The 57,671-nt window shown below is 58.7% G+C and carries 47 protein-coding genes (2 of these 47 cut by a window edge); 23 read left to right on the plus strand and 24 right to left on the minus strand.

Annotated features, from left to right (window positions below; translation table 11 throughout):
• From lysC to AB6729_RS17445, 7 genes are all read right to left on the minus strand, one after another.
• Nucleotides 1-766: the 5' portion of a lysine-sensitive aspartokinase 3 gene (lysC, locus tag AB6729_RS17415; protein ID WP_371082930.1), read on the minus strand. 704 nt of this gene lie to the left of the window's left edge; 766 of the gene's 1,470 nt are visible here — the first part of the coding sequence; it begins with the start codon at nucleotides 764-766; its stop codon lies off the left edge, out of view.
• Nucleotides 763-1,884, minus strand: coding sequence for an aspartate-semialdehyde dehydrogenase (asd, locus tag AB6729_RS17420; RefSeq protein WP_371082931.1), 1,122 nt, complete (start codon nucleotides 1,882-1,884; stop codon nucleotides 763-765). The genes lysC and asd overlap by 4 nt, the downstream gene beginning before the upstream one ends.
• 81 nt (nucleotides 1,885-1,965) lie before the next feature.
• Nucleotides 1,966-2,271, minus strand: coding sequence for a hypothetical protein (locus tag AB6729_RS17425; protein ID WP_371082932.1), 306 nt, complete (start codon nucleotides 2,269-2,271; stop codon nucleotides 1,966-1,968).
• 3 nt (nucleotides 2,272-2,274) lie between these two features.
• A complete protein-coding gene (locus AB6729_RS17430) occupies nucleotides 2,275-2,484 on the minus strand; it encodes a hypothetical protein (protein WP_371082933.1) in 210 nt (69 codons plus the stop codon).
• A 50-nt stretch (nucleotides 2,485-2,534) separates the two neighbouring features.
• Entirely contained in the window at nucleotides 2,535-3,014 is a 480-nt protein-coding gene (nrdR, locus tag AB6729_RS17435) for a transcriptional regulator NrdR (protein ID WP_371082934.1), read from the minus strand.
• A 28-nt stretch (nucleotides 3,015-3,042) separates the two neighbouring features.
• Nucleotides 3,043-4,074: a lysylphosphatidylglycerol synthase transmembrane domain-containing protein gene (locus AB6729_RS17440; RefSeq protein WP_371082935.1), complete on the minus strand. Its 1,032-nt coding sequence runs from the start codon at nucleotides 4,072-4,074 to the stop codon at nucleotides 3,043-3,045.
• A gap of 3 nt (nucleotides 4,075-4,077) precedes the next feature.
• Complete coding sequence (locus AB6729_RS17445) at nucleotides 4,078-4,764, minus strand: lytic transglycosylase domain-containing protein (RefSeq protein WP_371082936.1); 687 nt, start codon at nucleotides 4,762-4,764, stop codon at nucleotides 4,078-4,080.
• Between the two features lie 76 nt (nucleotides 4,765-4,840).
• On the opposite strand from AB6729_RS17445, the gene AB6729_RS17450 reads away from it, so the two are divergent.
• Nucleotides 4,841-5,032 (plus strand): hypothetical protein, encoded by a 192-nt coding sequence (locus tag AB6729_RS17450; protein ID WP_371082937.1) that lies wholly within the window; start codon nucleotides 4,841-4,843, stop codon nucleotides 5,030-5,032.
• Nucleotides 5,033-5,077: 45 nt separating this feature from the next.
• Here AB6729_RS17450 and AB6729_RS17455 read toward each other — a convergent pair whose 3' ends face one another.
• Entirely contained in the window at nucleotides 5,078-5,953 is an 876-nt protein-coding gene (locus AB6729_RS17455; RefSeq protein ID WP_371082938.1) for an HAD-IIB family hydrolase, read from the minus strand.
• A complete protein-coding gene (locus AB6729_RS17460; protein ID WP_371082991.1) occupies nucleotides 5,950-6,867 on the minus strand; it encodes a DMT family transporter in 918 nt (305 codons plus the stop codon). The genes AB6729_RS17455 and AB6729_RS17460 overlap by 4 nt, the downstream gene beginning before the upstream one ends.
• 95 nt (nucleotides 6,868-6,962) lie before the next feature.
• On the opposite strand from AB6729_RS17460, the gene AB6729_RS17465 reads away from it, so the two are divergent.
• Entirely contained in the window at nucleotides 6,963-8,306 is a 1,344-nt protein-coding gene (locus AB6729_RS17465; protein ID WP_371082939.1) for a hypothetical protein, read from the plus strand.
• 6 nt (nucleotides 8,307-8,312) lie between these two features.
• On the opposite strand, the gene mreD is transcribed toward AB6729_RS17465, so the two are convergent.
• The 4 genes from mreD to AB6729_RS17485 all read right to left on the minus strand — a co-directional run bounded on the left by mreD (nucleotide 8,313) and on the right by AB6729_RS17485 (nucleotide 12,398).
• Nucleotides 8,313-8,843: a rod shape-determining protein MreD gene (gene mreD / locus AB6729_RS17470; RefSeq protein WP_371082940.1), complete on the minus strand. Its 531-nt coding sequence runs from the start codon at nucleotides 8,841-8,843 to the stop codon at nucleotides 8,313-8,315.
• Nucleotide 8,844: 1 nt separating this feature from the next.
• Nucleotides 8,845-9,984, minus strand: a complete 1,140-nt coding sequence (gene mreC / locus AB6729_RS17475) for a rod shape-determining protein MreC (protein ID WP_371082941.1) — start codon at nucleotides 9,982-9,984, stop codon at nucleotides 8,845-8,847.
• Between the two features lie 59 nt (nucleotides 9,985-10,043).
• Complete coding sequence (locus AB6729_RS17480) at nucleotides 10,044-11,108, minus strand: rod shape-determining protein (protein ID WP_371082942.1); 1,065 nt, start codon at nucleotides 11,106-11,108, stop codon at nucleotides 10,044-10,046.
• A gap of 69 nt (nucleotides 11,109-11,177) precedes the next feature.
• Nucleotides 11,178-12,398, minus strand: coding sequence for a hypothetical protein (locus tag AB6729_RS17485; RefSeq protein WP_371082943.1), 1,221 nt, complete (start codon nucleotides 12,396-12,398; stop codon nucleotides 11,178-11,180).
• 57 nt (nucleotides 12,399-12,455) lie between these two features.
• Here AB6729_RS17485 and ald point away from each other — a divergent pair, with 57 nt between their 5' ends.
• The 3 genes from ald (at nucleotide 12,456) to AB6729_RS17500 (ending at nucleotide 17,430) form a co-directional block, all read left to right on the plus strand.
• Nucleotides 12,456-13,568, plus strand: a complete 1,113-nt coding sequence (ald, locus tag AB6729_RS17490; RefSeq protein WP_371082944.1) for an alanine dehydrogenase — start codon at nucleotides 12,456-12,458, stop codon at nucleotides 13,566-13,568.
• A 125-nt stretch (nucleotides 13,569-13,693) separates the two neighbouring features.
• A complete protein-coding gene (locus AB6729_RS17495) occupies nucleotides 13,694-16,069 on the plus strand; it encodes a PAS domain-containing sensor histidine kinase (RefSeq protein ID WP_371082945.1) in 2,376 nt (791 codons plus the stop codon).
• Entirely contained in the window at nucleotides 16,066-17,430 is a 1,365-nt protein-coding gene (locus tag AB6729_RS17500) for a sigma-54-dependent transcriptional regulator (RefSeq protein WP_371082946.1), read from the plus strand. The genes AB6729_RS17495 and AB6729_RS17500 overlap by 4 nt, the downstream gene beginning before the upstream one ends.
• Here the strand turns inward: AB6729_RS17500 and AB6729_RS17505 are convergent.
• From AB6729_RS17505 to era, 3 genes are all read right to left on the minus strand, one after another.
• Nucleotides 17,411-17,929, minus strand: coding sequence for a GNAT family N-acetyltransferase (locus AB6729_RS17505; protein ID WP_371082947.1), 519 nt, complete (start codon nucleotides 17,927-17,929; stop codon nucleotides 17,411-17,413). The two genes, AB6729_RS17500 and AB6729_RS17505, sit on opposite strands and share 20 nt — an antisense overlap.
• Before the next feature lie 143 nt (nucleotides 17,930-18,072).
• Entirely contained in the window at nucleotides 18,073-18,384 is a 312-nt protein-coding gene (locus AB6729_RS17510) for a hypothetical protein (protein ID WP_371082948.1), read from the minus strand.
• Complete coding sequence (gene era, locus AB6729_RS17515; RefSeq protein WP_371082949.1) at nucleotides 18,374-19,450, minus strand: GTPase Era; 1,077 nt, start codon at nucleotides 19,448-19,450, stop codon at nucleotides 18,374-18,376. Before era ends, AB6729_RS17510 begins: the two co-directional genes overlap by 11 nt.
• A 49-nt stretch (nucleotides 19,451-19,499) precedes the next feature.
• Here era and AB6729_RS17520 point away from each other — a divergent pair, with 49 nt between their 5' ends.
• On the plus strand, nucleotides 19,500-20,039 hold the full coding sequence (locus AB6729_RS17520; protein WP_371082950.1) for a cupin domain-containing protein: 540 nt from the start codon (nucleotides 19,500-19,502) through the stop codon (nucleotides 20,037-20,039).
• A gap of 7 nt (nucleotides 20,040-20,046) precedes the next feature.
• Here AB6729_RS17520 and AB6729_RS17525 read toward each other — a convergent pair whose 3' ends face one another.
• From AB6729_RS17525 to AB6729_RS17540, 4 genes are all read right to left on the minus strand, one after another.
• The gene (locus AB6729_RS17525) at nucleotides 20,047-21,345 is read right to left on the minus strand and encodes a hemolysin family protein (protein ID WP_371082951.1); all 1,299 of its coding nucleotides are present in this window, start codon (nucleotides 21,343-21,345) and stop codon (nucleotides 20,047-20,049) included.
• Nucleotides 21,342-21,866 carry an rRNA maturation RNase YbeY gene (gene ybeY, locus AB6729_RS17530; protein WP_371082952.1) on the minus strand — a complete coding sequence of 175 codons (525 nt, stop codon included), beginning with the start codon at nucleotides 21,864-21,866 and terminating at the stop codon, nucleotides 21,342-21,344. The genes AB6729_RS17525 and ybeY overlap by 4 nt, the downstream gene beginning before the upstream one ends.
• An 80-nt stretch (nucleotides 21,867-21,946) precedes the next feature.
• On the minus strand, nucleotides 21,947-22,978 hold the full coding sequence (locus tag AB6729_RS17535) for a PhoH family protein (RefSeq protein WP_371082953.1): 1,032 nt from the start codon (nucleotides 22,976-22,978) through the stop codon (nucleotides 21,947-21,949).
• A 312-nt stretch (nucleotides 22,979-23,290) separates the two neighbouring features.
• Nucleotides 23,291-26,602: a carboxypeptidase regulatory-like domain-containing protein gene (locus AB6729_RS17540; RefSeq protein WP_371082954.1), complete on the minus strand. Its 3,312-nt coding sequence runs from the start codon at nucleotides 26,600-26,602 to the stop codon at nucleotides 23,291-23,293.
• Between the two features lie 185 nt (nucleotides 26,603-26,787).
• On the opposite strand from AB6729_RS17540, the gene AB6729_RS17545 reads away from it, so the two are divergent.
• From AB6729_RS17545 to rodA, 4 genes are all read left to right on the plus strand, one after another.
• Nucleotides 26,788-27,111 carry a hypothetical protein gene (locus AB6729_RS17545; protein ID WP_371082955.1) on the plus strand — a complete coding sequence of 108 codons (324 nt, stop codon included), beginning with the start codon at nucleotides 26,788-26,790 and terminating at the stop codon, nucleotides 27,109-27,111.
• Between the two features lie 170 nt (nucleotides 27,112-27,281).
• The gene (gene rpsT / locus AB6729_RS17550; RefSeq protein ID WP_371082956.1) at nucleotides 27,282-27,557 is read left to right on the plus strand and encodes a 30S ribosomal protein S20; all 276 of its coding nucleotides are present in this window, start codon (nucleotides 27,282-27,284) and stop codon (nucleotides 27,555-27,557) included.
• A gap of 88 nt (nucleotides 27,558-27,645) precedes the next feature.
• Nucleotides 27,646-29,655, plus strand: coding sequence for a penicillin-binding protein 2 (gene mrdA / locus AB6729_RS17555; RefSeq protein ID WP_371082957.1), 2,010 nt, complete (start codon nucleotides 27,646-27,648; stop codon nucleotides 29,653-29,655).
• Nucleotides 29,656-29,969: 314 nt separating this feature from the next.
• Nucleotides 29,970-31,073, plus strand: coding sequence for a rod shape-determining protein RodA (gene rodA, locus AB6729_RS17560; protein WP_371082958.1), 1,104 nt, complete (start codon nucleotides 29,970-29,972; stop codon nucleotides 31,071-31,073).
• A gap of 138 nt (nucleotides 31,074-31,211) precedes the next feature.
• Here rodA and AB6729_RS17565 read toward each other — a convergent pair whose 3' ends face one another.
• Entirely contained in the window at nucleotides 31,212-31,832 is a 621-nt protein-coding gene (locus tag AB6729_RS17565; RefSeq protein WP_371082959.1) for an HAD family hydrolase, read from the minus strand.
• A 46-nt stretch (nucleotides 31,833-31,878) separates the two neighbouring features.
• Here AB6729_RS17565 and rpe point away from each other — a divergent pair, with 46 nt between their 5' ends.
• The 11 genes from rpe to AB6729_RS17620 all read left to right on the plus strand — a co-directional run bounded on the left by rpe (nucleotide 31,879) and on the right by AB6729_RS17620 (nucleotide 52,709).
• The gene (rpe, locus tag AB6729_RS17570) at nucleotides 31,879-32,565 is read left to right on the plus strand and encodes a ribulose-phosphate 3-epimerase (RefSeq protein WP_371082960.1); all 687 of its coding nucleotides are present in this window, start codon (nucleotides 31,879-31,881) and stop codon (nucleotides 32,563-32,565) included.
• Nucleotides 32,566-32,669: 104 nt separating this feature from the next.
• Complete coding sequence (locus AB6729_RS17575; RefSeq protein ID WP_371082961.1) at nucleotides 32,670-33,863, plus strand: M28 family peptidase; 1,194 nt, start codon at nucleotides 32,670-32,672, stop codon at nucleotides 33,861-33,863.
• Between the two features lie 300 nt (nucleotides 33,864-34,163).
• Complete coding sequence (locus AB6729_RS17580) at nucleotides 34,164-37,349, plus strand: carboxypeptidase regulatory-like domain-containing protein (RefSeq protein ID WP_371082962.1); 3,186 nt, start codon at nucleotides 34,164-34,166, stop codon at nucleotides 37,347-37,349.
• A 177-nt stretch (nucleotides 37,350-37,526) separates the two neighbouring features.
• Complete coding sequence (gene bamD / locus AB6729_RS17585) at nucleotides 37,527-39,338, plus strand: outer membrane protein assembly factor BamD (protein WP_371082963.1); 1,812 nt, start codon at nucleotides 37,527-37,529, stop codon at nucleotides 39,336-39,338.
• 540 nt (nucleotides 39,339-39,878) lie between these two features.
• Nucleotides 39,879-41,099 carry an esterase gene (locus tag AB6729_RS17590; RefSeq protein WP_371082964.1) on the plus strand — a complete coding sequence of 407 codons (1,221 nt, stop codon included), beginning with the start codon at nucleotides 39,879-39,881 and terminating at the stop codon, nucleotides 41,097-41,099.
• 151 nt (nucleotides 41,100-41,250) lie between these two features.
• Nucleotides 41,251-41,790: an inorganic diphosphatase gene (locus AB6729_RS17595; RefSeq protein ID WP_371082965.1), complete on the plus strand. Its 540-nt coding sequence runs from the start codon at nucleotides 41,251-41,253 to the stop codon at nucleotides 41,788-41,790.
• Nucleotides 41,791-41,844: 54 nt separating this feature from the next.
• Nucleotides 41,845-44,598, plus strand: a complete 2,754-nt coding sequence (locus AB6729_RS17600; protein WP_371082966.1) for a valine--tRNA ligase — start codon at nucleotides 41,845-41,847, stop codon at nucleotides 44,596-44,598.
• 546 nt (nucleotides 44,599-45,144) lie between these two features.
• Nucleotides 45,145-46,221, plus strand: coding sequence for a TIGR03435 family protein (locus AB6729_RS17605; RefSeq protein ID WP_371082967.1), 1,077 nt, complete (start codon nucleotides 45,145-45,147; stop codon nucleotides 46,219-46,221).
• 120 nt (nucleotides 46,222-46,341) lie between these two features.
• Nucleotides 46,342-47,505 carry a TIGR03435 family protein gene (locus AB6729_RS17610; RefSeq protein ID WP_371082968.1) on the plus strand — a complete coding sequence of 388 codons (1,164 nt, stop codon included), beginning with the start codon at nucleotides 46,342-46,344 and terminating at the stop codon, nucleotides 47,503-47,505.
• Nucleotides 47,506-47,517: 12 nt separating this feature from the next.
• A complete protein-coding gene (locus tag AB6729_RS17615) occupies nucleotides 47,518-50,562 on the plus strand; it encodes a carboxypeptidase regulatory-like domain-containing protein (protein ID WP_371082969.1) in 3,045 nt (1,014 codons plus the stop codon).
• A 2-nt stretch (nucleotides 50,563-50,564) separates the two neighbouring features.
• A complete protein-coding gene (locus AB6729_RS17620; RefSeq protein WP_371082970.1) occupies nucleotides 50,565-52,709 on the plus strand; it encodes a VWA domain-containing protein in 2,145 nt (714 codons plus the stop codon).
• A 99-nt stretch (nucleotides 52,710-52,808) separates the two neighbouring features.
• Here AB6729_RS17620 and AB6729_RS17625 read toward each other — a convergent pair whose 3' ends face one another.
• Genes AB6729_RS17625 through AB6729_RS17635 form a run of 3 tightly spaced genes read right to left on the minus strand, consistent with a single transcriptional unit; the run spans nucleotide 52,809 to nucleotide 56,100 of the window.
• A complete protein-coding gene (locus AB6729_RS17625) occupies nucleotides 52,809-53,837 on the minus strand; it encodes an Atu2307/SP_0267 family LLM class monooxygenase (protein WP_371082971.1) in 1,029 nt (342 codons plus the stop codon).
• Nucleotides 53,838-53,877: 40 nt separating this feature from the next.
• Entirely contained in the window at nucleotides 53,878-55,149 is a 1,272-nt protein-coding gene (locus AB6729_RS17630) for an EAL and HDOD domain-containing protein (RefSeq protein WP_371082972.1), read from the minus strand.
• Nucleotides 55,150-55,206: 57 nt separating this feature from the next.
• A complete protein-coding gene (locus tag AB6729_RS17635; protein WP_371082973.1) occupies nucleotides 55,207-56,100 on the minus strand; it encodes a DMT family transporter in 894 nt (297 codons plus the stop codon).
• A gap of 70 nt (nucleotides 56,101-56,170) precedes the next feature.
• Between AB6729_RS17635 and AB6729_RS17640 the strand changes: the two genes are divergently transcribed.
• On the plus strand, nucleotides 56,171-57,103 hold the full coding sequence (locus AB6729_RS17640; RefSeq protein WP_371082974.1) for a LysR family transcriptional regulator: 933 nt from the start codon (nucleotides 56,171-56,173) through the stop codon (nucleotides 57,101-57,103).
• A gap of 152 nt (nucleotides 57,104-57,255) precedes the next feature.
• A protein-coding gene (locus AB6729_RS17645) for a helix-turn-helix domain-containing protein (protein WP_371082975.1) crosses the window boundary here: on the plus strand, nucleotides 57,256-57,671 show its 5' portion. 394 nt of this gene lie beyond the right edge of the window; only the first 416 of its 810 coding nucleotides appear in the window; its start codon is at nucleotides 57,256-57,258; the stop codon falls past the right edge of the window.

Consider the following 57,671-nt stretch of genomic DNA (forward strand, 5'->3'; position numbering starts at 1 on the left):
GCAACGCGTCTGAACAGATACGCGGATCGGTCGTCATGATGCCGTTGACATCGGTCCAGATTTCAATGGCGCCACCGTGCAGACCGCCGCCAACCAGCGCCGCAGAGAAGTCGCTACCACCGCGACCCAGTGTGGTGGTGATGCCTTTTTCAGTGGCGCCGATGAAGCCGCCCATCACGGGCGTCAGCCCCTGTTCAATCAATGGAAGCGCATGTTCCTTCAGGCGTGCTTCGATCAACGTTTCGTTGGGGATCGCTTTGCCATAGCTGTCGTCGGTGACGATGCAGTGGCGCGCGTCGAGATGTGTTCCCTTAATACCGGCTGCGTCGAATGCGGCGGCGACAATCTGGCTGCTGAGACGTTCGCCGTAGCTGACCACGTTGTCCGTGGTGCGCGGTGTCAGTTCACCTACAGCGGCGATGCCGCGCAGCAGATCGTCCAGATGATCGAAGTCATGCTGGATGTGATTCAGCAGTACGTTCAACTGCGGCTGCTTCGCCAGTTCGCCAGCGGTTTCCAGATGGCGCGAACGCAGACGTGCGGAGAGTGCCAGCGCGCCGGACTTGTCACCGTTACCCGCGGCAGCGGCAGCGGCCAGAAGCGTATCCGTCACCTTCGCCATCGCAGAGACAACCACAACGGCTTCCAGACCCTTTTCGCGGCGGCCACGCACAACGGCAGCGGTCCGACGGATTGCGGCTGCGTCTTCAACAGAAGTGCCGCCGAACTTCATCACAACGAGTTGCGGACGGGATGCAGTGCTCATGCGTTCACCAACACATTCTCGGCCAGCCCTGCGCCGGTCTGGGTATGCAGATGCTTGCCCGGCAACAGGTCCATCTTTGCGAGGACTTCCGCGTTCAGCACAGCGGCTCCTGCGGCTCCGCGCAGCGTGTTGTGGCTCAGCAGGACAAACTTCCAGTCCAGTAGTGGGCACTCGCGCAGACGGCCCACGGTGGTGCTCATGCCGTTGCCTGCACCCACGTCAAAGCGTGGCTGCGGACGATCCGGCGCGTCGGTAAAGATCACCGGCTGCACAGGCGCAGTGGGCAGATGATGCTGCGCCAGCGGCTGGAACTCGCTCCATGCAGCAAGGATTTCCTCGCGTGTGACCGGCTTCTTGAACTTGATGGAGACGCACTCCGTGTGGCCATCGATGACGGCAACGCGATTGCAGTGCGCGCTAACCTTCGCGGGCAACATGTCAATGCCATTGCCGTTGAACTTGCCCAGCAGCTTGCCCACTTCCTCCTGCAGCTTTTCCTCTTCGTTCTTGATGAAGGGAACCACGTTGCCCAGGATGTCCAGCGAAGGTACGCCAGGATAACCCGCTCCGCTGACGGCCTGCATGGTGCTGACAAAGAGCGACTCAATACCGAAGCGCTCTTCCAGCGGCTTCAGCGCAAGCACAAGGCCAATGGCAGAGCAGTTGGGGTTGGTGACAATGTAGCCGCCACTTGCAGAGGTATAAGCAGCCTGCTTCGTCAGCAGTGGCAGATGATCTGCGTTGACCTCCGGCACAACCAGCGGCACATCCGGCGTCATGCGGAAGGCCGACGAGTTGGAGATGACGGCGCATCCCGCATCCGCAAACAGCGGTTCCAGTTCCTGCGCAATGTCACTGTCCAGCGCGGCGAAGATGATCTTCGGCACGTTGCCGGTGTTGGCGGCAGGCGTGTTCGGCTGCAGCACCAGGTCTGCAATGCGTGCGGGCATGGGGGTGTCCAGCTTCCATTTGGCGGCGTCGGCGTAGCGTTTACCCGCCGAACGATCGCTTGCCGCAACCCACGTGATCTCAAACCACGGGTGTGCTTCCAGAAGTTGAATAAAGCGCTGGCCGACGGTACCGGTCGCGCCGAGAATCCCCACCTTGCGACGTTCCATTGTGTTCTGCAGTCCTTAATCCATACCGGATGTATCTGTTAAGGATACCGGATTGCAGCGGCAACGATCGAATTTCCGCTCTTAGTAATCCGTGGCGCGACGACGCGTGACGTAAACCGTCCGTGTCCGTGTTCCGAATGCGCCCCACGCGATCAACAGACCAACGGCATGAATCAGGAACCAGATGCTGAGACCCTGCGTGGTGTAAATCCAGAAAAGGATCAGAATGCGCGGAATCAGCAACGCCACCAGCGTGGGAATGAGGCTGATGACAAAGACATTCCCCGTGTGGCCCTGCAGGTACAGCGCCAGCAGCGAAAGCCGTGGCAGGAACAGGCTGAGGATGAGAAACCAAAGGGGAAGTCCCAGCGAATGGAGATCGGGCATGGCTTATTGCACCTTTGTCGGGGGAGGGGTCTGCGCCTGAGACTGCGGCTTATTCTGCGGCGGCTGAGCGGGCGCAGTCTGTCCGGCTTTGCTGGTGTCAATGCCATTGGGAGCAGCGTCAACCGCTGTACCGTGTTTCACAGCGGCGTCGGGCTTGCATCCGGAAATGGTAACCATCAGAACGCACAGCAGCGTTCCAGCCAGCACTTTCATGACTGCTGTGATGCGGTGTGGATGGTATGTGGTTTGTGAAACGGGAAAGTTTATATTCCCGGGGAGGTCTTGCGGAGCCTCGATCCCAGTAGTTCTTCCAGTTCGGCCTTGAATTCGCGCACATCCTTGAAGTCGCGGTAGACGCTGGCGAAGCGGATATAGGCGACCGTGTCAATCTCTTTCAGTCGCGACATGATCAGTTCGCCAACCTCCACGGTGGTGCGTTCGCGCTCCGGCGAATCCACCACGTAGGCTTCCGTTTCATCCACGATTTTGCCCAGCCTGCCTGTGGGGACGGGGCGTTTCTGGCAGGCGTGCAGCAGGCCGTTCAGTACCTTCTGCCGGTCGAATTTCTCGCGGCGGCCGTCTTTCTTGACCACCATGTACGGAATTTCGTCGATGCGTTCATAGGTGGTGAAGCGCTTGTTGCACTTCTCACACTCGCGGCGGCGACGGATGCTATCCGCCTCCTTGCTCTCGCGTGAATCAACGACTTTATCCTGAGCCCAGCCGCAAAACGGACACTTCATGCGAAGCCCATTCTATCAAGCATTGTCGTCATGATTTCTGTGCGCTTTCACGGGCCACGGTGCGAAGGTTCACGCTTTCCACGCGGGCATAGATCAGTCCGGGCAGAATCACGTTGATCGAGGTCACAAAGTAAGTGATGATGGCGACGCTTGCAGCCAGCTCCGCCGGAACACCAAACAGGCGAGTCAGCGCACCGAAGGTGAGTGCCTGCGCCCCGCCGCCGACACCCGGCAGCGTCACAATGCCGCCCACCGCACTGAAACCCATCAGCAGCAGGCAGTGGGCAATGGTCAGGTTGTGCACCGGAGCAGGAAATGCCTTCATGGTAAGCACGTAGGTAATCGCAATGGTTCCCCACAATGCAAAGCTGCACACGATCATGCCGATGAAGTCACTCGTGCTGCCAACTACGTTCAGACCGTTGCGAAACTCCAGCACCTTGGCTTCCGCGCTTTGTCCGGCCGGTTTGGAGAGGATGCCAACGATGTGACGGATCAGCCGCGCCATGAATTCGCCGGCCATACGAACGGCGACGACAAAGGCGGCCAGCACGGCAATCATGGCGGCAATGACCCATCCCAGCTTGTGAAACAGCTCGTGGTAGGGCAAAGCGTTCAGTTGCGGGCTGAGGATGAGATTTCCGGCAAAGAGAATGCCGAAGGCGGCAAGATCAAAGATGCGCTCCACGGCTACGACGGCAATCTGCGAAGAAAACGACAGGCCAATTCGTCGGCTGACGAGATAGGGGCGAATCAGTTCACCCACGCGCCCGAAGATGGCGAGGCCTGCAAATCCGATGAACTGTGCACCAAGGAGCGTCCACCACGGCTTCCGTTCTTCCGGTGGCAGCGACGGCTTCAGGAAGAGTGTCCACCGAACGGCGCGCGCAACGGAATTGCTGTAAACCATCAGCGTTGCCAGCAGGAACAGCGGCAGATTCACCTGGCGGCTGGCCAGCCAGAACGCATGCCAGTCAAAGTGCGACTGGTGAATCTTCCAGAACAGAAATGCTGCAATGAGAAGGATGACCGTCCAGAGAGCGATGCGGCGTTTGTTCATGCTTTAGCGAACCACCGTGGCGGAAACTGCGCGTGCCTGCTCCGCAACACGACGATTAAATTCGCGGATCACACGTGCCACATAGGCCCGTGTTTCACGATAAGGCGGGATGCCATGATAACGATCGACTGCGCCCGGACCCGCATTGTAAGCAGCCAGTGCCAGCGCAAGATTGTCGTGGTATCGGGTCAGTAGTTGATCCAGATAGGCGCTGCCGCCATTCACATTCGATGCAGCGTCAAAGCTGTCTTTCACGTTCAACTGTGTTGCGGTGCCTGGCATCAACTGCATCAGGCCGCGTGCTCCCGTGCGCGATACGGCCTTTGTATTCCCACCGCTTTCCGCCTGCACGACAGACGCCAGCAACGCTACGTTTACATTATGGCGGGCGCCGGAATCGGCAAGGATGGTGGCTGTTCCGATGGGTTCGTGAGACTCAGTCTTTGTGGGCGCGGGGGGATCCGGCGCCGGTTCGACCGACGTGATCGAAGAGGCAGCGACGTCCATGAAATTGTCCGCATGAAGGTACAGCCGGGTGATGTCCGTCGAAAGAGCCTCATGGCGTTCACAGGCGATGCTGAACCCATTGCGAAGCGTTACCACCTCCGCAGCGCGTGCCGCAGCACCGCACATACCCGGTAGCAAAAGAAGCGCTGCAATCCTTCGGACGGAGAGGAAAACCATCCCCATCAGAGTAGCATCCGGGGTTTGCGATGCTTCTTTGATTCCTGTCGAAGCGTCATCCTTGTATCTCAGCAAAGCTCGTATGACCGCAGGTCGTCATCCTGAGCGCAATGAAGTGGAGTCGAAGGACCTGCTTTCGTTTCGCGCTACTGCAATGCTGGTTGGAAGCCCTGTTCCGCTGGTAGAGAATGCTTTGATTACCCGGAGCATTGCAGAGGGCATCGAAGCAAGCAGGTCCTTCGACTTCGCTCAGGATGACGACCTGCGGTCGTAGGAGCTTCGCTGGTTTAGGGATTTACATGGACGAAGGCATATCCACTTAGAAGTAAAGATCAATCGCCTCGGCAACGCCGTCTTCATGATGATGCCGCGTGACCGTCCAGTTGCGCTCCTCGGCCAGCAGGCGAAGGTCGTCCGGGGCATTGCCCATCAGCATGGGCCATCGCGCATGTTCCAGCATGGTCAGGTCATTCCAGTTGTCGCCAATGGCCATCAGGTCATGCGCCGCAAGCCCTTCTTCATGCAACAGATGGGCCAGTCCCGCACCTTTTGAGCAGCCTTGCGGAAGAATGTCCAGAATGCAGAGATCGCGTAACGGATAGACCGTCCGCGTCAACGACAGGCGTCCTTTGTGTGCTGCATCCAGATGGCGGAAGGCCGTTTCCATGCGTTCCATGCCGCCGCATAGCATCGCCTGGATAGCAGGGAATTCAGGCGCATGAAAGGCGGATTCAATGGGAGCAAAACGGCGAATGTCCGCGGCGTTTGCCACCATCCATTTCTCAATGCTGGCGTGCAGGTCGTCCACTTCTTCCAGCACCAGCGCTCCACTGGCCTCGTTGCCGTGCGCGTCCATGGTGTCAAAGGTGAAGACAAGGCAGTTGCGATAGTCGCTGACCGTTTCGCAAAGCCAGGTCGCCGTTTCCGCAGGCATCTCTTTGCGGAAAAGCAAGTGGCCGTCCATCGTGCGGGCCACCGCGCCGTTGGAGCTCAGCACAATGTCGTCCGGCTGGAAGTTACCGGTCTGCAGCACCTTCATGGCATAGCTGTGGCGTCGTCCCGTGGCAATGACGATGCGCGTACCGGCGCGGCGTGCGCGATCCAGCGCATCCTGGTTGCCGCGCGAAACCGTGCCGCCGGGGTGCACCAGCGTGCCATCCATGTCGATAGCGATCATCTTCGGCGTATCGCTCATACAGACTCCATCTGGATGGAATCGCTGCCAACCTCTCCGCGTGTCGAAAGCACCACGGCGGCGCCAACGATAAGCGATCCACCCAGCCATGCAATCAGGCCCAGCTGCTCATGCAGCAGGCATACGCCCAGCACCGATCCGATGACGGGCTCCAGGTTGATGAAGATGCCGCCCTGCGATGCCGGAACCTGCGTCATACCCCAATTCCACAGCAGGTTGGTTGCAGCGGTGCAGAGAACACCGCTGGCTGCCAGCGCCAGCCATGCCTTCATGGAGATGCCATGCACCGGCGGCATGCCGTATTGCAGGGGCACCCACACGAGCAGCATGATCGTCCCCAGCAGCAGGCTGCGCGCACTCACCTCCAGCGCGCTGTGGCGCAGCAGAAGTTTCTTGTTGCCCAGCAGCCACACCAGCGCAATGACTACGGAGAGAACGATCAGCGAATCGCCGAGCAGGGAAGAGGTTCCGCTGGCGTCGTGGCCGCCCAGCGCAATCAGGCATGCGCCCGTGGTGGACGCAATCAACGCAGTCCACCCCACGGCATCCAGCCGTTCCTTCAGAAAAATCGCTGCGGCTGCTGCCAGGATGACTGGCAACGTGCCAATCATGAGCGCAGCGTGCGAAAGAGAAGTGAGCGAGAGCCCCTTAAACTGCACCAGGAACTGCAGCGGAACGCCGAAAAACGCGGCGATGATCAGCAGACGCCATTCAGCTGCGGTCCATCGTTCACCGCGGCCCTTCATCAGCGGCAGCATGGGAAGTGCCGCAAACAGAAAGCGATACAGCACCATGTGTCCCACGCTGACCTCGCGCAGGGCGATCTTGCCAAAGAAGAATCCTGTGCCCCAGAGCGCCCCCGCCGAGGCGCAAGCCAGAAATCCAAGCGGACGGGAAGTGGTAGAAGAGGGCATCTTTCCACTGTCGCACAGGATGGCGTGGTGCAGGATGAGCAGGTTGTTGAAGGCTCGCGTTACCATAGGACTCGCAACCCGGACCACTTGCCGCAATGCCTGCCTCGCTTCGCCACCGCTTGTTTGTGCTCGCGCTGTTGTTGCCGAGTCATGCCTTCGCTGCGGCAGTGAATGATGATCCCGCGGCGAAACCTGCGGTTCCCGCGATTCAACTGCCTCTGGAGCCGCTGGGCTATCGCCCCCTGACCTCTGGCCTGGGGCTGCGCGCCGGATACACCAGCGCCACGGTGCATTTCATCGACGCTGACCATCTTTTGTTGACCTACACGGCAAAGAAGCTGGTGAAGCGGATGCCGGATCAGCGCGAAACCGACGATGACCATTTTGTGCGCGCTCTGGTCATCAGCCTGCCCGATGGCAAAGTGCAGCGCGAGGCGGAGTGGCGTTTACATGACCGTGCGCCGTATCTGTGGGCGCTTGGAAACGGGCGCTTTCTTCTGCGTGTCCGGAACAATCTGTATTCTCTGGACCCCCTGGGCAGCTACGATCCGTTGCATCTGGGCCAACGTCTTTTAATTGAGAACGAAGATGAGCTGGAGGCGTTGCAGTTCAGCCCACAGCACGACCTGATGATGCTGGAGACGACCCCAGCACGCAAGATCGGCGACGACCCCACGGATCAGAAGGAGCGCCCCGTTTCGGTCTTCTTCTATGGTGTGGCTTTGCAGCCGGATGGGTCCGTTCGCCTGACGAACCGCGGCCGCGCGTCGACCAAAAGTGCATTCACGCTGTCCTTCACCTCCATGGGCGTCCTGGAGACAGTGCGTGAGGACCGCACCCACTGGGGCTTTGATTTTCACGGCTATAACGGCGCAAAGATGGAACTGGGAGGCTTCACCTCCACCTGTCGTCCCACCAGCATGTTCATCTCCGACGCCGAGTTTTTCGCCTTTGGCTGCCGTGGTGGCGAAGAACGCAAGCTGATGGGCGGATTCAACTTGCTGGCCGAGGCAAAGTGGGTGTTCACGACAGATGACGAGCCGTTGTGGCTGGCGGTGGATAACTCGCCCGCAACCGGCCGGTTCGCCGTGCGCAACACGCTTACATCGGTCAGCACGCAGGGCACCGGATTGGTGGATGCAGCCGAGCTGCGCGCGGAAGAGATCCGGGTCTATGGCAATCGCGAGGGCGACGAACTGCTTCGCGTCAACGCAACTCCTGTGCAGCGTCCTGCGGGTAACTTTGCGCTGTCGCCGGATGGGATGCGGCTCGCCGTGTTTCAGGGATCGCAGCTTTCCATCTTCAATCTGCCGGAGCTCAAACCTGCGGAACGTTTCCTGCACACGAAGGAACAGGGCGCACTGGCACCGCTGAGACCCGCCGCAACGCTCAGTGTGATTACCGCGCTGACCAGCGGCAGTGATAACCGAACGCCATAAGCTGTTCTACAGAATGCTGTCCATGCGCGTGCGATCCAGCAGCAGGAAGATCGGGATTGCGACAGCAGAATTGATCGCGGCGCGCAGCAGCTCATGCACCCAGCGCGGATGCGCTTCAGCCTGGCCCAGCAGAATGCTTTGAATCAGGTACAGCAGCACCGATTGCAGCAGGCAGAAGACGAAGTTCATGAGAACGCGGGTCGCCATGTTCTCCACGTCAATCTTCAATCCGATGGATGCTGCCGCATACCCCAGAACAGATTTGGCAATACCATTGACGCCGATGAACTGGTTCCCCGGCAGATCCTGAAGCAAACCCACGACAGTACCGAAGAGTGTGCCTGCAATGGGATTTCTCCACGCAATGGAGAAGTACAGTACAAGGATCAGCGGCAGGTCCAGGATCGACAGTGGCTCCCAGATACGCGGTAAATAAGCATGCAGGAACAGCGCGCACAGCGGCACAGCCAGCAGCACGGCTGGATGAAAGCTGTGCTCCTCCAACTCCCGGCGATTCGTAAAAGGGCGACGGGGCATCTTATGGTTCCTCCGGCGCGTTGGAAGTAGACGTATTGGTGCCGTGCTGTGGAGGCGTTACAAGCTGCGTATTCGGCGCTCCCGGCGTAAGGCTGGACGCGGGTGGAATGGCTCCTGGCGAATAACGATCGGTGTGGATGGCGGGTTGCGGTCTTGGCAGGGTGGGAGCAGGGCTGGTCGCCGCATTCTCAGCGCCATCTTTCTCATCGGCTTTCTTCAAGCCGGGCAACCGATCCGCGACAACTTCCGCAGCCTTCTTGCCATCTTCCTGGTCGTCGTCCGCCGTATTCAACTGTTGCGAGATATGTGTCACCACCAGCACTTCTTCCAGCCGATCGAGATTCGCCGCAGGCTTGATCGCGATGGTGGCATAGGGTTGATGATCCGGGTCGGGCTTCATGTAGATCACGTTGCCCACAGGAAGGCCGCGGGGATACACGCGGTCGCCGCCGCTGGTGATGAGCGGTTCGCCCTGCTTGATGCGTTCATCGGGCAGCAGATTATTGATGAGGAGTATGCCGCCCGGCCCACCGCGCAGGATGCCGCGGCTACGCGTATTCAGCAGGATGACTCCCGCGCCGGAACTGATGTCGTTCAGCAGCAGCACCTGTGAGGACAAGGCAAACACATCGCGGACCTTGCCCACAGCGCCATCCGGTGTGATGACAGCCATATCGGGACGGATGCCGTCGTTGGAACCTTTGTCGATGGTGACAATGCGGCCTTGATCGCCGCCGCCCGTACCGATTACCTGTGCGGCCACGGTCTTGCCCACATACTGCTGCTTGAATGCCAGCAGCCGCTGCAAGCGCTGACCCTGCCGTGCGTCTTCTGCCAGCGAGGCTTCGCGCAGGCGAAGCTGGTCAATCTGATATTGGAGATCCTTATCGTGCTGCCGGACGTGGCGCAGGTCAATATAGCTGTGCCAGACGCCGCGTACGCCGCCGCCCATGTGTTTCAGCAGCGATTCCACCGGCGCGATAGTGTAGGCAGGCCACGCACGCAGGCCACGCACGTTGCGTCCATCTTCCCGCGCGGCGTAGCCCAGGCGCTTCATCTGCGACGCAAGACCGATCACCTGCGCCAGAAGCACAGCCACCAGCACCAGAGCACTTTTGAAGCGGCTGAAGAAGGATTCCATGAAGTCAGCTTCTAGCCTTTAGCCGTTAGCTAAGAGCTAAAAGCTAAAGGCCCCGGTTCTTAATCGATTGCCACTTTGCGCAGCAGGCCGAAGTCGTTCAACATGCGGCCGGTGCCCAGCACCACGGATGCCAGCGGATCGTCCGCGATGGATACGGGCAGCCCCGTTTCTTCGCGGATGCGGCGGTCCAGGTTCTTGATCAGCGCGCCACCGCCGGTCAGCACAATGCCACGGTCAGAGATATCGGCCGACAGCTCGGGCGGGGTCCGTTCCAGCGCCACGCGGATGGCATTCATGATGGTCGCAATGGATTCGCTGAGCGCTTCGCGGATCTCGGAATCGTCCACGGTAATTGTCTTCGGCACGCCTTCAATCAGGTTGCGGCCTTTGATCTCCATGGTCAGCGGCTTGTCCAGCGGGAACGCCGAGCCAATCTCCATCTTGATCATTTCGGCGGTACGCTCGCCAATCAGCAGGTTGTACTTGCGCTTCAGGAAGTTCATCACGGCTTCGTCCATCTGGTTGCCGGCCATGCGAACTGAGCGCGAATAGACGATGCCAGCGAGTGAAATCACCGCGATATCCGTCGTTCCTCCACCGATATCGACAACCATGTTGCCGCCAGGCTCCGTGATGGGCAGGCCTGCGCCGATAGCGGCCACCATAGCCTGCTCCACGAGGTACACCTCAGAGGCTTTGGCGCGATACGCGCTGTCTTCCACGGCGCGCTTTTCCACCTGCGTGATTTCGGAAGGCACGCCGATGATGATGCGCGGGTGCACCAGCATCTTGCGGTTATGCGCCTTCTGAATGAAGTAGTTCAACATCTTTTCCGTGTGGCGGAAATCGGCAATCACGCCGTCCTTCATCGGCCGGATGGCGATGATGTTGCCGGGTGTGCGGCCCACCATCTCCTTGGCTTCCCTGCCCACGGCTTCCACTTCATTCGTGATTTTGTTCACAGCGATGATGGAAGGCTCATTGACGACGATGCCTTTACCGCTGGCGTAGACCAGCGTATTTGCAGTCCCCAGGTCGATTGCAAGATCGTTCGAAAACAGCGAAAAAAGCGAGCGCATGGAGCGCTGACGGGAGGTGCGTCCCTGGTATCCGTTTTGAGGCATGTAAGCGTTTGTCCTGCGGTGCGAGGCTTTTCCCCATTGTACGCCGCCAGCGCGGTGGAAAGAGTCTGCCTACCAGATAGCGATGATCTGCACCAACGCCAGAAAATCCAGCGGCGTACGGAAGCGCGGATCCGCGTTGGTGAGCAGGAATGGAATGACATAGACCACAGCCGTAAGGATGAAAATTCCGTGTGTCACGTCCAGAGATTTGCGCCGCAGGAGCAGCAGCACCAGCCAAACAGGAAGTGCAAGCGCCAGTAGCAACTTAAACATCCCCTGGCCGGACTGCAGCTTATGAACTTTTGTGTCCGGCCGTAGCAGCGTCCAGAGCTTGACTGCGGGCAGTATGGCCTCTTCTTTCGGATGGGAACGGATGAAATCTTTTGCCAGCGTGGTGAACAGCGGTCCTGTCTCGTCGGCATGAGCCTGTTCTTCTGATAAGGAATGGCCATCTGCCTGGGCAGCAGGCAGAATTGAGGGCTCTCCATTGAGCCGGGCCAGAAGTGCCGCGCGGGAAAATTGATTGTGCCCTGCAAACAGGTTGTAGGGACCATTGTGCGGCAAATCAATCGTGTGAAACGCGATCAGTGAGCACAGGACGAAGGCTGCAATCCCTGACACGATGGGCGTTGCCAGTGCGACAGGCCAGGAAATTTGCGGACGGCGTGGAGAACGCATCCCAGCCCACAGCGCGATGGCCAACGGCAGGGCCAGCAAAAGGAAATTTGGCCTCTCAAACAGCCCAAACCCAAAAGAGATCCCCGTACCCAGCAGCAGGGCAATGGATGGCCCTTTGCGGCTAAGCATCACCATGCAAAGCAACAGGAGAAGAAGCAGTTCCGTGGAATAGGCCACGTCCCAGATCTTGTTTACCGATAGCAGCAACTCTGGATGAAGCTGCAACAGCAGCGTCGCCACCAGCGCTCGGCGTGGTGGAACGCTCCATGCCTGCAGGCACAGGTACAGGGTAACGGCAATGGCAACATGCAACAGTACCTGTACAGCGATGGCTCCCGCCTGCGGATGCGACGGCAGCACACGAATGCCGAGTGCTACCAGCTCAGGATAACCAGCAGGGGTGAAATCCTGTGGGATGCGGCCGTGCTGTGCCAGTGCCACAGCATCGTCCCAGTAGCCGCCCATGGGGCGACTAAATGTCGTAAAGCACCCAACGACGGTGGCGCAGAGAGCCGGTACGCCGAGCAACAGCGCTAACCCCCCGCGTCTGGGCAGGAGGGGGTTCGGTTCAGGGGCCTGATCGTCGCGCATGGCGAGATTATTGCATGCCATTTCAGGCTTATGGATGAAGGGTGAAATGATGGAAGTGCAAGGAGCATACGAAGAATCATGATTGTTGGCGTACCCAAGGAAGTCAAAGATCACGAAAGCCGTGTAGGCATTACCCCCGCAGGCGTGCGCGCGTTGGTGGAGGCCGGACACAAGGTGCTGGTGCAGACTGGCGCAGGTGAGTTGTCCGCATTCCCTGACGATGAGTATCAGAATGCGGGAGCAGAGATTGTCGGCAGTGCCTATGACACCTGGCGGCTGGCAGACATGGTCGTCAAGGTGAAGGAACCCATCGAGAAGGAGTATCAGTACTTCCGTCCCGGCCTTGTGTTGTTCACCTATCTGCATCTTGCGCCGCTGCCCGCTCTGACGGAAGCGTTGATGGAGAAGCAGGTTACAGGCATTGCGTATGAAACGGTGCGTGATCGCGCCGGTTCGCTGCCGCTGCTGACCCCCATGAGCGAAGTGGCCGGACGCCTCAGCGTGCAGGTGGGCGCGGAATATCTGCAAAAGACGAAGGGTGGCCGCGGCCTGTTGCTGGGCGGTGTTCCGGGCGTGCCTCCGGGCAATGTGGTTATCATCGGCGGCGGAATCGTCGGTATCAATGCGGCCAAGATGGCGCTGGGGCTGGGCGCGAAGGTCACGATCGTGGACCTCAGCCTGAATCGCCTGCGCGATCTGGACGACATCTTCAACGGTCGCGTCTTCACGCTGGCGTCGAACAGCTACAACATTGCCAAGGCTTCGTCGGAAGCCGATCTTCTCGTTGGCGGTGTGCTCATCCCCGGTGCTGCTGCACCGAAGCTGGTCACAGCCGCGATGGTGAAGAACATGAAGAAGGGCGCGGTCATTGTGGACGTGGCCATCGATCAGGGCGGCAGCATTGAGACGGCGAGGCCCACCACACATACCGACCCGGTATACGAAGTGGATGGCGTGGTGCACTACTGCGTCACGAACATGCCCGCGGCTGTGCCGAATACCTCGACGCTGGCGCTGACCAACGCAACGTTCCCCTACGTGCTGAAGCTGGCGAATGAAGGCGCAGAAGCGGCCATTAAGTCGGACAAGGGCTTTGCGGAAGGCGTGAACACCTACAAGGGAACGCTCACGTATCAGGCGGTTGCAGAATCGCAGAGCAAATCCTGGAAAGCGGTCGCCGAACTGCTGTAGTCCCCAAACGTTGCTTAGAACGTAAAAGCCTGTATCACTCCGCGTGACAGCGAAAGGATACAGGCCTTTTTCGTTCCGCTTCTGTAACGCCTATAATCGCGAACACCGTCACAGGAGGCATGAACATGGGCACAACACGCCAGCGCAAGATTTTGATGATTGTGCTGGGTGTATTCCTTCTCCTGTTGTTTCTCGGGCTGGCGGCGTTGAATGCCTTCCGGCTGAGTTTCCTCACGCCGGATACGCCGGGCGGCATCTTCTTTTTCATCGCGGTTGCGTTCCTTGCGTTTCTGATCTTCCTTGCCATCCTGATTGTGCTCATGCGAAACGTGCTGAAGCTTTATGCGGAGCAGCGCAGCCGCGTGCTGGGCGCGCGTCTGCGGACACGGATGTTGCTGGGCGCGGTGCTCCTCAGCCTGCTGCCGGTGGGCTGCATGTATGGCTTCAGCTATCTGCTGATGAACCGTGCCATTGAGCGATGGTTTTCCCTTCCTTCGGAACATCTCCGGCAGGAGTCGTTGTCGGTCTCACGCGATCTTTCGCGTTACATCGAAGCAAACGCGCGTTCCGAGGCGGAAGAGATCGCCAGTGTTATCTCCGAAGCCGGACCGAATGTAACACCTGCGACACTGCAGCGCGCCATGCAGAGTCATGAAGTTTCGCTGCTCGGAGGATTTGCGCAGGTCTACAGCGGTGATGTTGTCGTGTCACGTTTTCATACGCCACCCGATCCCGCAGTCGTCAGTGTGTGGCAGCCACCCGATACGCTTCCCGGCGAGGACGAGGGGCTGAGTTCTGCATTGCAGAAACGCGATGGCGGCACCGTCAATGCCATGTTGTTGGCTGCTCTCCGGCGCAACGATGAGCCGATTCTCACTGCAGGCGGCGTCGATTACATCCTTGGTTCCGCGCATACGTCGTCAGGGTTACTGGTTGTGTCTGGTGTTCCACTGCCCGGCGGCATGACCACGCACATTGCCACGTTGAATCGTGCGGGTCAGCAGTATTGGCAGTTGTTCCGTATGCGTCAGAAGGTGCGTGCCACGTACATGATGTTGCTGATGATGATCACGGGTCTCGCGCTATTCATCACCAGTTGGCTTGCGTTGCATCTCTCCAAGCAGGTGACCAGGCCAGTGGAAGCGCTGGCGGATGCCATGAGCGCCATCGCGCAGGGCAACTATCAACAGCGTGTGGAAGCGTCTGCCACAGAAGAACTCGGTGACCTGGTGCAGACCTTCAACACTATGGCCGACGATCTGGAATCCAGCCGTCGCATGGTGGAGAAGACCACGCTGCAGGTCTTTGAAGCGAACGTAGAAGTGGAACTGCGCAGGCGCGAACTGGAAACCATGCTGCAGACCATTCCCAACGGCGTCGTTATGTTGGACGTGGATCGCCGTATTCACGTCGTGAATCGCGCCTTCGGCGAGATGCTGGATCCCGGCGGTCAACGTGCGTTTGTGGGTTTGCTGTTGGATGAAGTGATACCAGCGGAGAGCCTGGAAGTGATGGATCGCCTGCTGCGCCGCAGTCATCGCATGGGTACTGCTTTCGCAGAGACAGAGATGCCCATGCACAACGGCACATTGAATCTGGCCATAACCGCTGCAATTCTCGAGACCACCAGCGGTGGCACACGCACGCCCACGGGCTATGTGCTGGTGCTGGAAAATGCAACCGAACTTCTGCGCGCGCAGAAACAGTCCGCATGGAAAGAAGTGGCGCGTCGTGTTGCGCACGAAATCAAGAATCCGCTCACACCGATTTCATTGAACGCCGAACAGATTCGCCGCCACATCGTACGTCTCGGTGATCTGTTGCAGCAGCATCAACTGGAATCATCCTCCATCGGTACCATTCGCCATTCCAGCGAAGTCATCAGCGCGTCGGTGGAGAGCATGCGCGGGCTTGTCGACCAGTTCTCATCGCTTGCCGAGTTCCCCAACGCGCAACCGCGCCCCGCAGACCTGAACACCATCATTGAAAACACGCTGAGCCTCTTCGCAGGCCGACTCACCGGCATTACGGTGGTGAAGTCGTTGGAACCGCAACTGCCACTGGGAATGGCCGATCCCGAGGCCATCAAGCGTGCTCTCTCCAACCTCATCGACAACGCCGCCGAAGCCATGACGGGAAGCCTGCTGCGAGAGATTCACATTGAAACGCGTCGCAGTGAACAGTCGCAGGGCATGCTGGAGATTGTGGTGGCTGATACCGGTCCGGGCGTCACGGACGACATGCGCGAGCGATTGTTCCTGCCGTATTTCTCCACCAAGCAACGCGGCACAGGGTTGGGCCTGACCATCGTGGCAAAGATTATGGCGGACCATCAGGGCACCATCCGCGCAGAAAAAAATCTGCCCACGGGCGCGCGTTTTCTATTGGAACTTCCCATTGCGGCTCCACCTGAAGACAGTGGACTCCACCGCGTTGCAACAGGTGACGAATCCTCTGCATCGGAAATCACAAAAGCACAGACTAGGAACATACCCGCATGACCCACATCCTTGTTGTGGATGACGAAGCAGAGATCCGCGAATCGCTGGAGACCATCCTGCGCGAGGAAGGCTACGTCGTCACCTCCAGCGGCACCGCCACGGAATCGCTGGAACTGATCCGCGACGTGGAGTACGACGTGGTGTTGCTGGATATCTGGCTGCCCGACGGCGATGGTCTGGAAGTGCTGGCGCGCATCCGCGATCTGGCTCTCGCCGCCCCACCGGAAGTCGTCATCATCTCCGGTCATGGAACCATTGAATCTGCGGTGCGAGCCACGAAGCTGGCTGCGTATGACTTCCTGGAAAAACCGCTGTCGCTGGATCGCACGCTGCTTGTGTTGAAAAATGCAACCGAAGCCCGTCGCCTTCGTTTGGACAATTCCGAGTTTCAGCAGCAGCTTGCGCAGAAGGCCTACCTCACGGGTGAAAGCATTCCCATGAAGGCGTTGCGGCAGCAGATTCGCCTGATGGCTCCCACCAACGGACGTGTGCTCATCTACGGCGAATCCGGCAGCGGCAAGGAACGCATTGCACGCACCATGCATGCAGAGAGCCTGCGTGCCGACCGCCCTTTCATTGAACTGAACTGCGCAGCGATTCCAGAAGACTTCATTGAAAGCGAACTTTTCGGCTACCGTCATGGCGTTGCTCCCGGCGGGCCGCCGGAGAAGCGCGGCACCTTCGAACGTGCGGATGGCGGCACGTTGTTTCTGGATGAAGTGGGCGACATGAGCCTGAAGACACAGGCCAAAGTATTGCGCACGCTGGATGAACAGCGCTTCTATCCTGTGGGCGCGTCGAATCCGGTCCATGTCGATGTGCGTGTGATCGCTGCAACGAACAAGGACCTGGAAGACGAAATCATCAAAGGAAATTTTCGCGAAGACCTCTTCTATCGTCTCAACGTGATCCCGTTTTTTGTTCCTCCGCTGCGCGACCGAATGCAGGACATTCCATCGCTGGTGCAGGAGTTCCTGAGCGAGTTTGGCAGGCAGTATGGGCGTCCGCGTGTGGAGATTTCACCCGATGCCATCAGTGCGCTGAAGCAGTATGCGTGGCCCGGCAACGTGCGTGAGTTACGCAACATGGTCGAGCGTGTGCTCATTCTGAATCCCAAGGCGATCCGCATTGAACGGAAGCATCTGCCTGTGCTCTTGTCACGCGATGGTGCGGTCAAGCAGCGGGGCGACGATTTCGGAACGCTGCTGCAGGCGCGCGAGGCTTATGAGCGTGACTACATCCTGAAAAAACTGGAAGAATGTCACGGCAACATAAGCCGCGCTGCGGATGCGCTCGGCCTGGAGCGCAGTCATCTTTATCGCAAGATGAAGGCGCTGGGCGTCACGATGAAGGAAGCGTGATGCGATAGCGGATGGTGCCTTCTTCCGCGCCTTCGCCATCGAAACGCATGCCACACTTCTTCATTACACGAATCGATTCCTGCATCGCTGGAAAGGTATGCGCAATCACGCTGTGCACGCCCTGCGCGGACAGCAGTCGCAGCACCGCCCGCGTCGCTTCCGTGGCATAGCCGTTGCGCTGCCACGGTTTCAGGATGGCGTATCCCGTCTCGGCTTCGTTTGCGCCTGTCGAAAACGCTCCCACTGTTCCAATCAAAACCGGTTCCGGCAGGGGAAGCACCACGTAGCGATTCCATCCAATCGTTTCAGGATGCTCCGCGAACTGCTTGCGAAAGAAATCGAAGACGTGCGGTTCCCAGTTGCTGTCAGGCCACTCATGCGGAATACGCGCTTCAAGACGCGCAGCAAGTGCGGTATAACTGGCAGTTTCCGCATCCAGCAGCTCCGGTGTAATGGCCACAAGGCGCAGCCGCGCCGTAAAAATGTCCGATGTATTCAAGCGGTTGTCTCCATCAGGATGGGTTGCGGACAAAGGTCATCACATGCACCGCGAAGAAGCGGAGCGTGCGAAATCACTTAGCGGCAGGAGACAGTCATAGGCGCGAAGCAAGCATAGCAGAGGAGGAAAGAGCAGGGTGATACTCAGCCAGCCGCCTCATAAGCTTTTCGCAGTCGCTCCAATGCTGCGCCCAGTTCCTTGTCGCTGGCAACAGGGAAGATATCCCACTTGTGCGTGTTGCCGGCAATGGGCTTCTGACGTCGCAGTGCAATTGAGTTCGGGTTCTCAATCGCTCGCGTGGCTGGCAATAGCGCGAAGATGGCGTCTTTGCGATACAGACTCACCATGCCGAACATCTTGCCGCAGCGTGTGCCCGGCCATGTCCGCGCCTCGTGTTCCAGCATCACGGAGCGGCGACGCATCTCGTCGGAAACAGCAGGGAACTTAGGCCTCATGCTCTTTCTTAAACGCCTGCGAAACCTGCAACGATTCCAACTGACGCCGCCAGTCCAGCTCTTCCACAAAGCCCTTCTTCGAGCGCCAGTCTTCCTTCACCTTCACAAACAGTTCCAGGAAAACGCGCGTGCCCAGGAGAGTTTCGATCTCTTTACGGGCTGCGGTGCCAATCTGTTTCAGCATGGCGCCCTGCTTGCCAATGAGGATGGCCTTTTGCCCGCTGCGTTCGACGAAGATGGCTGCGGCAATCTTCGTTACCGGCAGCTTCGGTTCTTCGCCCTTCTTCGGCTTGCGCTGCGGCCCCGGCTCTTCCCACTTCTCCACCACAACGGCGGAGGCATAAGGAACTTCCTCGCCGGTGAAGAGCAGAATTTTTTCGCGGATCAGCTCTGCTGCAAGGAAGCGCATCGGCTGATCGGTGAGTTGGTCTTCAGGGAAATAGCGGTTCGCTTCCGGAAGACGCTCCACAATGCGATCCAGCAGAGTATCCAAACCGTCCTTCTTTGCGGCCGAGATCAGTACCGTGTCCGTGAAAGCGAACTTCGTCGTCCAGTGTGTAATCAGCGGAAGAAGGTCTTCACGCCTTACCAGGTCAATCTTGTTGAATACAAGAACCACCGGGCACTCCACGTTGCGCAACATGCTCAACGCAAACGCATCTTCCGCAGCGCTCAGCGCTTTCTTGTCTTCACCCGGCGAAGGCGATTTGCCTTCCACGCGCGGCGCGGGCTCGTGAATGCGATGCGTCGCATCCACAAGGAACAGCACCACGTCGCGGCTTTCCAGCGCATCGTGGACTTCCTGCATCATGCGGCGGTCAAGCTGCGTGCTGGGCTTATGCACGCCCGGTGTATCGACCAGAACAATCTGCGCAGCAGGCAGAGCTTCACGGCTTTTCGTCTTCGACCGTGCCGGCTGTTCCAGAACGCCCAGGATGCGTGTGCGCGTGGTCTGCGCTTTATGCGTGACGATAGCCAGCTTCTCTCCAAGGAGAGCGTTCAGCAGGGTGGACTTGCCTGCGTTGGGGCGACCGATAATAGAGACGAAACCTGCGCGAAATGCCATCTCTTCCAGTGTATGCCGCAGCGCATCTCATGGTGCAGGAGAACTCGAAATGGACTGGAATCTGCTGACACAACCCGTTCTGCCGCCAGATGATCTCGCCCGCTCGCTCGTGTTGGCTTTGTCCGATGACGGTTCCCTCCCGCATATCGGCATTGTGGGCGATACCTACACCATCCTGCTTGGCAGGAAAGATACCGCAGGTCGATTCTGCCTGATTGACATGCACATCCCGCCCGGCGGCGGTCCCGGCCCGCATCGCCATGACTTCGAGGAGACCTTCATCCTGATGGATGGTGAACTGGAGTTTGTCTTCCGAGGAGAGGCTAAGACCGCACGCTCGGGAGAAACCGTACACATTCCGGCCAATGCGCCGCACGTCTTCCGCAATGCGTCGTCGAAGCCGGTGCGGCTTCTTTGTCTGTGTTCTCCCGCCGGGCAGGAGGAGTTTTTTCTGCAGCTTGGCGTGCCAGTGAAGAGCCGTATAGAGGCGCCTCCCAGGCCGACGCCCGAACAGGACGAACTGTTTCGCAGAAAGGCTGCCGAACTAGCTCCGAAATACAAAACAGAGTTGTTGCACAGCCCGGAATAAACCAGCTTTAGTTCTCGGTAAGGTCCTCGGGCGGCAGCAGGCTCACGCGCACGCGCTTCACCAGCCGCGATGTGGCATTGACCACTTCCAGCCGCAACCCGTCTTCTTCAATTACTTCACCGGGATGCGGAATATGTCCGGCAAGCTCCGAAACAAGACCGCCCACGGTGCTGGCTTCCAGATCGGTGCGCATCCGCAGCGGCTCGCGCTCGTCCTCGTCGGCATCTTTCTGCAGCAGGTCGCGAAGCTTCGCAACATCCATGCTGCCGGGCACAATCCATGAACCGTCTTCTTCTTCCAGCACTTCCGCATCTTCATCGTGTTCGTCTTCAATGTTGCCCACGATGGCTTCAATCAAATCTTCAATCGTAACCAGTCCTGCAACGCCGCCGTATTCATCAATCACGATGCGCATGTGCTGCTTCTCGCTCTGCATCTCGCGCAGCAGCTCGTTAACTTTCTTTGGCTCAGGCACAAACGCCGCAGGCCGTTGCATCTCTCGCACTGTGCGGGTGTTCGCATCCACGTCGGTGATCTGCAGCAGGTCATGCGCAAAGGCAATGCCGGTGATCTCATCCACGGTGTCGCGATAAACCGGCACGCGTGAGAATGCATTCTCATTCAGCGCTGCGGTGAACTCTGCCAGTGTCATGCTCTCCGGCACGGTGAACATCTCTGGCCGCGGCGTCATCACCTCGCGCACCACCATGTCGCCAAACTCCACCACGCTGCGCACCAGTGCGCGGTCACTCTCCTCCAGGATGCCTTCTTCTTCACCGGCTTCCAGCAGAGCGTCCACACCTTCGTCGGGATGTTCCTCTGCTTCTTCGTTGTCCGGCTCGGCCAGCGAAACGATGGATTCCAGCAGCCCCAGCGTCAGCGTCAACGGCAGGACCAGGTAGAACAGCACCTGCAACGGAATACGCGCATTGGAAACCCAGTCGCCACGGGTACGTGCAAACAGCACCTGCGGCAACATGCGATCAAACACAATGATGATCAGCGCAAGCTCTACTACCGTCTCTGCATACGCAGGCCATCCACCGCCCACATGTGCGCGGTGCACGCCCAGAATCAGGGCAAGCAGAGCCAATGAACCCTGCCGAAGAATGGAGGCAGACAGCGCAACCGAATCGCGTGAAAGCCCAAATCGCGGCTCCATGCGCTCTGTCCATGCATCCAGATTTTCCTGGTATTCGCGAGCAAGGAACTTGCCCATCTCGCTGTACACGCGATCCGCGTACGACGACAGTGTGAGCACCGCCAACAACAGCACGATGGAGAACAGGAAGAGAAGAGGGCTCATCTCTGCGTCCCCTTCGCCGAGCTTTTCTTTGCTGCTGTCTTCTTCGCTTTTGTTACCGCGCGTTTCTTAGGAGCAGACAGTGTGCGTTCAATCAGTCCTGTCGGCAGTTTCAGCTTTTCGCGCAGCTCCGCTTCCAGTGCGCGCATCTCGCCCTTGTCGGTTTCGTGGTCGTATCCGGCCAGATGCAGAACGCCGTGCAGCATCAGCGTTCGCAGTTCATCTTCCAGCGAATGCCCGTGTTCGTCCGCCTGCCGCTGCGCTGTATCTAACGAGATGGCAAGATCGCCTGCGTAGCCTTCTTCATTTTCAAAAGCAGGGAAGCTCAAAACATCGGTGGGTTTGTTCTTGCCGCGGAAGTTGCGATTCAGTTCTTTCAATCGCGCGTCGTCCGCCAGCAGCACGGTCACTTCGCCGTCCAGCCCGGCGGCTTTTTGCGCACGTTTCAGAAAACGTGAAAGTGCCGCCTTCTGCAGCGAAGGTTGTGTGCCATCCGTTCGACTCGGAGGTTCTGTAACGATCAATGCGCCTCGCGTACTAAAGAGAAAACAGACAGGAGAGGGAAACTCCCTCTCCTGTTCATGCTACCTGTTCTGATGCGAAGTTACTGCGTTTTGCGCACGGTCGGCTTCGTTTCTGTTGCCGGAACGTCGATGCCGCCTTCCAGCCCCAGCGAAAGCTGCTGCTCACGCTGATGTGTCTCGTAGGCACGAACAATGCGTTGCACCAGGTTATGGCGCACCACATCCTTGTCTTCAAAGTGACAGAAGCCTACGCCCTCCACGCCATCCAGCACGCCCAGGGCTTCCAGCAGTCCGCTTCGTTTCGGATTGGGCAAGTCAATCTGCGTCAGGTCGCCGGTGATGACGGCCTTGCTGTTCATACCCAGGCGCGTCACGAACATCTTCATCTGTTCGTTGGTCGTGTTCTGCGCTTCGTCCATGATGATGAAGGCGTTGGACAAGGTACGGCCACGCATAAAGGCCAGCGGGGCCACTTCAATGATGCCTTTTTCCAGCAGCTTATCCACGCGCTCTTTTTCCAGCAGATCGTAGAGCGCGTCATACAGCGGACGCAGATACGGGTCGACCTTTTCCTGCAACGAACCAGGTAAGAAACCTAACCGTTCGCCTGCTTCCACAGCAGGGCGCACCAGGATAATGCGCTCCACCTTCTTCGCCATCAGCGCGCTTGCAGCCATCGCCACGGCAAGATACGTTTTGCCCGTACCGGCAGGACCAATGCCAAAGGTCATGTCGTTCTGCTCAATGGCCTCGACATACTTTTTCTGGTTGGCCGAACGCGGATTCACCATGCGCTTCACGCCGTTGGCGGTGCGTTGACGACCACTGTCCACAAGCTGTTTCAGGCTGGATGATGGGTCGGCCACGGCCAGCTTCACCAGTGCGTGGAGTTCCGGTCCGGCCAGCGACACACCGCTGCGACGCAGAGCTTCAAAGTCCTCGAAGATGCGTTCCACCAGCGCCACGTGCTCGTCCGTTCCTTCCGCAAGCAGGCCGTTCGATCGCAGATCGATCGATACGTCCAGCTCCCTCTCCATCCACCGCAGGTTTTCGTCACGAAGCCCGAACAGAGCTTCCGTATGGGGCGTGATTTCGAGCAGGATCTTGGCCAATGTGCGCTATGCCTCCATGGGTCTGGGGTGCGTTGAATTTAAATTTACTTGCCAGGAATTAGATGCAGGAGAGGCCTCGACCGACTGAGTTCCACGCACCACGGGAATGCGGTGTCTGGTGGAACGGATCGAATTGGCGAGTATCACCAAATCAGTCGAAGTTGCGCTGAGAATAGCGCTGTGACACACCATCGTCAAGCAACAAAACAGCAAAAAAGCCATGAACAACCGAAGATTCCGGCATCCTGTGCAAAAGAAGGGCCGGAACCCTTTCGGGTCCCGGCCGGGGAGTCGGTGGTTCCGTGAACGTCCTTAGAAGGTGAGGCGTCCGGCAAGCTGGATCTGACGCTGTGCGCCCAGGCCCACCTGGTTGCCCACGGTAGCGGAGTACGTACCGAAGTTCGTACCTGCACCATTTGCGCCTGTGCCCACTGAGAAGGCTGTTCCAGGCTGTGCGCCACCGGTTGCAGTCGACGGAATGACCTGTGCCAGACGAACATTGCCAGGGTTGGCAAAATTCGGGTGGTTCAGGATGTTGAAGGCGTCTGCCGTGAACTTGAAGTGGAAGCGTTCTGTCAGGGCAAATTCCTTCTGCAGGGTCATATCCAGCTGGGTCAGGCTCGGACCGCTGATATCGTTACGACGCTGGTTGCCGAAGGTACCCGCCGCCGGCGTGGTGAAGGCGGCAGGGTTCAGGTACTGCAGGCCGTTCTTCAGGTACGGGTTTACGCCCGGCACACGGTTAGGACGGCGCACGTTACGGCTGTTGCCGCCACCCGGCACGTTCTGCACAGCGGTGGTCTGCACCACGCCGCCCACAACGATGGGGTTGGAGAAGGTCTGGCCAGCGTACGCTGTACCGGCATTGCCAACGTAGGCAACGTCAGGACGCGTGATCAGCACATCGATCGGCACGCCCGTGTGGAAGTTGACGATGCTGCCGATCTGCCATCCACCCACAACCGAGTTGCCAATGCTGCCTAGGTCAAACGACTTGCCCTTGCCCACCGGAATATCGAACAGAACAGTCGCATTCAGGCTGCTGCGGATGTCGTTGATGCCGCGACCGTACTCAGGCGTCTGTCCGTAGATCTGGAGAGGTTCCTGGGCGGTAGTGGCTTCGTTCGATCCTGAAGAGGTGCCGAGTTCCTTTGCCCACGTGTACTGCAGGCCCAGCGACAGACCGCTGGTGAAGCGGCGCTGCAGCGAGGTCTGCAGCGAGTGGTACTGGTCCACGCCGCCGCTGGTCTTGTAATCGACTTCCGCGAAGCGGTTGCCGAATTGGCGGATGGCCGTGCCTGCGCCGGTCGTTGGGTTGGTGGTCACATTGGTGATCAGGTTAGTGATGGAGCGCAGGAACAGGTTGCGTCCCGTCGATCCCACGTAACCGACCATGAATTGCATGTTGCCCGGCAACTGCTGCTGCACGCTGGCGGTGTAGCTGACGATCTTCTCCGGCACCTTGTAATTCGGAGCATACGCACGCGGCTGGTAGCCCAGCGTTGGCGAATTGATGTCGTAGTTGGCGTAGACGTCTGTCTGCGGATTGATCGGGTAAACCTTACCGCTGGTGGCCGTGCCGCCCGTGTTGGTGAAGGTACGGGTCACACGATCGTTGGCTTCCGGCTGAATCTGATCTTCCGTCTGGCCAGGTCCGAAGTACCATCCGCCGCCAAGACGGAAGACGGTCTTCTCATGCAGCATGGTCGGAGCGTACGTCAGGCCAAGGCGCGGCCCGAAGTTCTGTGTGCTCTTGAACCAGTCACCCTTATAGCCGGGGTAAATGGTTCCTGCAACCATGTCGAACACCACGTTCTTGTTACGCACTTCGTGCAGCGGCGAGTAGTACTCGTAGCGCAGACCGTAGCTTAGCGTGAGGTTCGGCTTGATCTTCCACTCGTCCTGCGCGTAGGCAATGTAGTAGCTCTGTTTCACCTGTGCATTGCCACTCAAACCGGTGAACGGGCTCTTGTCGCTCAGCGTGCCGTAGAACTGGATCTGGTCGGGCACGTTGTTCGCAAAGTTTGTGAACGAGTTGTAGGTGTACGTGGTGCCGCCAACCTGGTCGTTATAGAGCGACAGCGGACGGATCTCAACACCGTACTTGGTGTTGTGGTTGCCAACCACGTAGCTGAAGTTGTCGATGTACGAATAGCTCTGGCCGGTATACGGAGCGCCCACACCGTTGAACGAACTGGACAGCGAGATCAGCGAGCCAACGTTGGTCAGACCGGCAATCGCGATACGCGAGGAGCTCAGGTCCACGCCGCCCGTCGGTCCGGCAACGCCCTGTACGCGCATCTTGATGCCGTTGTAGCCGAACTTTGTTTCGTTGAAGACACGCGACGACCAAACCTGGTTCAGGGCCAGCACAGCGTTCTGCGGCACTTCCACCTGGTTAAAGCGGCTCAGCGAGGCGTCCTGCACCTGCGACGACACACCCTGATCACGGTTGTAGCGCGCATACAGATTGAAGCGGTCGTTGAAGTGATAGTCAAAACGGATATGACCGAAGTCTTCCTGGATGCGATTCTGGCCAACGTTGATAAGGCCTGCCGCGCCATTGTTGGCGATAGGGAAGGCTGCCAGCAGGGGCCGGAGCGCCGGGTTAGTCACCTGTGCGCGCTGTGCGGCGCTCAACGTGGTGGACGAGTAGGGAACTGCCCAGCCCTGGCGAAGACCCTCATACACGGCGGCGAAAAACAGCTTGTCCTTGATGATGGGACCCGCAAGCGAACCGCCAAACTGGTTCAGACGAAACTTCGGCGTGTTGTTCGGAGCGTTGCGGCGATTGAAGTAGTTGCGCGCGTCGAAGAAGTCATTACGGACGTATTCGAAGGCCGAACCGTGCAGCTGGCTGGTGCCGCTCTTGGTCACGAAGCTGATCTGGCCGCCGGTGCCGGTGCCAAGTTCTGCCGGGTAGTTCGATGAGTCCACGCGGAACTCCTGCACAGCTTCCAGCGATTGCTGCAGGCGGAAGAGGGACGGAAGTTCGCCGTTCAGGTTACCCGGGGAGGTATCGATGATGCTGGTGGCTTCAATGCCGTCCAGGCGGATAATGTTCTGCTCCACAGCGCGACCGGAGAAACGGATGTCGCCGAATGCGCCAGTGCCGGTGTTGGTGGCGCCAGGTGTCAGCAGGTAGAGCTGCGAAATCTGACGGCCATTGATCGGCAGGTTCTTAATTTCGCGCTCGGGAACGTTGGCGCCAATCTTTGCCGACGAGGTATCCAGATCAACCAGACTGCCCGCATTTACCGTTACGGAAGTCTCCGCGCCGGCAACGCCTACGGCGAAATTTTTCGTAACTTCCTGTCCAACGGCCAGCACCACGTTTTTGTTCTCGGCATTGGCGAAGCCAGCCGCCGTGATCAGCACGTCATAGGTTCCAGGCTGTAGCGACACGGCAACGTACAGGCCATCTCCGTTGGTGGTCACCACGCGCTCCTGCCCCGTCGCCAGGTTGCGGATGCTGATGGATGCATTGGAAACGGCAGCGCCGCTCGGGTCGGTTACGGTACCGGTGAGCCGTGCCGTGGTGGTCTGTGCTCCAGCGGCTGCAGCGGAAAGGCACGCAACCAATGCGATGCGCGCGGGAAAATGGAAAAACTTATCAGGCCTCATGCTTCTGAGGATTCCGTCTGCGCGTTGCCCAATGTTTACAGTGGGATGAATGTACGGTTACAAAGGGTGGGATTGCTGGGAAATTTTCCGGCCGATAGTCATCCGTCAACAAAGTTTTCGCTAACTGAACCTGCGTATTCAGCGTCCCCGCCGGAAGCCGGATGCGAACATAAGAGCATAAAAGTATGAAAGTCTTCCTGTTCGTCTTAATGGCCACGATCTTTGAAGCGGTAGGCGATGCGGTCATCCGGATTGCCATCGCGGCGCCCCGTCCGCACACGCGGATCGGATTCTACCTGTTAGGAACGGCGCTGCTGGCGCTTTATGGCACATCGCTCAATCTGGCCCCGGTAGAGTTTGCCACCGTCACCGGGCTCTACATTGCCACCCTGTTCGTGGTCTTCCAGATTACGAATTACATTCTGCTTCACACCGCGCCCACCCTGCCGGTGGTGGTGGGGGGATCGTTGATCGTGGCCGGTGGTCTGACAGTCTTTTTGTGGAAATAGAGTAGGAACCTCTTGCGTAACTGGCCAAAATCGACTACCGTAGAAGGGTTGGAGAAACTGCGGCAGACCCGTGCTGCGGAGGCTCCCATCTTGCAGCCGGCCTGAAAATGGTGACGGCGCTACCAGATTTCAGCCCCTGACAAGCGGCAAACGGAAGAGAAAAGAGTTCGATGGCAAATCACGTATCGTCCCTGAAGCGCTCCAAGCAGACCATTGCAAAGACCGCCGTCAATCGCTCCAACAAGACCAAACTGCGTGGTTCGCTGCGCCAGCTGCGCGAGGCCATCCAGAAGGGTGATGCCAAGACTGCCACCGAGCAGTACCGCGCCACCGTCTCCATCCTGGACAAGAGCGTCCAGAAGGGCGTGCTGCACGACAACACCGCATCGCGTTACAAGAGCCGACTGAACGCTCGCGTGAAGGCTCTGGCCACCAAGGCCGCGTAAGCTCCCACGAAAGTTTTCATTTCTCGTAAAAGGCACGGATCCTATCCGTGCCTTTTGCTTTTACACTCGTCCATGAGAGTGTCTCCACATGCTTCCCACTGACGCAAACAACCAGACTTTCTCCCGTCGCGATGAGAAAATCTCGCCGGGCAAACTGGCGGCTGCGCAGTATGTCATCGCGGCCATTTTGCTGGTGTTGTTCGCAGGACTGTGGAGGCTGCAGGTTCTGGGTGCGGACAACTACCGCCTGCTGGCAGAGGCCAATCGTGTCCGCAAGGTACCAATTCTGGCGCCGCGTGGCCGTCTTTTCGACCGTGAAGGCCGCCTGCTGGTCGACAACTACTCCTCCGTCACCTGTTTCCTGCTACGCGAACAATTGCGCGACGCCGACCTGCCGCTGATCGCCGAGGGGCTGCACCTGCCCATGGACCAGCTTCAGTACATCCTCCACCACTATCAGTACGCGCCGAAATACCAGCCAATTCCGCTGAAGCAGGACATTACCCCCGACGAGCAGGCGTTTATCTCCGCTCATTTCAATGAGTTACCAGAGCTGGAAACGCTGGAGGAGCAGCGCCGCCTGTACCCGCGCGACGGCTTCGCCGCCCACCTGATCGGCTACGTGGGTGAGATCAGTGAAAACGACCTCAAGAACCCCAAGTACGACTTCTACGAACCGGGCGACGTCGTCGGCAAATTCGGCGTGGAAGAGGCGTATGACGCCATCCTGCGCGGCACCGACGGCTCGCGTGACGTCATCGTCAACAGCCACGGCCGCGAAATCGGCAGGCTGGGCGAAGAACTCGCCGTCCCCGGCAAGGACCTGCGTCTGACCATTGATCTGGATCTGCAGATGGTGGCGGAAAAGGTGATGGAGGGCAAGAACGGCGGCCTTGTCGCCATGGACCCGCACACCGGCGAAATCCTCGCCATGGTGTCGCGTCCCACCTTTGATCCCAACCAGTTCGCGGTGCGCCTCTCGCGGACGTACTGGAACGGCATCCTCTCGGACACGAACCATCCGCTGATGAACAAGGCCATTCAGGCGCAACTCGCTCCCGGCTCCACGTTTAAGGTCATCATGACGCTCGCTGGCCTGCAGGAGAATGCAGCGCAGGATCTCCGCGTGGTTTGCAACGGCGGCGCAACGTTCTACGGCCACTTCTTCGGCTGCGATCGCCACCACGGTTCAGTGGACATCCGCAACGCGCTGCCGTACTCCTGCGACACCTACTACTACACGCTGGCCAACAAACTCGGCATCGACACGATTGCGAAATATGGGCACGAAGTCGGCATCGGGCAGAAGACGGGCATTGACCTGCCCGGCGAGGCCTCTGGCATCATGCCTTCACCGGAGTGGAAGCTGAAGGCACAGCGCGACAAGTGGTATGCGGGCGAAACCATCTCGGTCGGCATCGGCCAGGGCGCCACGCAGGCCAGCCCCGTCCAGTTGGCGCGCGCTCTCAGCGGTATCGCCTCTGGCGGAGTCTTCGTCCGGCCCCACTCGGTGATCGCAGACCAGCTCCAGCCCCAGATGCAGCAGGCGCTGGAGGAGAGCTATCCCGGCACCGGCAGGAAGCGCATCGACATCACGCCGGAAAACTGGGAGGCCATCACGGACGCCATGGCGAACGTGACCCAAAGCAGTATCGGCACCGCTGCGGAAGCGCATCTCGAAGGCATCGACTTTGCAGGCAAGACCGGTACGGCCGACGTCATCAGCGGTCGCAAGAAGGGAACCGCGGATAAGGCCACCCTGCCCAACGCATGGTTCGTGGGCATGACGCCGCGCCGCAACCCGGACATCGTCGTAGCCGTCCTGTGGGAACACGGCTACTGGGGCAACAATTCTGCCAAGCTCGCCGCGCAGGTCGTCAACGCCTTCGTGGAAAAACAGCGCAAAAAGGCCGGAAACCTTCGTCTGGTGCAGGCAGCATTGCCGCAGTCTCCCAATCAGGACAACCAGCCAAAAGATGACAAGTCCGCGCAACCGTCCGCCAGCACGAAGCCTGTAGTCCCATCGCAGAAGGATGCAGCGAAACCTTCGCCTCAGCCGGTGGCTCTGAAGCCAAACGAGCCGAGACCCAGCGCCTGATCTCGCAACAACCAGGAATGAAACCGCCAGCGAAGCTCATACGGCCAAAGGCCGTCATCCTGAGCGGAGCCGAAGGACCTGCTTTCTTTTCCTTCCTCTGGAATGCTTCCGGAAAGTCCATATCTGCCACTGTGCCGATAGCACGTCTTGCTGAAACATTGCAGATGAGGGAGAAGAAAGCAGGTCCTTCGACTGCACTACGCTATGCTTCGTTTCGCTCAGGATGACGGATGCTTAATGCTGAATTTCTGCGCAAAGCTGCGTCTCTTCGCGCTGCACTTATACTGAACACAGCCTACTGAACGCAGCCGCAGATGACCCGTTTTTCCGCCTATCGTGACTTTGACTGGACGCTCTTTGGCTTCGTGATGCTGATGAGCCTCATCAGTGTCTTCGAGATTTACTCCGCCACCATGCATACCAAGTTCCACGGCTTCCATACCAAGCAGATGATCTTTCTTGCGGTGGCCGTGCCATTGATGTTCATCGTTTCGCTCATCGACTACCACCGCCTGCTGGAGATTGCGCACTGGGCCTACGGCATCAGCATTGTGTCGTTGCTTGCGGTGCTTGCGGTGGGCAAAAAAGTCCTTGGCGCCAGGCGATGGATCGGGCTTCCCGGCGGCATCCACTTTCAGCCGTCCGAGTGGGTGAAACTCGTGCTCATTGTGGCGGCGGCGCGTTATTTCTGGGGCTTGTCCGGCAAGGAAGAGCTTGACTGGAAAGACATCGGCAAAGCCTTCGCGCTCATCGGCGTCCCCATGCTGCTGGTGCTCAAACAGCCCGATCTCGGCACCACCATGACATATTCGCCCATCCTCGTCGCGGGGCTGTTCTTCGGCGGCATCTCGTGGAAGAAGGCTTCCATCCTCATCGTCATCTTCGTCGTGATGGTGGCCGGTATATGGACCAGCGGCAAGGTGCTCAAGCCCTACCAGAAGGCGCGTCTGACCAGCTTCCAGCACCCTGAGAACGACCCCAAGGGCAGCGGCTACCAGGTGCGTCAATCCCTGATCGCCGTAGGGTCCGGCGGCATCTGGGGCAAGGGCGCAACGAAGGGAACGCAGACGCAGGGTGATTTCCTTCCCATCCCATACACTGACTTCATCTTCGCGGCGCTCTGCGAAGAACATGGTTTTGTCGGCGCGGCGCTGGTGCTGATCCTTTACTTCCTCATCCTCATCCGCCTCGTGCAAAACGCGCAGACAGCGAAAGACCCGCCCGGAACGCTGCTGGTCATGGGCGTCGCGGCCGTGATGATCTTCCAGATCGCCATCAACATTGGCATGGTGCTGGGCATGATGCCCGTCACCGGCATTCCGCTGCCGCTGCTCAGTTACGGTGGGTCCAGCATCATCTTCACGTTCCTCGCACTGGGTATCGTGATGAATGTGCGCATGACCCGCTTCGTGAACTAGGGTGTATCCACGTATAGCTTGAAGGGGCCCGGCTGAAGCCAGCCCCCTTCAAAGCGATACGGATGGTTCAGGAAGTTTTGTGGGCTATATGCGGCTAAGTATCTGGCGCACACTGCCTGCTGTGCGGAGTGGCAGCTCTTACACCGCTGGCGAGTCGGCTCCCGGCAATACCACCGGCACACGTACCCACTGCATCCCTGCGGCCTTCGCAGCAACAATGCCTGCATCGGCATCTTCAAACACAAGGCAGTCTTCCGGCGCGATACGCAGAAGCTCCGCGGCTTTCAAAAACGGCTCAGGATCAGGCTTGCCTTTGCTGTAATCCTCTGCACCCACCAGCGCTTCAAAGCGGTCCAGAATCTGCAGCGCAGAAAGCGTCTTGAAGATGTTTTCACGCGGCGATCCTGACACCACGGCCAGCGGAATCTTCCCGTACTGCGCGGTAATGTGCGCCAGGACGGAGGCGATGGGCCTGATGTTGCTTACGCCCAGCAGGTACTGCGCTTCCTTGTCTGCTACCACGGCTTCGGGGTCCATCGTGTAGCCAAAACGTTCGTTCAGCAGTTTCACCACACTTACCGGCGGAACACCCGCCCACTCGTAAAACAGGTTCTCCGGAAACGTGCCGCCATGCGCGCGAATTGTATCGGTCCACGCAATGAAATGTGCGGGCATGGAGTCCGCGATGGTTCCATCCAGATCAAACAGGTATGCCTTGAAATTGCCCGCGGGCAGGGCCAGTGAATCGCCGGTTAACATGGTTCCTCCTTCTTCCACCATACCGGCTTGATAAACTCAGCTTTAGATGATCGACCTTGCGTTTTCTATTCTTGCGGCTGACTTCGCCAACCTTGCGGAGGAGATTGCCACGGCCGAACGTGGCGGTGGCACCGTTTGCCATGTGGATGTGATGGATGGCCACTTCGTGCCCAACATCACCTTCGGACCGCCCGTTGTGGCCGCCGTGCGCCGCTGCACCAGTCTGCCGCTCGACGTGCACCTCATGATTGAAGATCCGGACCGCTACATTCCGGATTTCGCCCAGGCGGGTGCGGACTGGGTCATTGTGCATCAGGAAGTCTGTCGGCATCTGCATCGCACGCTCTCGCAGATCCGCGAACACGGCATGCAGCCTGCGGTCGTCATCAATCCAGCCACGCCTGTCGAGACGCTCATTGAAGTGCTGCCCATCGTGCATCACGTGCTGGTCATGACCGTGAACCCGGGCTTCGGCGGCCAGAGCTTCATCCCGCGCTGCGTGGAGAAGGTGCGGCATCTTGCGTCGTTGCGTGAGGAGATGAACCTGAACTTCCGCATTGAGGTTGACGGAGGCATTGCCACAGATACCGTCGGCGAGGTCGTTCGCGCCGGTGCAGACTTGCTGGTGGCGGGTTCCGCCATCTTCGCGGGCCCGGGAAATCAGGCACAGACGACGAAGAACGCTGAGGAATTCCTCCGTGTCGCCAGATCTGCGGGAGACCGCACGGTGTAACGGTTAGTTAGGAAACCTTTCTACTTGCACGGTGTGTTGTGAGTCCTTAGGATGAGAGCCAAACTCATCCAACCTCACACGCACCAGAAGAAGGGGATCCCTCCATGCTGAAGAAGCTCGTTTGTTCCTTTGTAGTGTGTTTGTCCGCGTCTTTCGCCTGCGCTCAGTCAACCCCGACCGCGGGCGTTCCGGACCCTATCGCTACCATGGTGGGGCGGCTCGATCTTGACCGATACAAGGCCACCATCAAGGGGCTGACGCAGTTTGGCGATCGCAGGCAGGGAACTGAGCGCAATCGCAAGGCTGTGGATTGGATTGAGGCGCAGCTCAAGAGTTATGGCTGTACCAACACCGAGCGTATCCGTTACGAGTATCAGCCCCCTGCAACGCCGCCGGTGCGGCCTCGCAGCACTGATCGTTCTGCGGGTCCCGGTGGTTCGCGTCGCCGTGGCAACATCTTCCCTGACACAGTGAACAGCGATCCTATGAAGCAGCCCGATGAAAAGATTCGTGCGCTTGATACTGAACCTTCCAAACCCGGTGAGCGCGAAGAGGTGTACTGCACCAAGATTGGCACAAAGCATCCAGACCAGATGTATATTCTGGGCGCGCACATGGATGGCATTGGTTGGGGCGAGGCCGCCAACGACGATGGCTCCGGCACTGCGTTGGTCATGGAATTGGCGCGCATTTTCAGCAGTCCCGATGTGACGACGGATATCTCCATCCGCTTCGCGCTTTGGAATAACGAGGAGACGGGACTTAACGGCGCGAGCGCTTACGTCACGCAACGCAAGGACTTGCAGGGTATTGAGTCACCGGCGGGTTCTGGTAAATATCCGGAACCGAAATGGCTGGGCATGATCCAGCACGACATGATGATGTTTGACCACGGGATGCCGCACAAAGACGGCACCATGAGCAAAGAGCAGCGCCCGGAAGCAGACGTGAACATTGAGTATCAGGTCACCTCAAAGTACGCGGATCAAGCCATGTTTTTGGCACGCACCTTCCAGCTTGCAGATGACAAATACGCTGCGAATTATCCCGCCAACGTGGGCCCGCACATGACCAATACGGACTCGACGCCATTCATGGACCTTACGCCATCGCTCAGCCTGCGCGAGGTGGAACGCGGCGCGCAGATGGGCAGCGGATGGGACCCGCAGCATCACCAGCCCACTGACGTGTACTCGTTCTATACGGATGACGATTTCCGTCTGGGTTTGAATGCGGCGCAGACGACGCTTGGCGCCATCGCACAGTTGACCGGAGCCGCCCTAACCCCTGGTAAATAGCGCAAACTCTGCGGAGCCTTCCGGCTCCTGGATGGCTCCACAGAGACCGCGACAAAGCAATGGCGTTTCCTTTCCTTGGAAGTGGGCTTGCGCGCAGAGCAAAATTTGTTACACTCCCGATAATTCGTTAATAAAACTAATTAGTTGGCCATTGAAGAGTCTCCTGTCTTCAATGGCTGCACCCCTGTATCTCCACGTGAGATCACACGCGCGCTCTCCCAGCGTGAAGTGTATGTTTTGCTGCACCGCACGATGTTCTGTTGCTGACCGTTGTACACACCGTGTTACCGGAGCTGAGGCATGACTCGTTTTTCCCGTTCGTTGTATGTTTCCATTGCAGTCGCAGCAACCAGTGTTGCGCACGCACAGACCACGGCCACGCTTTCCGGAGTTGTGAAAGATCCGCAGGGAGCATTGATCCCCAACGCCACTGTGACGGTTCATTCAAGTGCCACCGGAGCAGAGCGCTCCGTAGTGAGTGGGAACAGCGGCGAGTATGTTCTGCCCTCGCTGCAGCCGGGGGAATACACCGTCACCGTGGCGGCTTCTGGCTTCGCCACTTTCAAGGTGGAGAAATTTGTTCTGCAGGTGGATCAGAAGGCAGACCTGCCCATCCAGCTTTCTGTCGGCGCAGAGGGCGTTACGGTGCAGGTGGAAGGCGGCGCTCCTGTAATCGATGCCGGGACCATGACGGTCGGCCAGGTCATCGATAAGACGACCGTGCAGGAGATTCCGTTGAATGGCCGTCACTTTCTTGATCTTACGGTGCTCACTCCGGGCGGTGTAACGGCTCCGGCAAGCGGCAATCTCACGGCGCCTAGCCGCGGTGTGGGGGCTTTCTCGTTTCTTACGGCGGGTAATCGCGATGACAGTGTGAACTTTCAGATCAATGGCATCAACCTGAACGACATCAGCAATGCTCAGATCGTCTTCCAGCCATCCATTAACACCACTTCCGAGGTGAAGATCAATAACTCCACGCCATCGGCGGAGTATGGCCGCAACTCCGGATCGGTGACGAATGTATCCACGCGTTCCGGTAACAATGAGTTTCACGGCGAGGTCTTCGAGTACGTTCGTAACAATTCGTTCGACGCGCGTAATTTTTTTAACCCGAAGGGACAGGCGCAGGTCCCTTTGAAGCGTCACAACTTCGGTGCCTCTGTCGGCGGCCCCATCTGGCGCAATAAGACCTTCTTTTTTGCCAGCTACGAGGCCCTTCGTCAACATCAGGGTCTGTCTGTGAACACCATTGTTCTCACCGATGCGCAGCGAGCAGGTGTCACGGATCCCATTTCGCTGCAACTGATGCAGTTCATCCCGGAGTCACCCGGTGGTGTCTACACCGGATTCATCAACGGTCCGGTCAACATTGACCAGGGCACAATGGATATCCTGCACAACTTCAGCCAGAACGACACACTGCATGGCTTCTATGCCTTTCAGGAAGACATCCGTACGGAGCCGACGACGCAGGGCAACACGCTGCCCGGTTTCGGCGATCATCGCCCCGGTTATCGCCAGATTGCCACGATTAACGAAACGCACGTCTTCAGCCCATCGCTGATCAACGAGTTCCGGCTGGGTGCAAATCGTGTGAATGTTTCCTTCATCAGTAACTTCACCCAGGGTGCGTCCAGCTTTGGCATGAACAATTTTCCGGCGGGTGTAACGCCTGCGGCAGGCATTCCACAAACCACCATCTCTACCACCGGCATTAACATTGGTGGCCCCAGCGGATTTCCCTCTGGCCGTATCGACACGCTGGGCGCATTATCGGATGCCCTGACGTACATACACGGCAAGCACTCCGTGAAATTCGGTGGAGAATATCGCCGTTATCTGAACGCCAACTTCTCGCTGGATGCGGGCACGCTCAGCTTCGGTCCCTCGGCGGCGCTGACCACCACGGGTGGGGCCGTCGTCACCCCGGCGCGGACGGCTATTCAGAATTTTCAGTTGGGTCGCGCCACCGGTTTCAGCATCACTCCACAGTCCAACACCAGTCGTGTCTTCGGTAATGCTCTGGGCACATTTGTGCAGGACACATGGAAGGTGACTCCGAACCTGACGATTGAGGCCGGTTTCCGTTTCGAATGGTTTGGCACTCCGACGCTGGGCGCAGGCAAGGCGACCATCTTCAATCCGGCGGATCAGACCCTGAACTCTGTAGGCTCTCCGGGTTACAAAGACCTTTATAGCCAGAACTACAACTACATGCCGCGCCTCGGCTTCACTTACGATCCTTTCGGCAAGGGCAACACGGTTTTGCGTGGAGGTTATTCCATCGCCGCTGACCAGCCGCTCTCAGGCCTGGTGACCACGCTGAGTGCTAATCCGCCATACACGAACCGCGTCAGCTATACCGCTTCGGCTTCCGGAACCTTCACGCAGGGCAGCAGCACGTATCTGCCAAGCATTCCGCTCAACGCGCTTTATGCCTCTGCCGCGGCAACGGCCATCTCCGTGGGCGCGGTACAGAATAACTACAAGAACGGCACCATCCAGAGCTACAACCTGAATCTGCAACAGTCGTTGCCGATGAATATGGCGCTTTCCATTGGCTACTACGGTTCGGTGGGGCGCCACCTGCGACAGAGCCTGAATGTCAATCAGATCAACCCGACCACCACTGTGCGAAACTTTACAAAAATCTCAGCCAGCAGCCCGATCAGTCCAAATGCATCCCTGAACGCCAATGTCACTCAGGCGTCCAGCATCGGTCAGTCCAACTACAACGCGATGTGGTTGAACATCCGCAAAAATATGGGACGTGGTTTCCAGGTGAATGCCACATATCAGCTTTCCAAGTCACTGGATCTGGGGTCCGGCACAGGAACGCAATTCACAGACAGCACTCGTCCTTACCTGAACTATGGCCCGTCGGACTTTGATACGCGCCACCGCATCTCTGGAAACGCGGTCTATCAGTTGCCATTCAAGGGCAATCGACTGGTGGAGGGCTATCAAATTTCCGGCATCCTGCAGTGGCAGACGGGGAATCCGCTGAATATCATCACCACTTCGACGTATACCGGCACCACTGGCGTGCAGCATCCCACGTTGTTGCAACCTGTGCAATATCGCAAGGACTACGTTTATTCCGGCACATCGCCTACAGTTCGCTGGTTTGCCTCTGGTGGCGCGGACAACAATCCCGGCGGCACGGTCTGCACCGCTGTAACCTCGGGCTGCACCTTTTACGCGCCAACTTCCGGATTCGGCACCATGGGTAGGAACGCTCTCGTGGGACCCGGTTTCGCTAACTTTGACCTGTCACTGGCAAAGAACACCCACATCATGGAACATGTCGCGTTTCAGCTTAAGTTAGACATGTTTGACGTGTTTAACCATCCCAGCTTTGGCAATCCCGGCACCACAGCACAGAGCGGCGCCACTTTCGGCGTCATTACAGCGACACGATTCCCCATTGGCGACCTTGGGTCCTCGCGTCAGTTGCAAATCTCAGGAAAACTGACTTTTTAAGGGAAACTCCATCTGTCCGAGCCGCCGTCGCCTTCGGGCACGGCGGCATTCTTTGTATCGGGCCTTCCCATGAAACGCTTTATCCGCCGAGGCGTCCAAAACGGATAACAGGCTTTAGAATGAATTGAGCTTTATTCCGGCAGCAAGACTGGCCGCCGGACCCAGGGGTTTTCAGGCATGGTTTCACTCTTCGGGAAGACGGCACTGCCGCGTTCCTTCTTCATTCGCCGTGGCGTTGCGGTCGCTCTTTTGATGGGCGGTATCGCGGCTTCCGCATGCGCGCAGCAGTCGCTTCCTCCGGGAACCACCTCCGCCACACCCGACGACCAGACGCCCACCGCCGTCCTCAGCAATAACTCCGGCAAGAAGACGCGTAAGTCCACGGAAGAGAAGAAGGACGACAAGGTCGTCAAGTCAAAGGACACCGTCAAGAGCGAGAAGGCCCGCAAGCAGCAGATGAAGGTGAATCCGCTGGGCGACGTCAAGAGCTCGCAGCCGGACAAGCTGCTGTATGACAAGGCGATGGTCGCCATCAACAAGGGCCGCTTCGAAGTCGCCCGCCTTGATCTGCAGACGCTGCTCTCCACCTATCCGGATTCTGAATACCAGATGCGTTCCAAGCTGGCGTTCGCCGACAGCTGGTATCGCGAAGGCGGCAGCGCCGCGCTGGCACAGGCTGAAACCGAATACCACGACTTCATCATCTTCTTCCCGAATGCACCGGAAGCCGCGGAAGCGCAGATGCGCATCGGCGACATCTACTTCAAGCAGATGGACCGCCCCGACCGCGACTATACCAAGGGCATCCACGCGCAGGAAGAGTACCGCACCATGCTCGCGCAGTACCCGGATTCCTCGCTGATTCCGGAGGCCAAGCAGCATCTGCGTGAAGTGCAGGAAGTGCTTGCCCAGCGCGAACATTCCATCGGCGAGTTCTACGCCACCCACGAGAACTGGGTCGCAAGCATTGCACGTCTGCAGACCGTGGTCGACAGCTATCCGCTTTACAGCCACATTGACCAGGTGCTCATCAGCCTGGGCGATGCCTACGAAGCGCAGTCGCGCTTCATCCGCACACTGCAACTGCCGGAAGACGCAAAGGCACGCCTGCTGAGGACCTATGACGATCAGGCTGCTGCTGCTTACACTCGCGTGGCCACGCAGTACGCTGCATCGCCCCACGTGGAGGATGCGCGCGACCGTCTGGACGCCATGAACCGGCCCATTCCGGAGCCCACGCCGGAGCAGCTTGCTGCCAGCCAGGCACTGGAAGACAGCCGTCAGACATACACGCTGGCCAATCGCGCCAAGGGCCTGATCTTCCGCGGACCGGACACCGTGCAGACCGCCCGTATCGGTGATCCCACGTTGTCTGACCCCAAGGCGACGGTTGCGCCGGAAGTGGCCCGTCGCAGCGAAGCCGCTTACAAGGCCGCACTCGATCCTAAGGCCACCATGCCAGCCGTTGGCAAGAATGCTCCTGCGGCCAGTGAAGCTCCTGCTGCCGATGCTCCCGCTGCCGGAACTACCGCTGGAGCCGGAAGCGCGCCTGCCTCGTTGCAGGACATTCCTGCTACAGACAGCGTTGCACCCACCTCTGCCGGTAGCAGCTTTACCGATACCCCGACGGGCGTTGCCACACCGACCTCCACCGGCGGCAGCCGCAGCACCGGCGTGACTATCCTCTCGCCCGGAGCCACGGACAGCACTGGCAACTCCTCCACACCGCCGCCCGCTGGCAGCGTCCCGGCTGGCACCATCTCCGGTGTAGGCCCACGGAGCAACACAGAACTGCCCGCAGTGGAAAAGGCCGCGGATGCGCCGGAGACCGTGAACGACGTCGCCGGACAGAAGACACCCGCTGGTCAGGCTCCTGTACTGGATAAGAACGGCAAGCCCAAGAAGGTGAAGCCGCAGATCGATAAGGACGAAGAGTCCTCCAGCACGCAGAAGAAAAAGAAGGGTCTCAAGAAGCTCAACCCCTTCTAAACATCTGCAGCACGTTTAGAACGCGAAACCCCGCCATCCATCGGCGGGGTTACGCTTTTCGCAACAAGCGAAGCTCAAACGGACGAAGTCCGTCCAGCGAAGCTCTTAGTTTGTCCAGCGAAGCTCGTACGGTCGAAGACCGTCATTCTGAGCGGAGCGAAGAATCCCGGCAGAGTCTCTCGCAGCAAAAAAGCCAAACGCTTTCAGGCGACAAGTCCGGGTCCCCAGGTTCGCGAAGCTAACCTGGGTATTCGTGCGAAGCACGAAGACCGTCATCCTGAGCGAAACGCAGTGGAGCCGAAGGACCTGCATTCTTTTCGCACCACTACGATGCGACCGGGAGCGGGTGCCCCACATCTCGATCCTGAGATGTGGGCCAGCTTCGCAAAGCGAAGCTCTAACGCACAACGTGCGTCTTCTCCTGGAGGGGGCAGGGCTTAAGGACTTCACAGACGAAGTGCGGCTTCAGCCGCCGAGGGAATGCAACTCCAAACCATTTTCCATGACGCACAAAACAGCAACGCGCTACACTTGCAATCCATGCGACCCCTAAGCCTGTTCGCCGCCGCCTGTTTTGCTGTTCTACCTCTTGCCCATGCACAGACCGCGTCCTCTCCCGCCTCCGCGCAGGGCATGGTCGCTCCACCGCAGATCATCTCGCCTGATGTTGCGACCGACGGCACGGTGACCTTCCGCGTCGAAGCGCCCAACGCGAAAAAGGTCACGGTCACGGTAGAAGGCATGGCCAAGGCCGTGGACATGCAGCAGAACCAGAACAACGGCGTATGGGAGGCCACCGTCGGCCCACTGCGCGCCGATTACTACGGCTACACCTTCGCCATTGACGGCAAACGCACACTCGATCCGCGCAACGCGGACATCCGCCCCAACCTCATCAGCCCCACCACCGTCGTCCACATCCCCGGAGCCACGCCGCTCCCGTGGGAGATGCAGGACATCCCGCACGGCGAAGTCACACACATCTACTACCGCTCAAAGCTTGTTACTCCCAGCGCGGACGACGACGGCTACCGCAGCATCTGGGTCTACACACCGCCGGGTTACGACGCCAAACGCAAAGAGAAGTACCCCGTCCTCTATCTGAACCACGGCTACTCCGACGACTCCAACGGATGGACGCAGGCAGGCCAGGCGAACCTCATCATGGACTCGCTTCTGCATGACGGCAAGATCAAGCCGATGGTCGTCGTTATGCCGCTGGGCTATGGCACCATGTCCATCGTGCACGCGGGGTGGAACCGCGTCGGCAGCATGATCTGGAAGAACCAGCAGCTTTATGCCGACCAGCTTCTGCATGAGGTCATCCCCATGGCCGAAGCGCGTTACAACATCGCAAAAGATCGCAATCACCGCGCAATTGCAGGATTGTCGATGGGCGGTGGCCACAGCATCTACACCGGCCTCAACCACCCGGAGACCTTCGCATATGTTGGGGCTTTCTCCTCGGCCGTCATCTCACCCGCTTTTGAAGCGAACGGCTGGCGTCCCGCAGTGGATGGTGCGGAACTCGACAAGGGATTCGATGCGATTGTCCCGAATGCGAAGACGCAGCAGCCGGTAAAACTCTTCTGGATGAGCTGCGGCACGGAAGACTCGCTCATGCCCGCCAACCGCGCCTTCGGCAAGTGGGCGAAGACAAACATCAAGGGCGATGTGCAGACCCGCGAAACCCCCGGCATGCACACCTGGATGGTCTGGCGCGATGACCTGGTGGACTTCACTCCATTGCTGTTCCGCTAGAACTTGGAAATGAGAAAGAGAACGCAGTGGTCGCCGTGATCACTGCGTTTTCCTTTTCTCCTGAATTGCTGAACGGCGACGAGTTTCCTCCAACCTGACACCACGTTTATTACTGCGCACCCATCCAACGAAACGTGCAGGAGGTAAGCGCGTGAGTTCTCTGGCAGATCCAACCGGCTTAAAGCCGATCGACAAAAAAGAGGGTCTGGTTCAGGTCATCATTGAAACGCCCGCAGCAAGTCGCAATAAGTTCGCCTTCGATCCAGATCGGAAAATCTTCGCGCTGAAGAAAGTTCTCCCAGCTGGCATGACCTTCCCCTATGACTTCGGATTTCTGCCACGGACAAAGGCCGGCGATGGCGATCCCATTGATGTCCTGCTCCTGATGGATGTGCCTGCCTATCCCGGTATCTCGGTAATGGCGCGCCTCATCGGCGTCATCGAAGGGGAGCAGATCGATGGTAAGAAGAAGATTCGCAATGATCGCCTGGTCGCCGTCGCAGAGGCGAATCACATGTACGCGAACGTGAAGAAGCTGAACGACCTTCCGCGCAAGTGGATCACTGAGTTGGAGGTGTTCTTCGTGAACTACCACAATCTGGAAGGCAAGAAGTTCAGGCTTCTTGGCACAAAGGGCGCAGACACCGCCATGAAACTCATTCGGCAGGCGGAAAAGGCAGTGAAGGGGTAAGCGCGAGTCATTCACGGTATCCTGAAAGGAGCGCACAACAGCGCTCCTTTTCTTATGCCGAACGAACTTCCCAAAGCCTACGACCCCGCCGCCATCGAACAGAAATGGGCGGACTTCTGGGTCACTGAAAAACTCTTCGATACCCCGCTGAACCAGCCCTCCGATGGCCGCAAGCCCTTTGTCATGCTGCTGCCGCCGCCCAATGTCACGGGCCGTCTGCACATGGGCCACATGCTCAACCAGACGGAGATGGATATTCTCGCTCGCTGGCACCGCATGTTGGGCGAAGAAAGCGTCTGGGTGCCCGGCACCGACCACGCCGGCATCGCCACGCAGATGATGGTGGAAAAGCAGCTCAAGGCGGAAGGCGCCAACCGCAAAGAGCTTGGCCGCGACGCGTTCCTTGAGCGTGTCTGGCAGTGGAAGTCGCAGTACGGCGGCGCCATCACCACGCAGATGAAGCGCCTCGGTGCCAGTGTCGATTGGGGCCGCGAATACTTCACCATGGACGAGAACCTGTCCAACGCTGTGACGGAAGCCTTCGTGCGCCTGCATGAACAGGGCCTCATCTATCGCGGCAGCTACATCGTCAACTGGGACCCCGTCCAGCAGACGGCCGTGTCCGACCTCGAAGTCGAACACAAGGAAACCGTCGGCAAGATTTATCACCTGCGCTATCCCTTCGCGGACGGCAGCGGCTCCATCGTGATTGCAACCACGCGCCCTGAGACCATGCTCGGTGACGTTGCCGTTGTGGTGAACCCGGATGACGAACGTTACAAGGCACTCCTCGGCAAGACCATCAAGCTGCCTCTCGTAGGCCGCGAAATTCCGCTGCTTGCCGATGAATGGGCCAAGCCTGAGTTCGGTACTGGCGCGGTGAAGGTCACACCCGCACACGATCCCAATGACTACGAGATCGGCAAGCGTCATTCATTAGCCGAACTAACCATCATGGACGAGACCGCGCACATTGACCTGCCCGGTTCGCCGTATCACGGTCTCGATCGCTACGAAGCACGCAAGCGCATCCTCGAAGACCTGGAAGCGCAGGGCCTGCTCGTTGAAGTGAAGGACCACACGCTGGCCATCGCCACATCGCAGCGCAGTGGCGCCGTCATTGAGCCGCGCCTGTCCATGCAGTGGTTTATCAAAATTCAGCCGCTTGCAGACAAGGCCATCGCCGCAGTTGAAGAAGGCCACATCAAGTTCACGCCGCCCATGTACGCCAAGACGTACTTTGAGTGGATGCGCAACATCCACGACTGGTGCATCTCACGCCAGCTCTGGTGGGGCCACCGCATCCCGGCATATCACTGCCCGCAATGCGGAACAACATGCGTTGCACGCACACGCCCTGAAAAGTGCGGCTCCTGCGATCACGCAGAACTGCAGCAGGAAACCGACGTCCTCGACACATGGTTCTCCTCAGGCCTTCTGCCGTTCACGGTCTTCGGCTGGCCGGAACCAACAGAAGACTCTGCAAAGTTCTATCCGACGGACCTTCTCGTCACGGGCTTTGACATCCTCTTCTTCTGGGTCGCGCGCATGATCATGCTGGGCACGCACTTCATGCTCGACGTGCCCATGCCCGACGGCAGCAAGCGCGAACTGAAAGACGCCGTACCCTTCCGCGACGTGTACATCCACGCACTCGTGCGCGACGCGGACCGCCAGAAGATGTCCAAGACCAAGGGCAACGTGGTTGACCCCATCTCGATCATTGAGCGCTTCGGTACAGACGCAGTGCGCTTCACACTCGCATCGCAGGCATCGCCCGGCACGGACATCGCCTTTAGCGAAGCCCGCACCGAAGGCTATCGTGCCTTCGCCAACAAGATCTGGAACGCCGCACGCTTCCTCTTCCTGCAGATCGACCGCGCACGCACCGCCGGTTACAAGATGACGATGGGCGCAGCCAACCCCGTTGGTGCTCTGCCGGAGATCACACCCATTGAAACGCGTTGGATCTTTGCGCGCCTCAACGCGGTCACGGTCGAAGTGGACAAGGCGCTGAAGGACTACCGCTTCGACGAAGCCGCCAACGCTGTCTACCAGTTCTTCTGGGGCGAGTTCTGCGATTGGTACCTCGAACTCGTCAAGCTGCGCCTCGACTTCCCGGAAGTGCAGGAAGGCGAGCAGCCCATCCAGAACCCAGAGACGGCCATCTCGCTCGCAGGTCTGGTCGGCGTGTTCGAAGCATCGCTGCGTCTGTTGTCGCCGTTCATGCCCTTCCTCACAGAAGAGTTGTGGCACGCGCTGTACGAGGGCAAGCCTTACGCAAAGAGTATCGCGCTCACACGCTTCCCGCAGCCCAGCGATTTCCCGGCAGACGACACCGCTGTCTCCGCCATCAGCACGTTGCAGGAACTCATCGTCACCATCCGCGGCCTGCGCAAAGACCTGGGCGTTCCCGAAAAGGAACCAACTCCCATCCTTGTCCACGGCGACCACCGCACCCTCGCGCTCGCCGACGCACACCGCGACATGCTGGCAAAACTCGCGCGCGTCAGCGATGTGGACTTTGCCTCAGAAACACTCACCGGAACCGACGCACGTTCCGGCGTAGGTTTTGACGTACGTGTGGTCTACGAGCGACAGATCGATGTCCCCGCAGAACGCGAACGCCTGACCAAGGAGATCACCAAGCTCACCAAAGGGTTAGAGGCAGCCAACCGCCAGCTTGGCAACGAAGCTTTCCTCGTCAAGGCTCCGGCAAACGTCATCGAAGGCCTGAAGAAACAGCAGTCTGAGACGCAGTTGCTGTATGACAAGGCAAAGGCCGCGCTCGAAGCCCTGCCCGCATAAACGCATAAGTACATAGCAAGCCAATGGGATGCCGGACTTAGCAATAAGTCCGGCATCCCGTTTTCGTCTTTGCGATGCGCCTCTTGTAGAACTCTGGGGAGCCCATAGCCGCGTTGAGTGTCTATATCGCCAGCCGTAAGAGTATTTGTATTGCGGCAGGAGCACGCAAGAAGATTTTTGATTGCATATAGCAAACTACATAGGTACTATTGGCACGTCCAAAGGAGTTATCGACTGACGTAGCTTCAGGCGTTTGGCTTTAAAGGACAAACCGAGCAGCAACTGAATTATTAGGAACAAGCTGATTGTCGGGCAAAAAAGAGACACAACAGACCCATATCTGAATTTTTCGAAAACGATTGCAATTTTTCCAAACCAAACTCACGCTGCCGCGTATATCTAGGTGCAGCCCTTTAATCTGGTTCCTTCGGGAGTAACTTCATGCGCTTTGGTGTATCCGCCCGCATCGCGTTTGCCGCAGTCATATGTACGGCTCTTCCTTGTACCGTCGTGTCTGTGCGAGCAGCATGGGGTCAAGCTGCTGTTGTGAAAACGGACATTGCGGACACGTGGCAGGGAACACTGCATGTAGGCAGAGACCTGCGCACCGTGGTGAAGATCAGCAAGACTGCGGACGGCAAGCTGAAGGCGCAGTTCTACAGCATCGACCAGAATCCGCGCCCCATCGACATCACGGACACGATCTTCCACGATGGCGAACTGACGCTCAAGGTGGACGCGATCGGCGGCGTCTACACCGGCAAGATGGCGCCGGACGGCAGCACGATTACCGGCGAATGGAAGCAGGGTGACAAGCCGCTGCCCTTGATCCTGGCCCGCACCACAAAAGAAACGGCATGGGCTATCCCGGAACCGCCGAAGCCGGTCCCACCCATGGCCGCTGACGCCGATCCCACCTGGGACGTCGCCACGGTGAAACCGGCACCGCCGGACGAAAGGGGCAAGGGCTTTGGTGGTCCACCGCGCCACTTCGGCACGCGCAACACCACCCTGAACGACCTCGTCATGTTTGCCTACCACGTAAACACCAAGCAGATCATCAATGGTCCAGCCTGGATGGAGTCCGACAAGTTCGATATCACTACCGGCGAACCAAATCTTCCCGGCTCGCCCAGTGACGAACAGGTGAGCTCCATGATGCGTAAGTTGCTAGCGGATCGCTTTGGCCTGAAGTTCCATAAGGACCACAGGGAGATGTCTGCCTACGTGCTGACTGTGGCTAAAGGCGGGCCGAAACTCACCGCCAGTCACTCAGATCCTCATGAGGGTTCGTCGTTTTACTTCCCGGGCAAACTTGGCAACCTGGTCTTCCGCAACCAGACCATGGATAACTTCGCCATATGGATGCAGAACGGCGTCTTTGATCGCCCTGTGGTGAACCGCACTGGAATCCCAGGGCGCTTTGACGGCACCCTGAAATGGACTCCGGATGAGACGCAGTTCCAGATCTTCGGCGTAAAGATCGTCCCGGACGAATCGGCTGACGCACCACCGCCCATCACGCCTGCCATGGAGCAGCAGATGGGCCTGAAGCTGAGCGCAGAGAAGACATCTGTGGAGGTCATGGTGCTCGACCATGTTGAGAAGCCAGGTGACAATTAACCACCTCTGAAGCGGCAGAAAGGGCGTTCTGACGGAATGAAAAGAATTTGTGGAACGAACTCTCTTTCTCTGCGTATATCCCTGTGCAGCCCTGTAACCTAAACCTTTAGGAGTTCCTCCATGCGTCACCTAACCTTTGCCTTGCTTGCCTTCAGCGTAGTCAGCCTTCCGTCTATGCGGCTGCACGCTGCTGCCGGACAGGCCGTCGCGGCAAAGACCAATATCGACGACACCTGGCAGGGAACGCTGCACGCGGACAAAGACCTTCGCACCGTCATCAAGATCAGCAAAGCGGCGGACGGCAAGTTGAAGACGCAGTTCTTCAGCATCGATCAGGGCGGACGTCCCATCCCTGTGGATGGCACCACATTTCAGGGCGGCCAACTGGTTCTGAAGATCGATGCCATTGACGGCCTTTACACCGGCACCCTCTCGCCCGACGGAACTACGATCACAGGCCAGTGGAAACAAGGCGACAAGCCTCTTCCCCTGATTTTTGTGCGCGCCACAGCGGACACAGCATGGGCTATCCCGGAACCGCCCAAGGCCGTTCCACCTATGGCCGAAGACGCGAACCCGTCCTGGGATGTCGCCACCATCAAACCAGCCCCACCCGACGAAAAAGGCAAGGGCTTCGGTGGTCCACCACGCCATTTCCAAACGCGCAACACCACGCTGAATGACATGATCAGCTTCGCCTACAACGTGAACCCGAAGCAGATCGTCGGTGGCCCGGCATGGATGGAAACAGATAAGTACGACATCGTCACAGGCGAACCGGATGTTCCCGGGAATCCCACCGGCGCACAGGCAAAAGCGATGCTGCGCAAACTGATGGCGCAGCGTTTCGGCCTGAAGTTCCACGAAGGCAAGCAGCAGATGTCCGCCTACGTTCTCTCCGTTGCAAAGGACGGCGTCAAGATGACGAAGACCGATGGCGACGAACACAGCGGTGGTGGATTCCAGTTCACTAAGTTGGGCCATCTCATCATGCGCAATCAGACCATGGATGACATCTGCCACGGCTTCCAGGGCGCGGTGTTTGATCGCCCGGTGGTGAACCATACAGGTCTGCAGGGCCGTTACAACGGCACGCTCACATGGACGCCGGACGAAACGCAGTTCGCTGTCTTCAACGTAAAAATTGTGCCGGATGAATCACCGGATGCGCCACCGCCAATCTTCACTGCCATCCAGCAGCAGAGCGGCTTGAAGCTCGACGCGGAAAAGACCGCCGTTGATGTCATGATCCTCGACCACGTCGAAAAACCAAGCGAGAACTGATTGATCCGATCATTGTCCATTCAGTCGAAGGCGCGTCCTTCCGCAGCGGTACTGCTGTTGTGTCTCTCTGCAGTCACAGCCTCTGCCGCGGAGCATCACGGACGCATACTCACCAACGGTCTGCCGCTTCCCGGCGTAACCGTCACGGCCACGCAGGGCGACAAGAAACTGGTCGCCACCACCGATGCGCAGGGCATCTTCCAGTTCCCCACGATTGATGCGGGCGAATGGCACCTCCACATGGAGATGCAGGGCTTCCGCGTTGTCGATGCCACGGTGACTATCCCGGAGACAACGCCTGCAGCCCCAGTGGAGTTGCAGATGATGCCACTGGCAGAGGTGCTTGCCTCGGCCAAGGCCATGTTGCCCAACGCGCCAGCACCTGTGGTTACGGCAACAGCAGAAAAGCCCGCGGCAAAGGGCAAGGCGAAGGATGCAGGAGACAACTCCGCCCCGCCACCGCCACCCTCTGACTCAGCCGCTTCGGCCGAGCCGGACAAGAGCGCCGACGGCATGTTGATCAACGGCAGTGAGAACAACGCCGCCACCAGCAAGTATTCGTTGGCACAGGCCTTCGGTTCACGCCGCGCCGGCAGCAAGAGCCTCTATAACGGCAGCGTCGGCTTCCAGCTCAGCGCGTCGCCGTTTGATGCCAAGCCATACTCCGTGTCTGGCCTGCAATTGCCCAAGCCGTCGTACACACAGTTCACTGGCATCGCCACCATAGGCGGCCCCATCCGCATCCCGCATCTCTTTTACAACGGGCCAAACTTCTTCGTCGGCTACCAGTGGACACGCGACAACAGCGCCACCAGCTACACCGGTCTTGTGCCCACAACGGATCAGCGTAACGGAATTGTGGCCGGCACCATTGTCAATCCGGCAACCGGCCTGCCTGTCGTTGGCCCCGTGCCCATCAGCCAGCAGGCCGCGGCGCTGTTGGCGCTCTATCCGTTACCCAACATCACCGGCAACACCAGCTACAACTACCAGACACAAGCAGTGACCGGTGTTCACGCCGACGCTCTGCAATCGCGCCTGGACAAGTCCATCGGTCGCCGCGATTCGTTCTTCGGCGGATTCGCCTTCCGCAACCTGCGTTCGGATAACGCAAACCTCTTCCAGTTCCGCGACGCCACACGCACACTCGGTATCGACACCAACGTGCACTGGCAGCATCGCTTCCCGCACCAGTTGTTCGTCGACACCAGCTATCGCTTCACGCGCCTGCGTACCAACGTCGCACCGTTCTTCGCCAACCGCACCAACATCAGCGGCAACGCGGGTATCACCGGTAACAATCAGGACCCCACCAACTGGGGCCCGCCGACACTGGGCTTCTCCAGCGGCATCGCCGGGCTCACGGATGGCATCAGTGCCTTCGACCGCAACCGCACCGATGCGCTCTCCGTCGAAGCCACATGGACACATCGCCGCCACACCGTGACCTTCGGTGGCGACTTCCGCCGGCAGGAGTTCAACCAGCTCGCACAATCCAACCCGCGCGGTGCCTTTACCTTCACCGGCGCTGCCTCTGGATCGGACTTCGCAGACTTCCTCTTCGGCGCGCCCTCTGCCAGCAGAGTCGCCTATGGCAACGCGGACAAATACTTCCGCCAGTCCGTCAGCGATCTCTTCGTCACAGACGATTGGCGCATCAAGCCTGAGCTCACGCTCACCACCGGCATCCGCTGGGATTACGGCGCACCGAATACTGAGTTGAAGGGCCGCCTCGTCAACCTGGATGTCGCGCCGGGATTCACCAGCGCCCAGCCGGTACTTGGTTACAGCCCCGTCGGCCCCGTCACCGGCCAGCACTATCCCTCCTCGCTGGTGCGTCCGGACTTCCGCAAATTCCAGCCGCGCTTTGGTTTCGCGTGGCGTCCATTGCCCGCGCAACCGCTCGTCATCCGCGGCGGCTACGGCATTTACGTGGACACGTCTGTCTATCTCAACGCGGCAGAGTCCATGTCGCAGCAATCGCCGCTGTCCACCAGCCTCAACGTCTCGCGCAGCGCAACCTGCCCGCTCACCCTGGCCAACGGTTTCATCAACTGCGCCGGAACAACCTCGAACACCTTTGCCATCGACCCCAACTTCCGCACCGGCTACGCGCAAACATGGAAGTTGAGTGTGCAGCAGGATCTCCCCGGCTCCATCGTGCTCACCGGAACATATCTCGGTTCCAAGGGAACGCATGTGCCGCAGGAATTCCTGCCCAACACTTATGCGCCCGGCGGCACACCCACCTGCGCCTCCTGCCCGCGCGGCTTCGTCTATCGCACCTCGTACGCCAACGCCATCCGACACGCGGGTGAAATACAGTTGCGCCGCCGTCTTCGCAGCGGCTTCACCGCCACGCTGGATTACCTCTACGCGCACTCCATCGACAACGCCGCATTCCTCGGCGGTGGAGGCACCAACGCATCCGCCGTCTCTTCCGCTCTCACGGCGTATCAAACGCCGGCTGAATCCGTTGCGCAGAACTGGCAGAACCTCCGCGCCGAACGCAGCCGTTCCTCCTTCGATCAGCGTCATCTGTTGAAGTTCACGCTGCAATACACCAGTGGCACCGGCATGGGCGGCGGAACACTCATGACCGGCTGGCGCGGCAAACTGCTCAAGCAGTGGACCATCGCATCGTCGTTCAGTGCAGGCAGCGGTCTCCCGCAAACACCTATCGTCGTGTCCACGATCCCCGGCACAGGCTTCACCAACATCCTTCGCCCCAACCGCACCGGTGCGGACCTCTACGCAGCACCGGCGGGTTACCATCTCAACTCCGCCGCATACGCAACGCCGTCGAATGGCCAGTTTGGTAACTCAGGCCGTTACTCCATCGAAGGCCCCAACGCCATCACGCTCGATAGCTCACTGGCGCGCGTCTTCAAATTCCGCGATCCATACAGCTTCGAATTGCGTGTTGACAGCACCAACCTGTTGAACCACGTGGTGTATACCGGATGGGTCACCACCACCAACAGCACCACCTTCGGCCTGCCTGCCTCAGCCAAGGACATGCGTCAATTTCAACTCAGCGGGAGGCTTCGCTTCTAATCATGAAATCTCTCGTACTCATCGCAACCCTCGCGCTCGCAACCTCGGCCGTATCGCAGCAGATTGGCACCAATCAGCCGCAGGGCCAGGACGGTTCTTACACGCTGAGCGTCAAGTCGCAGCTCGTCACCGAAGCCGTCGTGATCAAGGACAAGAGCGGCAAGTTCATCCCGAACCTTACCGCCAACGACTTCACCATCACAGAAGACGGCACACCGCAGAAGATCCGCGTCTTCGAGCATGAATCGCTGCCCATCGACGCGGAGCCATTGCCAAAGCAGGATCCGAACGACGAAAAGGTCAAGATATACAAGAAGCTGGCGCGCACCTCGTTCCAGCAGTCTGCGCAGTACAAGGACAAGCGCCTCATCGCCATGTACTTCGACATGTCGGCCATGCGCCCGGACGATCAGTTGCGCGCATTGCAGTCCGCGGAAAAGTTCATTCGCACGCAGATGACCTCTGCCGATCTTGTCTCCATCCTGCGTTATCAGGGTGGTTCCGTCGACGTGTTGCAGGACTTCTCGCAGGACCGCAACAAGATGCTCTCCATCCTCGAAACCATGATCGTGGGCGAAGGGCAGGGCAATGACGAATCCGTCAGCGACGACAGCAGCGCAGATGTAGGCGCGGCCTTCGGTCAGGATGGTGGCGAGTTCAACATCTTCAACACAGACCGTCAGCTCTCCGCATTGCAGACAGCAGCCAGCATGCTCGGCGCCATGAACGAGAAGAAGATCCTTCTCTACTTCGCCAGCGGCCTGCGCCTGAACGGCAACGACAACCAGGCGCAGCTTCATGCAACGGTGGAAGCTGCTGTGAAATCCGGCGTCGCTTTCTGGCCCATTGATGCACGTGGCCTCGTCGCAGGCGCACCGCTTGGTGATGCATCACAGGGTTCGCCCGGTGGCCAGGGCATGTACAGTGGCACAGCCGCTACCGCCGTCAACGATCGCTTCCAGCAATCGCAGGACACGCTGTACGCGCTCGCCGCAGACACTGGCGGCAAAGCTTTCTTCGACAACAACGACCTCAACGCAGGCATCGTCCGTGCGCAGAAGGCCATCACGGACTACTACCTCATCGGCTACTACACGACGAACACCTCGCTCAACGGCGCCTTCCGCAAAATCAAGATTACCGTCGCAGATTCACTCAACGCCTCGCTCGACTACCGCAAGGGCTATTACGCGAATAAGGAATTTGGTAAGTTCAACGGCACGGAAAAAGAGCGTCAACTCGAAGACGCGCTCATGCTCGGCGACCCCATTACCGAACTCACCATTGCGATGGAGTTGAATTACTTCCAGCTCAATCGCGCGGAATACTTCGTCCCGCTCACGGTCAAGATTCCTGGCCGCGAACTCGCACTCGCAAAGAAGTTCGGCAGTGAACACACCGTCATCGACTTCGTTTGCGAAATCAAGGACGAAATCGGCGGCAACACCGTCACCAACCTCCGCGACAACGTCGACGTCAAGATCAGCGACGCCACCGCCGCCGAACTTACGAAGCGTCCCATCGAATACAGCACCGGCGTCACGCTGCTGCCGGGCCGTTACAGCATCAAGTTCCTCGCACGCGACGACGAAACGGGCCGCATCGGCACCTATCAGACCAGCTTCATCATTCCGAACCTGAACAAGGAAACGAAGAAGCTGCCCATCAGTTCCGTCATCCTCAGCAATCAGCGCGTCGACACCAAATCCGCACTCTTCAACACCATGAAGGGCAAGGACCAGGCGAAGTCAGATGCAGTGAATCCGCTGATGAGCGCCGAAGGCAAACTTATCCCGTCGGTCACACGTGTTTTCCGCACAGACCGCGATCTTGAGATTCTGCTGCACGCCTATCAGGGCGCACCGGCGGCTCCTGCAGCCGCCCCGGCTACACCCGGCGCTGCTGCTCCGGCGCAGGGACCTCTGGTGGCATACGTCTCGATCTTCCGCGATGGCAAAAAGGCAATGGAAACACAGGCCGTCAAGGCAGAACCCATCGCCAACAGTCGCCTCGGCACCACACCCATCCGCATGAAGGTGCCGCTCACCAACCTCACCACAGGTGAGTACGACATCCAGGTCACCGTCCTCGACCCTGCAGGCAACCGCATCGCCACATGGCGAGGCCCCATGGCCATCGCCCGCTAAGCGGAAACCAACCAACAACACCAAGGGCACGGATACATCCGTGCCCTTGGTGCATTTCAGCAATAACAACCAGCGAAGTCAGCAAACGCTGAAGGAAGATCACTTCTCCCGCAACACCGGAGCCACCTTCTCACCCAGCAACTCAATACCACGCATCATCGGCGCATGCCGCAGAGCAGCAACACTCATCTGGAACGTCACACGATCTAGTCCACCCAGGTCCTCGCTCATCTGCGCCACCTTATCGGCAACGAACGAAGGCTCACCCACCATCAGCGCACCCTTCGGCCTGCGCAGCGCCTCAAACTGCCCACGCGTTACCGGAGGCCAACCGCGCTCCTTCCCAATCTTCGTAAACGCAGCAGCATATCCGGGAAAGAACGCATCCGCAGCAGCCTGATCGGTATCACCCACAAGACCCAGCACATGCACGCCAACCTTCAGCACATCGTCGCCATAACCAGCGCGCTTGCCCGCCTCACGATACAAATCGATCAACGGACGAAACCGATGCGGCTCACCACCAATGATCGCCACCATCAGCGGCAATCCCAGCGCCCCGGCGCGGGCAAACGAAGCAGGCGTTCCACCCACGCCCAGCCACACCGGCAGCTTCTCCTGCAGAGGACGCGGAAACACACCCTGCCCCGTCAACGCAGCACGATGCTTGCCGCTCCAGTTCACGTAAGTCTCATCACGCAGCTTCAGCAACAGGTCGAGCTTTTCGATGAACAGGTCGTCGTAGTCTTCCAGCTTCAGACCAAACAGCGGAAACGACTCAATGAAAGACCCGCGCCCCACCACAATCTCCGCACGTCCACCACTGATCAGATCCAGCGTGGCAAACTCCTGGTGCACCCGCACCGGATCAGCCGCGCTCAGCACGGTCACAGCGCTGCCCAGACGAATGTTCTTCGTCCGCGTCGCTGCCGCAGCCAGAATGACAGCGGGCGCCGCATCCAGATACTCCTCGCGATGATGTTCGCCAAGCCCGAAGAAATCCAGGCCAGCCTTATCGGCCAGTTCAATCTCTTCCAGCAGCCGCGCCATACGCACCGCCGCAGTGGGCGTTTCATGGGTGATGGGGTCTTCAACAAGAGCAGCGAAACTATCGATTCCGATTTGCATAACACCCATAGGATGCGTGCATCAGGAAAAAGATTCGATATCAAACAAATACGTCCTGCGCATGGCGCAGGATCTCTGCGGCCCACGCCTGCGACTCCAGCAAAAACTCCGCTGCTCTTGCTTCCGGCAGATGCAGGATGGCTGCGGAGCGTTCCATCTGGCCCCAGAGTCCTCGTTCACAACCCTCCGCCAGCTCCAGTAAGCGGCGATAGAGGTTGTCCGCGCCATCCAGCGCAGCAGACATCTCCTCCGTCATACGCAGCATCTGGTTGGCCTCTTCCCCTGTGATCTGCAGCGTCTTGCGCACCACGCTCATCATGCCAAACAGGTACATCTCTCCCGCTTCCATGCCCATCGCAACGCCCAGCAATTCACACAGCCGCGCGCGCTGCAGAATGAACCGAATCGGCTCCAGCGAGGTGCCACCAGAGAACTCCGTCGCCAGCGCCAGCGTAGCCAGCCGTCGGAACTGCTCTTCGCCAATCATGGCCAGCGCACTGTCCAGACTTTTCACCGGCTGTCGCAACCCCAGCGCCGCGGAATTCGCCACACGCAACACGCGATACGAAATCGAAGGTTCTTCCTTCAGCAGTTGCAGAATCCTCGTCCGATCCATCTCCGCCTGGCTCAGCTCCGCCAGAAAACGCAGCTTGTTGACCACTGCTGTCAGTGAAGGCCGCGCCATCACCACAGGCCGCATAAAGAAGTACCCCTGGAACAGATGAAATCCTTCATCCATCGCCTGTTGCACTTCTGCTTCCGTCTCCACCTTCTCCGCCACAAAACGGATGTTGTGATACTTCAGCCGATACATCAATCGGATGCGCTCTCTCGCGGTACTCGTGCGAAAGTCCAGCTTGATGTAGTTCGCAAAGGGAATCAGGTGCTCCCACTTTTCCGTGAAGTCAAAGTCATCCAGTGCAATGCCGTAACCCATCATGCTCAACTCCCGGCACGCATAAATGAATTCGGTATCGACCTCGGAATCTTCCAGCACTTCCAGCACCGTTCCATGCGGCAGCACAGCAGGCATGCGGTTCAGCATCAGCGCGCGCGTACAGTTCACAAACGGAATCGACTCACCCACAATCGAGTCCAGCCCAAAGCTCACCGCGTTATCCAGAATCTGTCGCGACGCCGCCTCGCCATCTGCGCAGAAGCTGTTCTCCCATCCAGAACGAAACAGCAACTCATAGCCAAACGTACGACGCATCCGGTCCACAATCGGCTGACGCGCCACAAATCGGCAAAACCCGCCCGCCGGTAGCGGCGCCTTCTGTTGTTCTCCCACCCACTGTGAACGAAATGACATCAACGTTCCTATCGGCAGCCATCCGCGATTGCTTCACTATCAATTTCTTTGTGCCCTTCACGCTTCCTGCAAAGCAGGTTTCGGTGCTGGCCGCCGATTCAGCAGCACCAGTCCCAGTACCACCACGACCGCACCCACATAGGCAATCGGAGCAATCGACTCATGCGCCACCGCTCCCCACAAAATGCCCCACAGCGGCAGCAGATACGTTACGGCAACCACCTGCGTTGCAGAAACATGCGCCAGCAGGTGGTAGTACAGCAGGTAAGCAACACCGCTTCCCGCCAATCCCAGCACCAGAACAGCCAGCACAGAACTAAGAGGAATCTGTGCCGGATGCGGCCCCATCAGTGCCACCGGCGTCAGCATCAGTGCCGACAGCGAAAGCTGCGTCGTTGCCAGCCCAATCGGATCCAGCCCCTGCAGCTTCGCCTTGGCAATCACCGTCGCAATCGCATATCCCAGCGCACCCACGGCAATCACCGCCGCGCCCAACAGCTGTTCATGTCCCGTTCCGCCAGCATTGTCCGAGTGTTGCGATGTCACCACCACCGCCACACCTGCAAATCCAAGCAGCACGCCGACGATCGTGTGCATCTGCGCGCGCGTCTTCGTCACGGCCAACGACAGCAGCAGCGTCCAGATTGGCGTGGTGCCATTAATCACCGCAGCCACACTGCTCGGAACAACACGTTCTCCCCACGCAAAGCAGAAGAAGGGAAGCGCGTTATTCGTCAGCGCCACCAGGAACAGCCAGAAAAACAAACGACGTGGCGGCAGCTTCTTACGAGCAAGCAGCAACACTACCCACAGAAACGCGGCGCCCGTTGCACTGCGCAACAAACCCACCCACACTGGCGGAAAGGCAACATCCGCAATGCGGATCATCAGAAATGAAATTCCCCACACAGCGGAAAGCAGCAACAGTTGGGCCACATAGCGTGTCTTCATGACAAAAGCTTCGCCTCTTCCTGCCATCGTGTCCAATGAATTGATATGATCGGTTGCATCGGAAATAACGATGGAAAATCTTCTCGATCTTCGGCAGGTTCGGACTTTTGTAGAGGTGGCCTGCACACGCAGCTTCACCCGCGCTGCGGCTCAACTTCACTATGCGCAGTCCAGTGTAACGGCGCAGGTGCAGGCGCTTGAGTCCGATCTTGGTCTACCGTTGTTCAATCGTCTCGGCCGCCAGGTGGAGTTAACAGACGCAGGCCGCCAGTTTCTCATCCACGCGGAAAAGCTCATCTGCACAGCAGAACAGGCGCGTCTCTCCGTCCAGAAGGACGATCGTATCGTTGGCCCTCTCGTCGTCAGCGCAGCGGAAAGTCTGCTGACGTATCGCATGCCGGAGTTGCTGCGTGTCTTTCAGGCCACCTATCCGGATGTGCGCCTCACCCTTCATGCCGATCTCTCCTGTGCCACCAGTACCGTTCAGGAACCCGGCGTTGATTTAGGCATCTCCATCGACGAGCCCATCCAGTCGCCGTCTCTCCTCGTGCAGAAACTACGCAGGGAGCGCGTGCTCGCACTCGTCGCCGCAGAGCATCCTCTCGCAAAGAAAAAGAAGCTCACCGCCTCAGACATTGCACAGGAGCAGATACTCCTCACCGAACGCTCCTGCAGCTATCGCGCCGTCTTCGAACGCGCCATGTCGCAGGACGGTGGCCGCGTAAACCGCGTACTTGAATTCGCAAGTGTTGAAGCGCTGAAGCAATGCGCCATGGTCCGCATGGGCGTTGCCGTACTCCCGGAATTAGTCGTTGCTGCAGAACTGCAACGAGGTTCACTGGTAGCACTGGCATGGCCCCCAAAACCGGTCTACGTCTACACGCAATTGGTACGGCACCGCGATAAGTGGTTCTCTCCGGTAATGCAGGCCTTCTGGACCATGGCGCAACAGTTGATCGAAAACCCTGCCAAATCCCGCAGAGAATCAACTCCAACAAAATAAGCGATAGAGACCTGTCCGGGTGCCCCAGGTTCGCGAAGCTAACCTGGGTTATCGCGCAAAGCGCGATCCTCACGTCTCGCATGCCAGCTTACAAAGGCAGGCAAGATCAAATTAACGAGTCGCCGCTCGGAGGCCGCTCATCCAAAACAGCGATGAGCGAGATGCGTTATTTCGTCCACCAACCAGGCGGCGTTCTCCGCCGCTATGTGCGCGAAATCCTGTACGTCCACTCAGAGCATCCCCGGGTTCAGGTTCTGCTGCCGGAGACCACGCTCACTCTCGTCTTGCGGCAGTCTGGTTTTGCATCGATGCAAAACGAGGCACTTCCCAACGCAATTATCTCGGGCCTGCAACAACGAACCCGCTTCATTGAGCACGCGGCGAACTCCTCGCTGGTGATCGTTCGATTCACTGAGGTTGGCGCACCGGCAATACTGCATGATCGCGCAGACCTTCTCTACAACCAGACGGCATCACTTGATTCCGTCCTGCCACGGCGAGAGATCGACCATATCCAGAACGTTCTTACCAGTACCCGCAAGCAGCAACAGCACTTCATGGCGGTAGA

Source organism: Terriglobus sp. RCC_193 (assembly GCF_041355105.1).
Classification (GTDB): Bacteria; Acidobacteriota; Terriglobia; order Terriglobales; family Acidobacteriaceae; genus Terriglobus.

What these genes read in the sequence shown, in the direction of transcription:
- asd (WP_371082931.1), bottom strand. Translation starts at nt 1,884, where the DNA reads ATGGAACGTCGCAAGGTGGGGATTCTCGGCGCGACCGGTACCGTCGGC.
- AB6729_RS17425 (WP_371082932.1), bottom strand. Translation starts at nt 2,271, where the DNA reads ATGCCCGATCTCCATTCGCTGGGACTTCCCCTTTGGTTTCTCATCCTC.
- AB6729_RS17430 (WP_371082933.1), bottom strand. Translation starts at nt 2,484, where the DNA reads ATGAAAGTGCTGGCTGGAACGCTGCTGTGCGTTCTGATGGTTACCATT.
- nrdR (WP_371082934.1), bottom strand. Translation starts at nt 3,014, where the DNA reads ATGAAGTGTCCGTTTTGCGGCTGGGCTCAGGATAAAGTCGTTGATTCA.
- AB6729_RS17440 (WP_371082935.1), bottom strand. Translation starts at nt 4,074, where the DNA reads ATGAACAAACGCCGCATCGCTCTCTGGACGGTCATCCTTCTCATTGCA.
- AB6729_RS17445 (WP_371082936.1), bottom strand. Translation starts at nt 4,764, where the DNA reads ATGGGGATGGTTTTCCTCTCCGTCCGAAGGATTGCAGCGCTTCTTTTG.
- AB6729_RS17450 (WP_371082937.1), top strand. Translation starts at nt 4,841, where the DNA reads ATGACCGCAGGTCGTCATCCTGAGCGCAATGAAGTGGAGTCGAAGGAC.
- AB6729_RS17455 (WP_371082938.1), bottom strand. Translation starts at nt 5,953, where the DNA reads ATGAGCGATACGCCGAAGATGATCGCTATCGACATGGATGGCACGCTG.
- AB6729_RS17460 (WP_371082991.1), bottom strand. Translation starts at nt 6,867, where the DNA reads ATGCCCTCTTCTACCACTTCCCGTCCGCTTGGATTTCTGGCTTGCGCC.
- AB6729_RS17465 (WP_371082939.1), top strand. Translation starts at nt 6,963, where the DNA reads ATGCCTGCCTCGCTTCGCCACCGCTTGTTTGTGCTCGCGCTGTTGTTG.
- mreD (WP_371082940.1), bottom strand. Translation starts at nt 8,843, where the DNA reads ATGCCCCGTCGCCCTTTTACGAATCGCCGGGAGTTGGAGGAGCACAGC.
- mreC (WP_371082941.1), bottom strand. Translation starts at nt 9,984, where the DNA reads ATGGAATCCTTCTTCAGCCGCTTCAAAAGTGCTCTGGTGCTGGTGGCT.
- AB6729_RS17480 (WP_371082942.1), bottom strand. Translation starts at nt 11,108, where the DNA reads ATGCCTCAAAACGGATACCAGGGACGCACCTCCCGTCAGCGCTCCATG.
- AB6729_RS17485 (WP_371082943.1), bottom strand. Translation starts at nt 12,398, where the DNA reads ATGGCATGCAATAATCTCGCCATGCGCGACGATCAGGCCCCTGAACCG.
- ald (WP_371082944.1), top strand. Translation starts at nt 12,456, where the DNA reads ATGATTGTTGGCGTACCCAAGGAAGTCAAAGATCACGAAAGCCGTGTA.
- AB6729_RS17495 (WP_371082945.1), top strand. Translation starts at nt 13,694, where the DNA reads ATGGGCACAACACGCCAGCGCAAGATTTTGATGATTGTGCTGGGTGTA.
- AB6729_RS17500 (WP_371082946.1), top strand. Translation starts at nt 16,066, where the DNA reads ATGACCCACATCCTTGTTGTGGATGACGAAGCAGAGATCCGCGAATCG.
- AB6729_RS17510 (WP_371082948.1), bottom strand. Translation starts at nt 18,384, where the DNA reads ATGAGGCCTAAGTTCCCTGCTGTTTCCGACGAGATGCGTCGCCGCTCC.
- era (WP_371082949.1), bottom strand. Translation starts at nt 19,450, where the DNA reads ATGGCATTTCGCGCAGGTTTCGTCTCTATTATCGGTCGCCCCAACGCA.
- AB6729_RS17520 (WP_371082950.1), top strand. Translation starts at nt 19,500, where the DNA reads ATGGACTGGAATCTGCTGACACAACCCGTTCTGCCGCCAGATGATCTC.
- AB6729_RS17525 (WP_371082951.1), bottom strand. Translation starts at nt 21,345, where the DNA reads ATGAGCCCTCTTCTCTTCCTGTTCTCCATCGTGCTGTTGTTGGCGGTG.
- AB6729_RS17540 (WP_371082954.1), bottom strand. Translation starts at nt 26,602, where the DNA reads ATGAGGCCTGATAAGTTTTTCCATTTTCCCGCGCGCATCGCATTGGTT.
- AB6729_RS17545 (WP_371082955.1), top strand. Translation starts at nt 26,788, where the DNA reads ATGAAAGTCTTCCTGTTCGTCTTAATGGCCACGATCTTTGAAGCGGTA.
- rpsT (WP_371082956.1), top strand. Translation starts at nt 27,282, where the DNA reads ATGGCAAATCACGTATCGTCCCTGAAGCGCTCCAAGCAGACCATTGCA.
- mrdA (WP_371082957.1), top strand. Translation starts at nt 27,646, where the DNA reads ATGCTTCCCACTGACGCAAACAACCAGACTTTCTCCCGTCGCGATGAG.
- rodA (WP_371082958.1), top strand. Translation starts at nt 29,970, where the DNA reads ATGACCCGTTTTTCCGCCTATCGTGACTTTGACTGGACGCTCTTTGGC.
- AB6729_RS17565 (WP_371082959.1), bottom strand. Translation starts at nt 31,832, where the DNA reads ATGTTAACCGGCGATTCACTGGCCCTGCCCGCGGGCAATTTCAAGGCA.
- rpe (WP_371082960.1), top strand. Translation starts at nt 31,879, where the DNA reads ATGATCGACCTTGCGTTTTCTATTCTTGCGGCTGACTTCGCCAACCTT.
- AB6729_RS17575 (WP_371082961.1), top strand. Translation starts at nt 32,670, where the DNA reads ATGCTGAAGAAGCTCGTTTGTTCCTTTGTAGTGTGTTTGTCCGCGTCT.
- AB6729_RS17580 (WP_371082962.1), top strand. Translation starts at nt 34,164, where the DNA reads ATGACTCGTTTTTCCCGTTCGTTGTATGTTTCCATTGCAGTCGCAGCA.
- bamD (WP_371082963.1), top strand. Translation starts at nt 37,527, where the DNA reads ATGGTTTCACTCTTCGGGAAGACGGCACTGCCGCGTTCCTTCTTCATT.
- AB6729_RS17590 (WP_371082964.1), top strand. Translation starts at nt 39,879, where the DNA reads ATGCGACCCCTAAGCCTGTTCGCCGCCGCCTGTTTTGCTGTTCTACCT.
- AB6729_RS17600 (WP_371082966.1), top strand. Translation starts at nt 41,845, where the DNA reads ATGCCGAACGAACTTCCCAAAGCCTACGACCCCGCCGCCATCGAACAG.
- AB6729_RS17610 (WP_371082968.1), top strand. Translation starts at nt 46,342, where the DNA reads ATGCGTCACCTAACCTTTGCCTTGCTTGCCTTCAGCGTAGTCAGCCTT.
- AB6729_RS17620 (WP_371082970.1), top strand. Translation starts at nt 50,565, where the DNA reads ATGAAATCTCTCGTACTCATCGCAACCCTCGCGCTCGCAACCTCGGCC.
- AB6729_RS17625 (WP_371082971.1), bottom strand. Translation starts at nt 53,837, where the DNA reads ATGCAAATCGGAATCGATAGTTTCGCTGCTCTTGTTGAAGACCCCATC.
- AB6729_RS17630 (WP_371082972.1), bottom strand. Translation starts at nt 55,149, where the DNA reads ATGTCATTTCGTTCACAGTGGGTGGGAGAACAACAGAAGGCGCCGCTA.
- AB6729_RS17635 (WP_371082973.1), bottom strand. Translation starts at nt 56,100, where the DNA reads ATGAAGACACGCTATGTGGCCCAACTGTTGCTGCTTTCCGCTGTGTGG.
- AB6729_RS17640 (WP_371082974.1), top strand. Translation starts at nt 56,171, where the DNA reads ATGGAAAATCTTCTCGATCTTCGGCAGGTTCGGACTTTTGTAGAGGTG.